Here is a 44456-nt window from a genome sequence, read left to right as displayed (position 1 = left end):
GCGGCAGTTTTGGGGCTGCTCCGCAGCCCAGCGCGGGGCAAGCCCGCTCACCACAAAAAGACCGCGCACCACAGAAACCCTCACAACCACAAAAAGACTGTGCACCACAGAAAACCTGATCATCACAGTGGTCCTGCCAACCACGGTAAATATGGGTTGTTATAGCTGGTGAACAGGCTGTCCATGGTGAGTGGATTTGTTGTGGTGAACCGGTGTCCTGTGGTGAGCGGGCTTGCCCCGCGCTGGGCTGCGAAGCGGCCCCATCAAGAACACCGCATTTCTTCCGGTCAATCTCGGTGGCAGGTTATGGGGCTGCTCCGCAGCCCAGCGCGGGGCAAGCCCGCTCACCACAAAAAGACCGTTCATCACAGAAACCTGTTCATGACAGAAAGCTTGATCACCACGCAAAGGCCAGACTCCACCACCGGGCTTCACCGCTGTCAGTCACCCAATCCTGTTGAATCCTTGCCTGATCCTCTGAATATGGCGGCCAGCAGATAGATACCCCTTGCGCGGTGGTCTAGAGTTCGACGATGGGCGACTTCTCGTCGCACCACTCCTATAAGAAATCAGCACCACCAACCGATGATCAGCAGGTGAGCCAGCCATGGAATTACGTATCAACCAAAAGGCCTATCAGGTCGAGGCCGAAGCCGACACGCCATTGCTGTGGGTAATCCGCGACAATCTGGGCATGACCGGTACCAAATACGGCTGCGGCCTGGCCCAATGCGGCGCCTGCTCGGTGCTGGTGGACGGCAATGTAGTGCGTTCGTGCGTCACCCCGGTAGCCGGGGTCGTTGGCCGCGAGATCACCACCATCGAAGCCATCGAAGCCGATGACGTGGGCAAACGTGTCGTGAGTGCCTGGGTCGAGCACCAGGTAGCGCAGTGCGGTTACTGCCAGTCCGGACAAGTGATGGCAGCCACCGCGCTGCTCAAGCACACCCCCGCTCCCACCAAAGAGCAGATCGACGCAGCGATGGTCAACCTGTGCCGCTGCGGTACCTACAACGCCATCCATACCGCCATGTACGACCTCGCCGCCGGGAAGGAGACTGCCTGATGAATATGCCAGGACTCATCCCCGGCCTCTCCCTGGACGAGCCGGTCAACCTGTCCCGCCGACGCTTCCTGGCCAGTACGGCCGTGGGGGCGCTGGTCATCGGTTTCGGCCTGCCGCTCGGCTCGGGCCGGGTGCAGGCTGCCACCGGCGCGACGACAGAACGTGGCACCCAAGTGCCGGCCTTTCTGGAGATTCGCCCGGGCGGCACTGTTCGCCTGCTCAGCCCCTTTATGGAAGGCGGTCAGGGCACCCACACCGCCATGGCGCAGATTGTCGGCGAAGAACTCGACGCCGACCCGGCCACGTTCATCGTTGAAGCCGCGCCACCCGGTGAGGCTTATGTGGTGATGGACAACGGTATGCGCATCACCGGCGGCAGCATGTCGGTGCGCATGAGCTATCCGACCATGCGTCGCCTGGGCGCCCTCGCCCGCGCCATGCTGCTGCAGGCCGGCGCCGAGCAGCTCGGTGTGCCAGTGGCCCAATTGACCACTCAACCCGGCCGCGTGGTTCACGCTGCGTCCGGTCGTTCCCTGGGCTATGGCGAGTTGGCCAGCCGCGCCCTGGACATGCCGGTGCCTGATGCCGCGAGCATTACCCTGCGCGACCCGAGTCAATTCCGCTGGATCGGTAAACCGGTCAAGCGTGTGGACGCCTACGACAAATCCACTGGCAAGGCGCTGTACAGCATCGACCTGAAAGTCGATGACATGCTCCACGCCGCCGTGCAACACGCGCCGCGCCTGGGCATGACCGTGGGCAGCCTGCGTAACCAGGCGCAGGTCGAAGCCATGCCAGGCGTGCACTCGGTGCATCAACTGCCTGGCGCAGTGGCGGTCGTCGCCGAACGCTGGTGGCATGCCAAGCGCGCGGTAGAAGCCATCCAGGTCGACTGGTTGGAAGCGGCCGCTGACGCCAAAGTCCGCGCGATGCCCGCCGACTTTTCCAGCGATGGCTTCCGCGATTTCCTCGCCACCCAGCAAGGCCCGGCCCGTGACGATGAAAACGAAGGCGATGTGGCCGGCGCACTGAAAAACGCCAAGACTCAGATCGAGGCCACCTACCACAACCAGTACGTCAATCACGCCCAGTTGGAGCCGCCTTCAGCCCTGGCGCGTTTCAACCCCGACGGTTCCCTGGACATCTGGCTGCCCAACCAGGCGCCGGACATGTTCCGCGCTGACATCGCCAAGCGCACCGGCCTGGCGCCTGCACAAATCAATCTGCACTCACCGCTACTGGGCGGTTTTTTTGGCCGGCATTTCCTCTATGACTCGGCCAGCCCTTACCCGCAGGCCATTGCGCTGGCCAAGGCGGTGGGCCGTCCGGTCAAGCTGATCTGGAGCCGTGAAGAAGAGTTCCTGCGCGATGTACTGCGCCCGGTTGCGGTGGTCAAGTTCCGCGCCGCGCTGGATGCCGACGGCCTGCCCGTTGCCATCGAAGCCGTCAGCGCCACCGAAGGCCCCAGCGAAGCCATCGCCGGCAAACAGGGCGAAAAACTCGACCCCACGGCCCTCGAAGGCCTGACCGGCAAGAGCTACGCCATCCCCAACAAACGCATCGCACAGATCTATGTCAAAGGCCCGGCCATGCTCGGCTACTGGCGGTCGGTGGGTAACTCGCTCAATGACTTCTTCTACGAAGCGTTCCTCGATGAACTGGCCGACCAAGGCAAACGCGACCCGTATGAGTTGCGCCTGCATTTGCTGCGGGACAACCCTCGGTTGACGACTTTACTCAAAGCGGTGGCCGAGTTGTCCGGCGGCTGGAAGCGTGGCCCCTACACCGCCGAAGACGGCACACGACGAGCGCGTGGCGTGGCCATGGCCTCGCCGTTCGGTTCTCACGCGGCGGTGATCGCCGAGGTGTCGATTGAACACGGCCAGGTCAAGGTGCACCACATCTGGGAAGCCATCGACCCTGGCAGCATCGTCAACCCGGCGATTGTCGAAGCGCAGGTCAACGGCGCGGTAGCCTTGGGCTTATCGCAGACTTTGCTGGAGGAAGCGGTGTACGTGGACGGCAAGCCACGGGCGCGCAATTACGACCTTTACCCGATCCTGCCGCCGTCACGCATGGCGCAGGTGCACGTAAAGATCATCGAGAGTGGTGAAAAGATGGGCGGCATCGGTGAGCCTCCGCTCCCCGCTGTGGCGCCGGCCGTGGTCAACGCGGTGGCGCAATTGACCGGCCAGCGTGTTCGCAGCCTGCCATTAAGCCGACACACCTTCAGCTAACCGAGCGAGACCGCCCATGAACAACCGTCGATTCGCAAGAACCGTAGGCTGGCTCGCGCTGCCCTGCGTCATCGCCGCCGGCCTGATGGCCTGGTATGTCACCCGCCAACCGGCCACACCGTTTGAACCGGCACAGGCCGCCAGTTTCGACCCGGCCCTGGTCAGTCGCGGCGAGTACGTCGCCCGCCTCAGCGACTGCGTGGCCTGCCACAGCCTGCCCGACAAGGCACCGTTCGCCGGTGGCCTGGAAATGGCCACGCCGCTGGGTGCAATTCACGCCACCAACATCACCCCGGACCGTACCCACGGGATCGGCACTTACAGCCTCGCCGACTTCGACCGAGCGGTACGCCACGGCGTGGCACCGGGCGGCCGACGGTTGTACCCGGCCATGCCCTACCCGTCGTATGCCAAGCTCAGCGACGACGATATAAAGGCGATGTACGCGTTTTTCATGAAAGGCGTGCAACCGGCCAACCAGCCGAATATCCCCAGCGATATTCCCTGGCCGCTGAATATGCGCTGGCCCATCGCACTGTGGAACGGCCTGTTCGCACCCACGGCCACCTACGCCGCCAACCCCAACCAGGACGCGCTGTGGAATCGCGGCGCCTACATCGTCCAAGGGCCTGGCCACTGCGGCAGTTGTCACACGCCGCGTGGTCTGGCCTTCAACGAAAAAGCCCTGGATGACTCCGGCAAGCCGTTCCTCGCCGGCGCCCTGCTCGATGGCTGGTACGCACCCAGCTTGCGCCAGGACCCCAACAGCGGTTTGGGCCGCTGGAGCGAGCCTGAGATCGTGCAGTTCCTCAAGACCGGCCGCAACCAGCACGCGGTGGTCTACGGCTCGATGACCGAAGCGTTCAACAACTCCACCCAGTTCATGGCCGACGACGACCTGGCGGCCATCGCCCGCTACCTCAAGTCGCTGCCCGGCGACCCGCAGCGCGACGGCACGCCCTGGCAGTACGTGACCGCCGACGCGCGCCCGGACGCACCCGGCGCCCACACCTACGCAACCCGCTGCGCCTCGTGCCACGGCGCTGACGGCAAAGGCCAGCCCGAGTGGATGCCGCCCCTGGCCGGCGCCACCTCGGCGCTGGTAAAGGAGACGGCGTCAGCGATCAACATCACCCTCAATGGTGCACAACGCGTGGTCGCCGCTGGCGTGCCGGATGCGTATCGCATGCCGGCGTTTCGTGAACAGTTGTCTGATCAGGAAATCGCCGACGTGCTGACGTATGTGCGCGGTACTTGGGGTAATCAGGGTGGCGCGGTGGACGCCAAGGCGGTGGGTAAACTGCGTGGGCATACGGATCCTGCGAGCAGCAGTCCGATTATTTTGCATATGCGTTGAGGCGGGCCAACCCTCGGATTTTCAGAGCGCCTCAGGCAGAAAAAACCTGCGCGCGCTCTGTGTTGTTGGTGCGTGCCTGAGGGGTTGCTGACGGGCAAGCTGCGCCTGAACCTGCGCGACGGCCTCCAACACCCGCTGCGCCCAGTGCTCGTCCTGAGGGTCCACCACCACCACGCGAAAACCGTGGTCATGGCCTTCACTGCGCACACCTTCGGAGTCATCCACATGCAGGTCGATGTCGAAGGCCGGTGGGAATTTCGATGGTGAATTCGACAGCCCGTGCGCCGTCAGTGCCTGGTTATGCAGCACGCTGTTGACCACGCCGTCGACGCGGATGCCGTACAGCATCAGCCACCGTCGGATATAGGACGGCGTGCGACCGGACGAGGTATAGACCCAGATGCTGCAGCCCTGGCGGCGGAGTTCGCGGGTCAGGGAGCGCGTGCCGATTCGCAGCGGTTCACCCAGCCAACGGTGCACGCAGGCCGGCAGCCGGCTCGGCTCGACGTCGCAGTGGTGGAGCTGGCAGGCCAGGGTGTCGTCTATGTCGAACGAAATGCGGATGCGCGGGCGCTTAAGCAGTTGCATCGGGAGAAGGCGCTGGAGGGCCTGCCCTGCCCTGGCGAACAGGAGAGAACCGCTCATCAATGGCCCCCTTGATAGACGGGCACGGGCTGGTCCTTAAGAAAAAACTTCATTGGATCCGGTGCCTGTTCTTCGAGGAAGGCTGCGTATTTTTTCTTGATCTTGGGCAATTCGTACAACGCCTTGACGCCATGTTTGGCTGAGTTACGGATGACTGATGAGGGGTTGAAGTAGCCTTCGGCGTTCTCCAGCGACAGCACGAACGGCGGCAACCCTGCACGCATCAGCAAATAGCTGACAATCAGCGAGCCGCTGCGGTTGTTGCCTTCGATGAACAACTGCGGCTTGCTGAGGATGCGTACATACACCCCGGCTGCACGCTTCCAGACCGACTCACTGCGGTACGCGCAGTACCAGTTGTACAAGTCCTTGATACCGCCCTCGACGTTGTTGAAGAAGTGTTCTTCGGTCGCCGCCAGGTGCTGGGCGTATTCCAGTCGGCGGGTCGGGTCGCTGCCACAGAGTACGGTGGCGTTGATCTCCAGCATCAGGTTCAGTTGCTGAAGGTCAAACAGGTCGACGCCCCGCGCCACGTAGTCGTCAATCAGCGCATAGCCTTCAAGCACGTTATGCAGCACTTCGTCAGTCAACGGATCGCGCGGCTCGGTAAAGTCCCGACTGAGCTCGGCAAAGCGCTGCTGTACCTCACGCAGTGCACGTTCAATCGCGGGCAAATCAAGGCGTCGTGTTGCTGGCATTGGCATTCCTATAAACAGGTGAAAATGCGCGAGCGTCCGAGCTCGCGCAGGGTTCAGCTGAACTTACCGGTGATGTAGTCACCGGTCATTTGCTCGCGCGGGTTCTGGAAAATCTGCTCCGTAGGGCCCATCTCAACCAGATAGCCGGTACGCGTGCCTTGGGAAATATCCACCGAGAAAAACGCCGTGGTGTCAGCCACACGAATGGCTTGCTGCATGTTGTGGGTCACCAGGGCAATGGTGTAGTCCTTCTTCAGCTCAACCATCAACTCCTCGACACGGCGCGTGGCAATCGGGTCGAGTGCCGAGCAGGGTTCGTCGAGCAACAGCACTTCTGGCTCGGTGGCGATGGCACGGGCGATACACAGGCGTTGCTGCTGACCACCGGACAGAGACAGGCCGCTGACCTTGAGTTTGTCCTTGACCTCATCCCACAACGCCGCACCTTGCAGGGCGTGTTTGACGCGGTCGCCCAGATCGCCTTTGTAGCGGTTCAGGCGCAGGCCGAAAGCGACGTTGTCGAAGATGCTCATCGAGAACGGGTTCGGCTGCTGGAACACCATGCCGATATAGCGGCGCACGACCACTGGATCCACGCCCTTGCCGTAGACGTCCTGCCCGAGGAAGTGCACGTGGCCCTCAAAGCGGAAACCTTTGACCAGGTCGTTCATGCGGTTGAGGCTACGCAACACGGTACTTTTGCCGCAGCCGGAAGGACCGATGAAGCCAGTGATCTTGTTCTTTTCGATCGGCACATGGCTGTCACGTACGGCCAGGAAGTTGCCGTAGAAGATCTTATCCAGCTTGCAGTCCATGACCACAGGCGCCTGGGTGACAAACGGAGCGGCTATTTGCGCAGTTGAGACGTTCAAGATTCAGATGCTCCCGTTTTCAATACTTTGGCTTGCCGAAAATACGGCTCACGATATTCACGACCAGCACGATCATTACCAGTACCAGCGACGCCGCCCAGGCGAGTTCAAGCTGGTTGTCGAAGGGCATGCCGGAGAAGTTGTAAATCAGCACGGCCAGCGAGGCCGTCGGATTCATCACCGCCAGGCTGCCGTCGTGGTAGATCCAGTAGTTGCTGAACAGTGCGGTAAACAACAGCGGCGCGGTTTCGCCTGCGGCGCGAGCCACGGCAAGCATCACGCCAGTGAGGATTGCCGGCAGGCCGGTGGGCAGGACGATTTTCCAGATCACTTGGGAGCGGGTGCAGCCCATGCCGTAGGCGGCGTCCTTCATGATCTTGGGCACCATGCGCATCGATTCTTCAGCGGTCAGGACCACGATCGGCAGCATCAGTACCGCCAGTGCCACACCACCGGCCGGAGCCGAGTAGGTGCCGGTGGTCATGACCACCAGGGCGTAGGCGAATACACCGGCCAGGATGGAAGGCAGGCCGGTGAGCATCTTCGCGGCAAAACGCGCGGCGTTCGCCAGCTTGCTGTCAGGGCCCAGTTCGGCGAGGAAGATCGCCGCCATGATGCCGACCGGCACGGCGATGGCAGCGGCGATGCCGACCATCACGAAGGTACCGGCCATTGCGTTGCCGAAACCACCGCCGGTCTCGAAACCAGTCGGCGGCAGCTCGGTGAACACTTCAAGGCTCAGGCGCGCGCCGCCACGCATGATCAGCATGTAGAGCACGGAAATCAGCGGCACGCTGGCCAGTAGCGCGCCTGTCCAGACCAGGGTGGTCAATACCAGGCTGCGTAGGGCGCGGCCTTCAAACCGGCGCTGCAGGCTGGGCATCGCGCCTGCGGGGGACGTCAGGTCGGTTGCAGCAGTGAGATCAGTCATCACTTATTACCCCGTTGGGCGTACATCATGATCATGGAGCCGAAGATGTTGACGATCAGCGTGATCAACATCAGCACCAGTGCGGCGTACATCAGCACCTCGATCTCGTTCGGCCCGGCTTCCGGGAAGTTCAGCGCCAGCAAGGCCGCCAGGGTATTGGCCGGTGCGAACAGCGACAGAGAGATGTTGTTGGCATTGCCCACCAGCATGGCCAGGGCCATGGTTTCACCGAGTGCGCGGCCCAGGCCCAGCACCAGGGAACCGAAGATGCCGGTAGCGGCGGACGGCACCATCACCTTGAGAATCGCTTCCCAGTGAGTGGTGCCCATACCGTAGGCCGCTTGCTTGGTTTTCATCGGCACGGCGGTGAGGGCGTCCTGGGACACGGCAGCGATGGTCGGCAGAATCATGATCGCCAACACCAGCGCGGCCGGGAGCAGCCCCGGACCGCTCAAGGAGGTGCCGAAAAAAGGGATCCAGCCGAGTTCGGTGTTCAACCAAGCGGTCAAAGGCCGGATCGCCGGAATCACCACGTAAATGCCCCACAGGCCATAAACGACGCTGGGAATGGCCGCGAGCAGTTCGACGATGGTGCGAAACACCGCCGCCAGCTTCGCCGGCAAAAAATCTTGGGTAAGGAAAATCGCCATGCTGACGCCGAAAACACCTGCGATCAGTAACGCGATGAAGGCACTGTAAAGCGTGCCCCAGATGGCCGGCAGAATGCCGTACTTGCCTTGGTTAACGTCCCAGACGCTTCCGAAAATCACGTCAAAACCGTGCTTTTCCATGCCTGGAAGGGCCTTGCGCCCGACTTCAAACACCAGGGCAAACACCAACGCCAGCACCAGAACCACACCTATCCGCGCAAGCGCACGGAAGGTGCGATCAACCAGGAAGTCCTTCGTAGAAGGTGGCTGGCAGGCAGAGTCCGGGTTACCCGGTACGACAAAAGGTGTGTTCATTGGCTAATTCCGGAACAGGGGGGTAACTCTCCCGGCAAGGCTGACAGCACCCGCCGAGAGAGGCCTCACGGGCGTTACTGGATGTTGGCGGATGCTTTGCGAACCTGATCGACTACCGATGGCGGCAGTGGGATATAGCCCATCGAGTCAGCGATTTTCTGGCCTTCGGTCAGGCTGTATTCGACCATTTCACGCATGGCCTTGGCCTTGGCCGGGTTGCCGTTGTCTTTGCGGAAGATCATCCAGGTGTAGGACGTGATCGGGTAGGACTTGGCACCGTCCGGATCCGGCAGCCAGGCCACCAAGCTTTCCGGCATCTTCACCGCAGCCAGTGCTTCGGCACCGCTTTCGGCGTTAGGAACCACGTACTTGCCGGCCTTGTTTTGCAGCTGGGCAAAGTCAACCTTGGCCAATTTGGCGAAGCCGTATTCGATGTAGCCAATCGCCCCTGGGGTCTGGCGTACGGTGGCGGTCACGCCATCGTTCTTCGGCGATTTGATGAATTTGTCGCTGGAAGGCCAGTTGACGGTGTTGCCTTCACCCAAGTCCTTTTGGAACTGTGGGTTGATGGCCGCCAAGTGCTTGGTGAAGACGGCAGTGGTACCGCTGGAGTCTGCACGCACGACCACGGTGATCGGCATATCCGGCAATTTCAAGCCAGGGTTGGCAGCGACGATCTGCGGATCGTTCCACTTGGTGATCTTGCCCAGGAAGATGTTGGAGTACACATCGCGTGGCAACTTCAGCTCTTTAGGATTGCCTGGCAGGTTGAACGCCAGCACGATTTCGCCCGCGGTCATCGGCAGCAACTGCACGCCTTCGGCGACCTTGGCAATGTCTTCATCTTTCATGGCCGAGTCACTGGCGGCGAAGTCCACGGTTTTGTTCAGGAAGTCCTGAACACCCGCCCCGCTCCCCTTGGATTGGTAGTCAACCGTGACGCCATCGGTCTTTTTGCTGAAATCCTTGAACCAGGTGAGATAGATCGGCGCTGGGAAACTGGCGCCAGAACCTGTCAGACGGACGTTTTCGGCGGCAAATACCGAGGTGGCACTTAGAGAAACCGCAACGGCGAGTGCAGCAGACTTCATCAGACGTTTCATTCAGGGAAATCCTTGTGATTACGGGCTCCCGAAACTCTGCATCAGCATTGTTACGCTTTTATGAAAATTGAATGGCAAGCCGCTATTTTGTCCCCCTTTTGCGCCACAGCTACGCATTTCGCTGTTGTTTAGTGGCGCCGGTAACTTTTCTGTCCGGAAGGCGTAAGGCAAAACACCCCGCCCCGTGGCCCGGTACAGTACGCACCGCTACCGCAGCTGCAACTCTGCGAGCGACCTTGCAGCGGCTGCACGGCGGGGCGTGCCAGGCGGTTGCCCGTATAGGCGGTGCAACTTTTTTTAGAGGCGCTTATGGAGCCGTCGTTGCACAGGAATACATCCCCATCACAACCGGCGATACCTCCTTTACGACCTGAACACGGGGTATTGGCCGCCAGGGCGGACAGGCTCGACAGCATCAAAATGAGGCCCAGGACAAACACGCGGATAAGCCCAGGAAACATAAGGAACACTCGAAATAAGTGGCCCAATGATATCAATCTTTGAGCGCAGCCGCTGACGACTAACGCAGCTTTCTCATGCATGCAGCCGAGCTTCGTTCTTCGTCTCCCGCGCGCCAAAGCCTGAGCAAAGCGAGGTCTATCTGATCTACGGAAATCAAAATGTGGGAGGGGGCTTGCCCCCGATGAGTAAGTGTCAGCTAATCATCGGTGACTGACACACTGCCATCGGGGGCAAGCCCCCTCCCACATTTGGACGGAGTTCAGTTTAAGAACTCGGTCGGCGCCAAGGCCGCCGAGCTCTTGCTTTTGATCTGGAGTCGCCCCGTTAACCACGTTGCTACGTACGTTTAGGGCGTCGGCTCCACGTCCTTGAACACCAGTCCCTGGCTACCACTCACCTGCCACGGATTGCCACCACCGGTCTGACTGAACACCACACGCTCGAAGCGTGAATCTTTCAGCCCATCAATACGCGCCTTGGCCGCGCCGCTGAAGCGCACACGCTCGAACACCAACCCCTGATGATAGGCATTGTGCGCGGCATCGCCCTTGACCTCGATCGCCGCGCCCTGGGCATTTTCCACACTGACGTCAGTCACGCGGATGTCCCTGAACTGCCCGGCAATCGTGGAGCGCTGATAATCGAGTTTGGCGTTCGGGTCGTTGTAGTCGAGGGTGAAGATGAACGCCTGCTTGACCGTGTTGCGAATCGCCGAATCCCGGAAGATAACGTTGCGCGTGCCGCCGCCCATGAAGTTGGTGCTCTTCATACGCAACCCGGCATCAGTGCCGTCGGAGACGTTGTCTTCAGCCAGGATGTTCTGGATCCACGCACCGGTATGACTGCCGGCCACCACCATGCCGTGGCCCTTGCGGAAGTAGTTGTTGAAAATCCACGCATCTTCCTGGGGCGGCTGGTGCACGGCATTCGCACCGGTGCCGGCGGCGAAGTTGACGCAGTCGTCGCCGGTGTCGAAGAAGTTGTTGAAGACCATCGCGCCCTTACTGTTGGCAAACTCGATGCCGTCGCCGTTGTTGGCGTCGTAGGTCTTGTGGGTGGTGTTGGCCAGCACCACGTTTTCGGTCTCCAGGTTCATGATGCCGTGGAACGCCGGGTTCACCACGGTGAAGCCGCCGTAGAACACGTTCTTGACGTTACGCAGGGTGATCAGCGAGGAGCGCATTTGCCCATACGCGTCCTTCACATTCATGCCGCGAGCGACGGCTTGCTCCACCTGGGCCTTGGCAAGCAGGCCGTCCTGGGCATAGCGAGTGTTGTCGCTGGGCAGGTAAAACGGCAGTGCCTGGCCACGCTCATCGACGACATCGGCGTTGCGCTTCCAGCCATTGCCGTCGAGGGTGCCCTTGCCGACGATGCGGATATTTTCAAATGACTGATGCTGGCGCGGATCGCGGGGCAACGCGTTGATCAGCGAGGCCGGGCGTACGGTGGTGGAATACGGGTATTGGATGTAACCAGCCAACGGGTAATCTTCGGCGCGCTCTGAGCCGAGCAGGGTCGCCCCTTCGGCGATCTCCAGGGTCATGTTGCTCTTGAGGTAGAGCGCACCGCTTTTGTAGGTGCCTTTGGGCAGCAGGACTTTGCAGCCTGGGGTGCAGGCATCAATGGCGCTCTGGATTGCCAGGGTATCGAGTTGATTGCCATCGCCCTTGGCGCCGTACTTTTTCACGTCAAACAGGGCCGCGACCTTGGTGGTGCGTTGCTGCACGGGGGCACTGTCTGCCGACTCCTTGCCGTTGCCATCCACCGAACGCACGGTGAAACGGTAGGCCGTGTCGGGCTTCAGGCCCTGGGCGGTGTAGCTGTGAATGCCGATGCGATGGTGGAAATTGGCCGTGTCCTGCCGGTAGAACTGGTCGATGTAGGGCTTGGCCGGCGACACCTGATCGTTGTTGGCGTTGGCACTGCCCAGCAAGGTGCCGTTGGCGTACACCCGGTAATCCTTGATGCCGGCATGATCAGCGGGTTTTTCCCAGACCAGGATGATGTGCTGGTCGTCATAAGCCAGGGTCGGGACTTGCACTTTCGACGGTGCCTGCAGCGCCCAGGACAGCGGGCTGCAACCCAGGGCGATGAGGGCCAGTGCGCAACGCGCTGAGGATTTTTGCGAGGGTTGATACGGCATGTTGTTCTCCTTGTTTTTGCCGGTATTAACGTTGAGGGCTACATCGGTCGCCCGGACTCTTCGAGGTATTGGCTGCGGTTGATGAAGCTTTCGCGGGGCATTTCGCGCACGTCCATGGACAGTGCTTCGACCTGTGGCAGCAGTTCAACCAGGGCGGCGAGTGTCGCCGAGGCGAGGCTGCGTTGTTGTTCGGCCGTGCGCCCGGCGAAGAGATACAGGGCCACGTGCACGAAGTCGTCTTGAGTGGTACCGCAGCGATAATGGGTGAAGCCGTTGAGGCGCACTTTAATGTCGCCGGGTTTGAACACGCCGAACCCGTCGAGGGCGTCATGCACGGTGGCGAGCAGACGTTGTTCGCCGACGCGTTGGGCCAGGGTCGCGGGGCAGTCGATGATGCAATGGGGCATGGTGGACTCCTTGCAGGCAGACCGGACAGCGGCGCCATCAGGGCGCCGCCGACCAACGTTTTATTGAGCGCCGAGGGACTTGATCAGCACCGCCAGTTGCTCCACTTCATCGGGCAGCAGATCGGTCAGTGGCGCGCGTACCGGGCCGGCGTCGTGGCCAACCAGGCGAGCACCGGCCTTGACGATGCTCACACCATAGCCTTCACAGCGGTTACGAATCGCCAGGTACGGCAGGAAGAAATCATCGATCAAACGGCCTACGGTGGCGTGGTCGTCGGCGGCCACGGCGCGGTAGAAGTCCATCGCGGTTTTCGGGATGAAGTTGAACACCGCCGAGGAGTAAACCGGCACGCCGAGGGCTTTGTAGGCGGCGGCATAGACTTCGGCAGTCGGCAGACCACCGAGGTAGGTCAGGCGGTCGCCCAGACGACGGCGGATGCTGACCATGGATTCGACTTCACCAATGCCGTCCTTGAAACCAATCAAGTTCGGGCAGCGCTCGGCCAATTGTTCCAGGCTGTCGGCGTTGAGGCGGCACAGGTTGCGGTTGTACACCACCACACCGAAATCCACCGAGTTGCACACCTGCTCAACATGGGCCACCAACCCTTTCTGGCTGGCTTCGGTGAGGTAATGAGGCATCAGCAAGATGCCGGCAGCGCCCAGGCGCTCAGCTTCTTGGGCGTAGGCAATCGCTTGGCGCGTAGGGCCACCGGCACCGGCGAGGATCGGCACCTGGCCTTTGCAGGTGTCCACGGCGGTCTTGATGATCTGCGTGTATTCCTTGGGCTCCAGAGAGAAGAACTCCCCGGTACCCCCTGCCGCGAACAGCGCACTGGCGCCGTAAGGTGCCAGCCATTCCAGGCGGCGTGCGTAGGTGTCGGCGCGGAAGTCGCCAGCGGCATCAAAGTCGGTAACCGGGAAGGAGAGCAAGCCGGAAGACAGGACTGTTTTTAGTTCTTGTGGCGTCATGTTCACAAACCTTTGTTCGAAATTTGGATGGAATACCTTAAGAGGTAAGTCATCGTACAACTACAAAAAAAGTAAAGCTACCCTGTAAGTGCCCATCTTGAGAAAATTGCCATTTAACCCAATGAAATAGACACCTATCTAAAAAATCACATCAATCGATAAAAGCCATGTTGTACGATGACTAAGCGTTTATCCCACACGCCGCCGCTCAGACTCCTGACTGAAGTCGCGGCTGGCCTGCACCAGCATGCGCGTGTAATCGTGCGCCGCCTGATCCTGGCTCAGGGCCTGGCAGTCGAGCAACTCGACGATCTTGCCGTGCTGCATCACCGCCACCCGATCGCACAAGTGAGTGACTACACCCAGGTCATGGGTGACCAGTAGGTAGGTGAGTTTCTCGCGCTGGCGCAGGTCCGCCAGCAGGTTGAGGATCTCGGCCTGGACCGAGACATCCAGCGCCGAGGTCGGCTCATCCAGCAGCAGTACCCGCGGCTCCAGGATCAAAGCGCGCGCGATCGCCACACGCTGGCGCTGGCCGCCGGAGAGCTGGTGCGGATAGCGAAAGCGAAAACTGTCGTTCAGACCGACCTTGAGCAGGATCTCGTTGATACGGTCGTCCTTGTCCCCTACCCCATGGATAATCAGCGGCTCGCGCAACGCCGTGTCGATGGTGTGCCTGGGATGCAGGGAGCCGTAGGGGTCCTGGAAGACCATCTGCACTTTGCGAAAATGCTCCTTGGGAATCTTGTGCTGCAGCGGCGCGCCGGCAATGCTCAGCTCGCCGCTCCAATGCCGGTATTGCCCGGCCAGGCAGCGCAGCACGGTGGTCTTGCCCGAGCCGGACTCCCCCACCAGACCGAACGATTCACCGTCGGCGACACTCAGGCTCACATCGTGCAGCACTTGGTTGATGGCAGCGCCTGTGCCGAAGCTCAGGTTCAAGGCGTGCGCTTGGATCATGGGCATGGTCAGGTTCCTTATTGAGTCAGCCAGAGAGGATCGCGCTTGAGCACCGGCAAGTGCACGCGGCGGTTGTCCATGCTCGGCAGCGCGGCCAGCAAGCCACGGGTATAGGGATGTTCGGCGTACTGCAGGTCGCAGGCGGCCAGGGATTCAACGACGCGCCCGGCGTACATCACCAGCACGCGGTCGCAGTAGTTGCGCACCAGGTTGAGGTCGTGACTGACGAAGATCAGCCCCATCTGCTGCTGGTCCACCAACTCTTCCAGCACGTTGAGCACTTGCTGGCGCACCGAGACATCCAGCGCCGAGGTGGGCTCGTCGGCGATGATCACTTCCGGACGGGTGATCACCATCATCGCGATCATGATGCGCTGCCCCATGCCGCCGGAGACTTCATGGGGATACAGGTTATAGACGCGCTGCGGGTCGCGGATATGCACCTGCTCCAGCATTTGCAACACGCGCTCTCGCGCATCGCTGCGGCTGGCCTTGTGGTGGGCCAGGTAGGCTTCGGCGATCTGATCGCCGACCTTGACCACCGGGTTCAGCGAGTACTTGGGGTCTTGCATGATCATCGAGATGCGCTGGCCGCGGATCTTCTGCATGGCTTTTTCACTGGCCGACAACAGGTCGACCTCGCCAAACGCCATGGCCTTGGCGGTGATTTTGGCGCTGGGCGGATGCAGCTTCAGCAGGCTGCGACCCACGGTGGACTTGCCGGAGCCGGACTCACCGACAATCGCGAGTTTTTCCCGGCCTAAGGTAAAGGACACATCGCGCACGGCGTGGGTTTCTTTTTGGCCACTGACGAAGCGCACGTTAAGCCCTTCGACATTCAGTTTGATGGCGGACATCAGGTGTTCCTCCGATTATTCGCTGCGCGGATCAAGGATGTCCCGCAGGCCATCGCCCAACAGGTTGAAGGCCAGGCTGACCAGCATGATCGCTGCCCCTGGAACCGCCACCAGCCACCAGCATTCGAGCATGTAGCGGCGGCCGGTCGAAATCATGGCGCCCCACTCCGGCAGCGGCGCCTGGGCACCCAGGCCGAGAAAGCCCAAAGCGGCAGCGGTGAGGATGATCCCGGCCATGTTCATGGTCAGGCGGATGATCACCGAGGACAAGCACATCGGCACGATATGGCGCAGGATAATCCGCGCCGGCGACGCGCCTTGCAGCTCCACTGCGACGACGAAATCAGCGTTGCGCAGGGACAAGGTTTCGGCCCGCGCCAGCCGCGCAATCGGCGGCCAGGAGGTCAATGCAATCGCCACCACCGCGTGCTCCAGGCCAGGGCCGAGGGCCGCGATAAACGCCAGTGCCAGGACCAGGCTCGGGAAGGAGATGAAGATATCGGTCAGGCGCATGAACACGGTGTCGACCGCACCGCCGAAGTAGCCCGACACGGTGCCGATAAACAGCCCGATAGGCCCTACGATCACTGTGACCAGGGCGATGATGTACAGCGTGATCCGCGAGCCGTAGACCAGCCGGCTGAAAATATCCCGGCCATATTCATCGGTGCCGAACCAATGCGCCGAACCCGGTGCCTGCAACGCGCCGGCTAGGTTCTGCACCACCGGATCATGGGTAGCGATCCACGGTGCAAAGGCCGCGACCACCACCAACAGCAGCGCCACCAGCAGGCCCGCCAGGGTCATAGGGTTACGCAACAGGTGACGCAGCACCCGCAGGCCGCTCTTGCAGAAGGCATCGAAGCTGGAGCCCGGCGAGCGATCCACCGGCCGCTTCGCCGCCGTGTCGATGGAAGACAGATTGGCATTCATAAGCATCTTCTCTGTGTGAATTCTGAAGGGCCGCAGCCCCACTCAACGCTGCTTGTAGACACCCAGGTAACGGGTGGCCTCGGCATCGTCACCGGTGAAGCCCTTGACGTCGGCAGCGCTGACCACGGTGTCGGTCATCTGCGAAATCATCAGGATCGGCCCCACTTGCTGGTCGTAGAGGGTTTGCGCCTGGTGATACAGGCTGACCCGCTGCGCCGAATCACGCGTCACGCCGGCCTGGTCGATCAGGGTGTTGATCTGCGGGCTGAAGAACGAGGCGCGCCAGCCCTGGAAGTTCGGTAGGCCGGCGTCGTCGCTGTTGTTGGGGTTGTAGGCAAAGGTGCGCAGGCTGAAATACGGGTGCGGGTAACGCTCGGCGCCCCTGGCCACGATGATCTCGAAATTGCGCGCGCGCATCGCGCCGTACACCTGGTTACCCGTGCCGGTGACGATGCTGGCCTTGATCCCGCCTTCGGCCAGGGTCGCTTGCAGGCGAGCAGCGATATCAATGAACGGCGGTTCCGACAGCGTGCGGATGGTGGTGTTGAACCCCTCGGGGTAACCCGCCTCAGTCAGCAGCGCTTTCGCCTTGGCCACGTCCATGTGATAGCCCGGATCCGGCAGGCGTGCTTCCAGACCCAGTTGCATCGGCTGCTGGTTGAGCGTTCCGTAATACGGCATCACTTGTTGGTCCAGGCCCTTGTAGTCGATCAGGTTGCGCACGGCTTCACGCACCTTGGGCTTGGCGAATTCCGGTTGTTTCATGCTCATGGCGACGTAGTACATGGTGCCGCGCGGCAGCGACTGCACTTGGATCTTGTCCGAGCCGTCGATGGCGCGAATGTCCGGCGCGGCCATGCCGTAGGCCAGGTCGAGGTCACCGCGTTCGAGCATCAAGCGCAGGGACTGGGATTCGGTCATGTGCCGCACCACCACGCGCTTGAGCTTGGCTGCGCCGCCCCAGTAGCCGTCGAAACGGGTCAGCAACAGGGAATCGTTGGCGCTCCATTTGGTCAGCACGAAGGGGCCACTGCCCGCCTCGTTCGTCACCAACCAACCGGCGCCGAGGTCGCCGTTTTTTTCATGGGCCAGGGCGGTCTTGCGGTCCACTACCACAGCGCTCGGGGAGATCGCCAGAGAGTCCACCAGCAGCAGCGGGTCCATGGTCTGCGGCAGGTCGATGACCAGGGTGTGGGCGTCCGTGGCGCGGATCAGCGATTGGATATTCTCAACGCTGTAGCCGTAGGCCTTCCAGGTGGTGGCCAGGCCGAAGTTGAGCTTCATCACGCGGTACAGCGACCACGCCACGTCTTCGGCGGTCAGCGGGTTGCCCGAATGGAATTTCACGTCCTGGCGCAGATGAAACGTTACCTGCTTGCCGTCCTCGCTGATGTCCCAACGTTCGGCCAACTGTGGCAGGTGTTTTTCCGGGTTACCCTGGTCACGTTTGATCAGTGTGTCGTAAAGATTGGCGTTGACGCCGGACGCATCCAGGCCGGGCGCGTTGGCCGGGTCGATGGAAAACAGGTTGACCATGCTCATGCCGACGATCAGTTGATCGGCCGGGGTCTTGGCGTTGGCCAGGGTCATCGGGCCAAGCGCGAGCACAGCGGTCAGCAGGCCAAGGTGCAGTTTCGAAAATGTCATGAAAAATTCCTTCTTCTTATAGTTTTATCGGTACTGCGCGACGCATTAACGGGTGCGCGGATCAAACACCTTGTACAGGGCATCGCTGATCAGGTTGAGCGCGACAAAAATCAAGCCGATCACCAGCACGCAGCCCATCACCGCATTCATGTCGCCAAGCATCAGGCTGCTGGTGAGGTATTGGCCGAACCCCGGCCAGGCGAATACGGTTTCGATCAGCACTGCGCCTTCCAGCAGCGAGCCATAGGCCAGTGCAACGACGGTGAGCAACTGCACGAGGATGTTGCGAAACGCATGCCCCCACACCACTTGGCGACGGGACAAACCCTTGACCCGCGCAGTGATGATGTACTCCTGGGACAACTGCTCAAGCATGAAGCTGCGGGTCATGCGGCTGATGTACGCCACCGAGTTCAGGCCCAAAATCAGCGCCGGCAACACGATATGCCGCAGGGCGCTGGCGAAGGCTTCCCAGTCGCGGGCGAGCGATGTGTCGATCAGCAACAGGCCGGTGACTTCGGGCACCATGCCGTCGTAGGCCAGGTCGATGCGCCCCGCGCCGCCCGCCCAGCCGAGCCAGGCGTAGAACACGAGCAGGCCCATCATGCCCAGCCAGAAAATCGGCGTGGAGTAACCGAACAAGGTGATTACCCGCGCCACATGATCGCCGAGCCGCCCTTGGTTGCTCGCCGCACACACGCCCAGCGGCAAGCCGATCAACACGCCGAACAGAATCGCCAGAGTGGCCAGTTCGATGGTCGCCGGGAACACGCGCAGGATGTCATCCAGCACCGGGTGACCCGTCAGCAACGCGTTGCCGAAATCACCGTGGAGCAGGTCATTGAGGTAAAGGCCGAATTGGGTCCAGATCGGCTTGTCCAGGCCCATCGACCGGTACACCTGGTCGTAGGTGGAGCTGTCGGCATCCGGCCCGACTACCGCCAGCACGGGGTCAAGCGGCATGACCCGGCCGATGATAAAGGTCAGCGCCAACAGGCCGAGCAACGTCACCAACACGGTGCTGGCGCGCCGCAGGGTATTGGAAGCGCGAGCGCCCATGACAGAGGCAGTCATAACAAACATAGTGAGCTCCTGGTAAATCGATCAGCGCTTTTTGTAGACGTCTTTGTAGCGCGTGGTCGCAGCGGTATGGCCCTGGAAGTCGGCCACGTCGGTGTACACCACCACGGTGTCGGTCATCTGCGAGACCGGCAAAATGGCTCCGACCTGTTGATCGACCTGCTCCTGAATCTCGCGGTACTGAGTCAGTTGCTTACCGGCATCCGGCTCGACTTCCGCGCTCTCAATCAACTGGTTCAACTCAGGGCTGTAGAACGACGTGCGCCAGCCCTGGAAGTTGGTGAGCTTGGCTTCATCGCGGTTATCCGGGTTGTACACCAGGGTGCGCAGGCTGGAATGGGGATGACGCTCCGCCCCGCCACCGCCGCGACCGACGATGATGTCGAACGTGCGCTCGCGCATGGCGCCGTAGATCTGGTTACCGGTGCCGGTGATGATGCTGGCTTCGATGCCGGCCTGGGCCAGGGTCGATTGCAGGTTGGAGGCGATGTTGATAAACGGCGGTTCGGCCAGCACGCGGATGGTGGTCTTGAAGCCGTTCGGGTAACCGGCTTCAGCCAGTAAGGCTTTGGCCTGCTCGACGTTGAGCTTGTAGCCCGGGTCCGGCAGGCGCGCGGCCAGGCCCAATGGCAGCGGCCGCTGGTTGATCACGCCGTAATGGGGCATGACCGTCTGGTTGATCCCCTGGTAATCGATCAGCGAGCGCACGGCCTTGCGCACACGGGCGTCGGCGAACATTGGCTGCTTCACACTCAGGGCCACGTAATACAAGGTGCCGCGTTGCAGGGTCTGGGTGCGTACTTTGTCGCTTTTCTGCAGGGCTTCGATGTCCGGCGCGGACATGCCTTTGGCGATATCCAGGTCACCGCGCTCGATCATCAGTCGCAATGACTGCGACTCGGTCATGTTGCGCATCACGATGCGCTTGAGCTTGGCCGGGCCGCCCCAGTAACCATCGAAGCGCGTCATCAGGATCACGTCGTTGGCACGCCAGTCATTGAGCACGAATGCGCCACTGCCGGCCGCATGAGTCACCAGCCAGGCGGCGCCCATGTCACTGCCCTTCTGGTGTTCGAGGACTTTTTTGCGGTCGAGGATGAACGCACTTGGCGAGGTCGCCAGGGTGTTGAGCACCAGCAGCGGGTCGGTCGGCCTTGGCAGTTCGATCACGAAAGTGGTGGGGTCCGTGGCGCGCATGTAGCGCTCGACGTTTTCGGCGGTGAAGCCGTAGGCCTTCCAGGTGGAAGCGAGTGCGAGGTTGAGCTTGAGCACCCGGTGCAGCGACCAGGCAACGTCTTCGGCGCTCAAGTCATTGCCGGACTGGAACTTCACCCCGGTGCGCAGGTTAAAGGTCAGGGTCTTGCGGTCCTCACTGACCTGCCAGCGCTCGGCCAGCGCTGGCACCAGTCGGTCTGGTTGGGCGACGTCCTGCACCAGCAACATGTCATACAGGTTGGCGTTGATTTCCGACACATCCAGACCCGTGGCGGCAGCTGGGTCGAGGGACAACAGGTTGATCATGCTCATGCCGACGATCAGTTGATCGGCCGGCGTTTTGGCAAAACTTGCCGGTACGGCGGTAACGGCCAGCGCGGCGACGAACACCCGCGCCCACAGCGAAGGGAAAATGCTCATAACAAGAGTGCCTTTTTTATATTTATAGGGCTCTTGATCAGCCCGACGCATGCCGGACTGACCGTGTAAACGTCAGAAGCTTTTAAGCGTATTGGTCTCGATGTAGTTGAAATCGATGTCTTCGCCCAGGCCCGGCAAGTCAGACAGGTGCACAAAACCGTCGTTGTCCATCGGGTCCACCAAGCGATTGAGGTAGGCCGGTACTTCGTCGTAATCCAGGTACGGGTGGAGCAGGCCACGCTCGTACCAGGTGCAGTTCTTGATCGCACCGACCACCGCCAGGTTAGCGGCGCCGTTGCCGTGAATTTCGCAGTCCATGCCAAACGATTCGGCCAGGTGCGCGACCTTCAGGCACGGCGCAATACCACCGACGCCCGCGACACCGGCACGCAAGATATCGCACACATCGTGCTTGACCCAACTGGCGCGGGCGAGGTGTTTGCCGGACAGGGTTTCCGGGCCAAGCACCGGAATATCCAGTTGCCCCGCGAGCCAGGCATAGGACTCGGCTGACTCTTCCATCATCGGTTCTTCAAACCAGGCGAAGTCGAGTTTCTCCAGCTCGCGACCGATGTACAGCGCCTCGGTGCGGCTGTACCAGTGGTAACCGTCGAGCATCAACGCGATGTCCGGGCCCACCGCCTCACGCACAGCAGCGCAAGCCTTGACGTCGATGCGCGGGCTTGGCGCGAAGGACACCGGCGGCATCCAGGTGTGCAGCTTGATTGCCTTGTAGCCACGCTGCACCAGGGTCTCGGCAAAGCGGCCGTAGTCTTCGGGGGTTGCGAGGCCGCCGGGCAGTTCGTCGCCACACATGGTCGAGCCGTAGGCCGGCACCTTGTCGCGGAAACCACCGATCAACTTGTGCACTGGCACGCCGAGTTTGCGTCCTGCCCAATCCCACAGAGCCTGCTCAACCAGGGCCAAGGCGCGGTCGGTCAGTTGGCTGGCGCTGCCACGCTGCCAATGGGCGAGGTCTTGCCAGATCTTTTCGCGATCAAAGGCGTTCTGCCCCACCAGCACTTTGCGCACAAACCCATCCAACACATAAGGGCGGATCAATTCAGGGGCGCCGAATGCAAAACCCTCCTGGCCGTCTTCAGTCTGGATGCGCAGCAAAGCCATCTGCGCCTGGGTGACATCACCGGGGTGAGCATGGCCGGCGCTGTCCACTGCGCGGCGGGTCGGGTAGGAAAATACCTGGACGTTGACTGCTGTGATTCTCATGGACGTCTTAAGCCTTCTTATTGGATTTGAGACAGGAATGTCGTCTGTTGCGACCGATCATAGGTCATCGTACAACACTTGAAAAGACCCAATAACCTGCCCCGCCATTCACTGATTTTCACGTGAAACGCCGTAAAACCCCTATTTTTAAAGACAACTAAGGAATAACGAAGATTGCTGTAAAGCCCTATTCGCCGGGGACATATGTTTCAAAGTGTTTCAAAACGATCGATGGGCGGTAGACGAGTCATCTTGTCATACGATAACGTATATCGGCACCTTAGATGAGAGCCACACGCAACAACGTATTGCCGTAGCAACCGTCAAACGACCCTAACAAAAACAAAAAAGAAGACCGTATGAACACCACCCTACGCACGCTCGTTACTGCCCTGACCTTCAGCCTGCCGCTCTACGTCAGCGCTGACTCTGCCAGCATCAACTACCGCCACCAGTTCACCGAGGAAGACAGCGCCCACGCTGATCGAATCAAGCTCAACTACCGTCTGGACAGTGGCCTGGGATTTGAAGCGGAGATGAAATACCGCACAGCCGGGGACCGTGAAGATGTCGCGTACGACAACATGGTCAACAACGGGCATGAGTTCACCGTCAGCTACAACTACAAGCTCAGCCCGCAATCGACGTTGACCCCCGCGTTCCAGATGGACAGCTCGAAGGACTCGACCACCTACAAGCTGGGCCTCAAGTACAACTACAAGATCAACGACGCCTTCTACGCCGCCACGCGCTATCGCCTGGACACCAAGAAGCTGGACCGCGATCAGGTCAACGAGGATTTGCCCGATCACATCAAGGATGACCAGACCACCCATCGTTTCGAGGGCTGGCTCGGCTACACACCGGCCAGTAAGTGGGCGTACGAATATCAGTTCATCTATTTCAAGACTGACTACATCCGCTACGACAACAAGAAGAGCGATTACGAACAGAACCTGATCGTCAAATACAAGCTCACCAAGGAATGGGCCCCGTTCATGGAGATTGGTGATGTGAAGGTCAACTCCACCTCAGAAGACCGTCAGGCGCGGTGGCGCTTGGGCGTTCAATACAACTTCATGTAAAGCCCCCTCCCCGCGACTTGCCTGGCGAACGCGCATCGCTCGCCAGGCAATCGCTTTGCATTCAGCGCTCAATGGAAGACCTGACCATGACCACACAACCCAAACCCTTCACCCGCATTTTGCTCACCGGCGCCGCCGGCGGCCTGGGGCAGATCCTGCGGGAAACCTTGCAGGCCCACGCCCACATCGTGCGCGCCTCGGACATCAGCGCGATGGCGCCCAGCGCGGGTGAACACGACGAAGTGATCCAGTGCAACCTGGCCGACAAGGCTGCCGTGGCGGCGCTGGTCGATGGCGTTGACGCGATCGTGCATTTGGGCGGGATTTCAGTGGAGCGGCCGTTCGAAGAAATTCTCGACGCCAATATTCGCGGCACCTTCCACATTTACGAGGCGGCGCGACAACAGGGCGTCAAACGGGTTGTGTTCGCCAGCTCCAATCACGTCACCGGTTTTTACCCCCAGGACGTTGAACTGGATGTGCACGCACAGCGCCGCCCGGATGGTTACTACGCGCTTTCCAAGGCATACGGCGAAGACCTGGCGGCGTTCTACTTTCATCGATACGGGATTGAAACCGTGAGCTTGCGCATCGGCTCGTCGTTCCCCGAACCGCGCAACCGGCGGATGCTGCACACCTGGCTGAGTTACGCGGACCTCGATCACCTGGTGGCCCGCGCCCTGCTGGCCAAGGATGTGGGGCACAGTGTGGTGTATGGCGTTTCGGACAATAAGGAGCGCTGGTGGAGCAATCGGCACGCCGAGCACCTGGGCTTTGCGCCGCAGGACAGCTCGGAACCCTTTCGCGCCAAGGTCGAGCAGCAACCGCAACCGTCGGCGGATGAGCCCGGTGGCCGACTTCAGGGCGGCGCGTTCACCGCAGCGGGGCCGTTCGACAATTCAGCGGCGGCGGCTTCATAGGCCCGGCGCATACGCTCGCGACTGTTGGACAAGTGCAGGCGCATCGCGGCGCGAGCGGCGTCTGCGTCACGGCGCAGGATAGCTTTGTAGATATCCTCGTGCTCGCGGCTCAGGCGCTCCAGGTAAGGTTCCTTGTTGGCATTGGCCAAGCGTTTTGAGTGCAGGCGCGTACGCGGCAGGATGTTGACCCCCAGGTGCAACATGATGTCGGTGAAGTAGCGATTGCCGGTGGCCAGCGCGATCTGCTGGTGAAACTGGAAGTCCGCCGATACCGCGTAGTCGGCACTCACCGCCCGCGAATTCAGCGCGTCCAGCGAGTCGCGCATCACCTGCAATTGCTGGTCGGTGCGACCCAGGCAGGCCAGACCGGCAGCTTCTACTTCCAGGCAGATGCGCAACTCCAGCACTGCCAGCACGTCCTGCAAGGTGACGATGGTGTCAGGGTCAATCCGAAATCCGCTGGGGCTGGGAATATCCTTCACAAACGTGCCGACGCCGTGCCGCGTTTCCACCAGGCCAGACGCTTGCAGACGCGAAATGGCCTCGCGCACCACGGTGCGACTCACACCGTGCTCGGCCATCACTTCAGATTCGGTAGGCAGCTTGGTTGCTCGCGGGAGCTCCCCGCTGCAAATGCGCCGGGAAAGCTCGGTGACCAATTCTTCAGCCAGACTGCGGTGCCGGCGGCGAACGGTGGGCTGGACGTTCGGGTTGTCCATCAAGAACAGGTATCTCGGTTGGCGAATGAATGCCCATCATAGCGCATTCAGTTGTACGACAACCTTCCCTTTAGTCCGCCCCGCGTCCCCATAGGCCAAAGCCTGCGCCGTGGACTCAAACACGCACCCGTTACTGTGGGCGATAGCGCTCAGCAGCGCGAGCCTGACGCAGCTCCGACAACAAGCCCTGACGCGCGGACTGAAGACCGTCCCAGCGCGCGGCGTCATGCAGTGGCGGGATGGTCACGAGTTCACGCCGATCAAAACCGACCAGTGCGGCATCCACCAGTTCACCCACATCCATGACCTCTGGCAGCGTGTTGATGTCGATGCCCGAGCGCTCCCAGATTTCCGTACGGGTGGCTGCCGGCAACACCGCTTGCACATAAACGCCTTTGCCAGAGAGCTCCATGCTCATGCCCTGGGAAAGGAATTGCACGAACGCTTTGGTCGCGCCATACAGCGTCATTCCCAACTCCGGCGCCAGACCAACCACCGAGCCAATATTCACGATTGCCCCCTCGCCGGCCTGCACCAACCTCGGTGCGACTGCGCGAGCGAGTCGCGTCAGCGAGGTGACGTTCAGCGCGATCAGTTGCTCAATGCTCTCGCCCGTCTGCGCCAGGAAATCTCCCGTCTGGGCCGCGCCGGCGTTGTTGATCAGCACACCGATGCGCGTGTCATCGCGCAGGCGCGCTTCGACCACAGCCAAGTCCGCCTCCTGGGTAAGGTCGGCCTGTAGCACGTCGACATCCACACCGTGTTCCTGGCGCAAGCGCGCCGCCAGCGCTTCCAGCCGCGCCTTGTCGCGGGCGACCAGTACCAGGTTGTGGCCACGCTGAGCGAAGCGCTCGGCATAGGTGGCGCCAATGCCGCTGGACGCGCCGGTAATCAGGATAGAAGAAGCGTTCGTCATGACTGTGCTCTCTGGATTAACGATCATTGAGTGTGGCGGGCTTTATGATGTCGATCATAATCTTATCCGTCAATGGTTTTGATGTTGATTGACATCAATGTATAGTGAGCACCGAAAACAGTCGTCACCAGCGAGGGTAAAGGTATGAGGGTCAGCAAGGCACAAGTGCAGTTAAACCGCGCGCACATCGTCGAAACGGCCTCCAGATTGTTCCGTGAGCGCGGCTATGACGGTGTCGGCGTGGCAGACCTCATGGCAGAAGCCGGGTTCACCCATGGCGGGTTCTACAAGCATTTCGGGTCCAAAGCCGACTTAATGGCTGAAGCCGCCGCAAACGGGCTGTCCCAATCGCTGACCAACAGCGCCGGGCTGGGCGCCGATGAGTTCTTCAATCGCTACATATCCAGAGAGCACCGTGATGCCCCCGGCCAGGGTTGCACGATGTCGGCCCTGTGCGGGGACGCGGCGCGTCAATCGCAAACGGTAAAGGCAACGTTCGCCGAAGGCATCGAAAACGCATTGGCCGCCCTTCAGCAGGACGCTGCCGAGCTGGATAAGGACGCTCGGGAACAGATGATCAACCGATTCGCCCATGCGGTCGGCGCCGTGGTGTTATCCCGGGCCTGTCCCGATGACTCGCCATTGGCGGATGAAATTTTGGATGTGTGCCGCAAGGCAATGACCGTGTGAGATGAAAAGCCGCAGAGGGTACTGAAAATTAGCAGAATTGCTCGCCGCCGCCCTTCATGATCGGGCTATGATCGGCAGATATGAACCGGATACCCGATGCATCATGCCCGTAGACCTGCAAGCTCTCTATCCCAAACTTATCCACCTGATGCTGGATACGGTGTTTGTCGTCGACAGTGAAAACCAGATTGTGTTTGTGAGCGATGCCTGCGAGGCATTGCTCGGCTACCGTGCAGAAGAACTGACCGGCACTCTGATCACCCATTACATGCACCCTGAAGACCTGCCACGCACGCGGGCCTCGATTGTCCGGGTGATGAATGGCAAACCCCATGTCGACTTCCGCAACCGCTATATCCGCAAGGACGGCAGTATCGTGCACATCCTGTGGGCAGCTTTCTGGTCCAAGGAGGTGGGCGCACGGATCGGGGTCGCCAGGGACGTGACAGCCCTTACCAAAGCCGAAGAGGAACTACGCTTCCTCGCCCATCATGACCCACTGACAGCGCTGACCAACCGGTCGTTGTTCAATGATCAACTGAACCAGGCCCTGCACGCCGCACAGACTCACAACAGCACCCTGGCCCTGCTGTTTCTGGATATCAATGACTTCAAGGGCATCAACGATGTGCATGGCCATGCCATGGGCGATCGCGTGCTGTGTGTGATTGCTCGACGGTTGGAACGTTGCGTACGCGAGAGTGACTTGGTGGCACGGATGGGCGGTGATGAATTCACCGTACTGCTGACCGATGTGCCGTCGAAGGACGCTATCGCGGAGAGGGTGGCGCAAATCCTCGCGGTCATGGCCGAGCCGTTGAGCGCTGAATTTGACGGGGTACAAATGCCGTCCTGCAGTGTCGGCGTGGCGTGCTATCCAGCGGACGGAGAGGACGCCGATACGCTGCTTAGCCATGCAGACGGTGATATGTACCGGATAAAAAGGCAGCGGTTTGCCACTGAGTGACATCGGTAGTTAGGGTCGTTGTCGCACGCCCTGGCGTGCCCCCGTCGAGTAAATCAGTCCGCGGGTATCGTTATCCGCGCTTATTGGCTCACCTCACGCGCAGCTTTGACCCACCCATGCGACCTGTTCTGGTGCCCATCAACCGGAAGGACGAATTCGTTGCACTGAGCCTCAACCGGGAAACCAGGGTTTCAAAGTAGAAGCGCATTCCCTCTTTGAATGCCTCCAAGCGCACATTCGCCGAGTTGGCGCAGTCGCTCGGCCATTGCAACGCATTGCTCAACAGCGGCGGATCCATACAAGCGTCGACGCTGGTATGACAGAGACGGGATGAAGCTGCGGGTACTTAGCACGTCGCTAACATTGACCCCACATAAAAAAGACACCGAAGCGTCCACTCCCTAAATCACAGGCAAAAAAAGCCACTCACTTGAGTGGCTTTTTAATGCCTGGAGCGGGAAGCGAGACCTGCACTTTGTGATTTAGTCATTCTTATGTACGCGCACCAGAGCGGCACACTTCTGCTGACGGGTGGCTTCTTCGGCATCGAACCGAATTCGTTGAGTCTGGGTAAGGCCGGTATTCGTGCATTGACGGCAGGCCTCTTCGAGTCGGCCAAAACCTACAACGTGCATGTAGCCACGGTCACTGTGGCCGCGTTCGTCGAACCGGAATCCGAGGAGGCGGTTGGCATTGCAAAGGCGTTCTGGGACCTGCACAACCAGAAAACGTCGAACTGGACCGCAGAAGTCACCTACTCGCGTTAATTCCTGGCGTAACACCGCACAGCCTTCCAGTGAGCACCGCCAAAAGCCGTGCTCACTTTGCGTTTCAACGCCTGTGTTCTCAACGCTGAAGCCTCGCAGCGACCTGCGGTGATGTTAAATATTGTTAAATCAAAAAATAACTTCACATAATCTGATCATTGGTGGATTATCTATTCAACCCGCATGACACCCTGACAAAAAAACAAAACAGGATGGCAACGATGATCGACACCTCCCCGAATAAGCTTCCCGCCCCTTACCTGTATCTGGACGATCGCCTGCACCTCTGCGGCGCCCACGTACCCACAGCCTTGCTACGGAGCCTCCATGAATAACAAGAATGTTGGTGTTATCGGCTTAGGCGCGATGGGGCTGGGCATTGCCCGCTCGTTGTTGCGCAGCGGCTTCAACGTGCATGCCTGTGATGTGCGAGAAACCGTCACGCAGCAGTTCGCCAGTGAAGGGGGCGTTGCCTGCAGCTCGCCTGTCCAGATGGCCGCCGCGTGCGATGTGATCATCACCGTCGTGGTCAATGCCGAACAAACCGAGACGGTCCTGTTTGGTGAACATGGCGCCGTCGCCGTCGCCGCCTTGCGCCCTGGCAGCCTGGTGATTGGTTGCGCCACGGTGGCCCCTACCTACGCGGTAGACCTGGGCCAGCGCTTGATCAACGCAGGGTTGCTGTACCTGGATGCACCGATCTCCGGTGGTGCAGCCAAAGCGGCGGCCGGTGAGATGACCATGATGACTTCCGGCCCAGCCGAGGCTTATGCAAAAGCCGATGACGTGCTCACGGGCATGGCCGGCAAGGTCTATCGTCTGGGCGATGCCCATGGCCTGGGCTCAAAGGTAAAGATCATCAACCAACTGCTGGCCGGCGTGCATATCGCCGCTGCCGCAGAAGCCATGGCACTGGGGCTGCGTGAAGGCGTCGAGGCCGATGCACTGTATGAAGTGATCACCCACAGCGCGGGCAATTCCTGGATGTTCGAGAACCGCGTGCCACACATTCTCAAGGCTGATTACACGCCGCTCTCGGCCGTCGATATTTTCGTCAAGGACCTGGGCCTGGTGCTGGATACCGCACGGGCCAGCAAGTTTCCGCTGCCATTGTCAGCCACCGCTCACCAGATGTTCATGCAGGCCTCCAGTGCCGGGTTCGGGCGTGAGGACGATTCGGCGGTGATCAAGATTTTCCCTGGCATTGAGCTCCCGACTGCCAAGACCGAAACCGAATAAGGATTGCCCATGAACCTACCTAGCGCACGCCCGTTGCTGGGCTGCATCGCCGACGACTTCACCGGGGCCACAGACCTGGCCAATATGCTGGTGCGCGGCGGCATGCGTACTGTGCAGAGCATCGGTATCCCCAGCGATGAAGTCGCTGCGACGCTGGATGCCGATGCGATCGTGATTGCGCTGAAGTCACGTACTGTCCCGGCGGCGCAGGCGGTAGCCGACTCCCTGGCAGCCCTTGAATGGCTGCGCGCACAAGGGTGCGAGCAGATTTTCTTCAAGTATTGCTCCACCTTCGACTCGACGGCCGCCGGCAATATCGGCCAGGTCAGCGAGGCCCTGCTCAAGGCGCTGGACAGTGATTTCACCCTGGCCTGCCCGGCGTTTCCGGAAAATGGCCGGACCATTTTCCGCGGTCATTTGTTTGTGCAGGATCAACTGCTCAATGAGTCAGGCATGCAGCACCACCCGCTGACCGCGATGACCGACGCCAATCTGGTCCGCGTACTGCAATCACAAACCACACAAAAGGTTGGCCTGCTGCGCTACGACACCATCGCCCAAGGTGTGTCACACGTGCGCGAACGGATTGCAGAGCTGCGCGCCCAAGGCATAGGCATGGCCATCGCGGATGCCCTCAGTGATCAAGACCTGCACACCCTCGGCAGCGCCTGCAGTGATCTGCCGCTGTTAACCGGCGGCTCCGGCCTGGCCTTGGGCCTTCCCGACAACTTCCGCCGGGCCGGCAAACTTCGTGACTTCGATCCAGCCTCCTTACCTACCGTACCCGGTGGCGAGGTGGTGCTGGCAGGGAGCGCGTCGATTGCCACCAACGGCCAAGTCGCCGCGTGGATCGAAGCCGGACGACCGGCGCTGCGCATCGACCCTCTAGCCCTGGCGGCGGGTGAGTCGGTAGTGGCGGATGCCGTGGCGTTTGCCCTGAGCAACCCACACACCGTACTGATCTATGCCACCAGCCCTGCGGATGAACTCAAGGCGGTGCAACAGCAACTGGGCGCCGAGCGCGCAGGCGAATTGGTAGAGAACGCCCTGGGAGAAATTGCCCAAGCCCTACGTCAGGCCGGCGTAAGACGCTTCGTGGTCGCGGGCGGTGAAACCTCTGGCGCCGTAGTCACCGCCCTGGGCGTGCGCCTACTGCAGATTGGCACCCAGATTGACCCTGGTGTTCCCGCGACCCTCAGCAACACTGCCGAACCGCTGGCGCTGGCCCTCAAGTCGGGCAATTTCGGCGGTAGAGACTTTTTCGACAAAGCACTTAAGCAACTGGCAGGAGGTGCGCAATGAGCAACGAAAACGCCTTGCGCGAAGAGATCTGCATCGTCGGTCACAGTCTTTATCAGCGAGGGTACACAGTCGGCAGCGCTGGCAACATCAGCGCGCGCCTGGATGACGGCTGGCTGATCACGCCAACCGATGCGTGCCTGGGCCGCCTTGACCCTGCGTTGATCGCCAAGGTCGACCTTACGGGCAAATGGGTCTCTGGCGACAAACCGTCAAAAACCCTGGCCTTGCATCGCCAGGTTTACGATCGCAACCCTGGCGTCGGTGGTGTGGTGCATACCCATTCCACACATTTGGTGGCCCTGACGCTTGCCGGTGTTTGGCGCCAGGATGACATCCTGCCCCCGCTGACGCCGTACCAGGTGATGAAGGTCGGGCATATCCCGCTGATCAACTATCAACGCCCCGGCGCGCCCGATGTGGCGGACCAGGTCGCGCGCCTCGCCAACAGTGTGCGTGGCGTAATGCTCGAGCGCTTGGGCCCGGTGGTCTGGGAAAGCTCAGTTTCCAAGGCCAGTTACGCCCTCGAAGAACTCGAAGAAACCGCACGCCTGTGGCTGATGAGCAACCCGCGTCCGGCGCCGCTGGATGCTGCAGCGCTGGCCGAGCTTAAAAGCGTTTTCGGCGCGCACTGGTAGGCACCGCTCCCACCCGCAACACCCTTAACAATAAAAACAACAGGACCTTCCAGCATGACCACTATCAAGTTTCGTGTTGATGTTTGCAGCGACAAAAAACCATCCTGCGTTTTCCATGAAGGGCCGCGCTCATGAGCCCGCTTATCCTGATGGCGGCCGCAGGCCTAGGCATCGCCTTGCTGCTGTTCCTAGTGCTCAAATACAAATTCCAGCCGTTCGTGGCGCTGATGTTGGTCAGCATTATGGTGGCCCTGGTGGCGGGAGTTAAACCTGCCGATCTGGTCGCCACCATTGAAGGCGGCATGGGCAAGACCCTCGGCCACATTGCGATCATCATTGCCTTGGGCGCGATGATCGGCCGCATCATTGAGTTGTCGGGCGGTGCCGAGGCGCTGGCCAAGACCCTGATTGAACGCTTCGGTAATCGACGCACGCCCCTTGCCTTGACGATTGCCGGTTTCATTATCGGCGTGCCGGTGTTCTTCGAGGTGGGGGTGATCATCCTCATGCCGCTGGCCTACGGTGTGGCTCGTCGCGCTCGCAAGCCGTTGCTGATGTTCGCGTTGCCGATGTGCGCAGCGCTGCTTACGGTGCATGCATTTCTGCCACCGCACCCAGGTGCGGTCGCCGCCGCCAGCCAACTGGGTGCGGACCTGGGCCGGGTGCTGATGTTCGGGCTGCCGCTGACGGCGTTCCTGTGCTACGTCGGCTATCGCGTGGCGGGGCGCATGACGCGCTGCTTCTACCCGATGTCCGATGATATCCGCGCCGAAGTCTACGGCCCGCACGTCACCAACGACGACCTGCGCGCCTGGCAAGACGGCAAAACCCAAGAGGCGCAACAAGGTGCAGAGACCGTCTCGCACATGGGCCTGGAGGAATCCACCAGCAGTATCGTGGCCAAGCTGCCACCCGCCCCTGCGCCGGGTTTCGGCTTGATCGTCAGTTTGATCCTGTTGCCGATCGTGTTGATTTTGCTGGGTACGCTGGCCACGTCACTGCTGCCTGTCGAATCAACCCTGCGCGGCATCATGACCGTGCTCGGTGCGCCCCTCGTAGCGCTGCTGCTCGACACCTTGCTGTGTGCCTGGCTGCTCGGTTCCCGTCGCGGCTGGAGCCGTACCCAGGTCTCCGATGTAATAGGCTCGGCGCTGCCGGGTGTGGCCATGGTGATTTTGATTGCGGGTGCCGGTGGCGTATTCGGCAAGGTACTGGTGGATACCGGCATCGGCGCGGTGGTCTCCGACCTGCTGCGTACCACCGGGCTGCCGGTGCTGGCCCTGGGCTTTTTGCTGACCATGTTGCTGCGCGCCGTGCAAGGCTCCACCACCGTGGCGCTGGTAACCACCGCAGGTATCATCAGTCCGTTGATCGCCACGCTTAACCTGACGCCCAACCACATGGCCCTGCTGTGCCTGGCTATGGGCGGTGGCGGGCTGGCGATGTCGCACATCAACGACGCCGGCTACTGGATTTTCACCAAGCTGGCCGGCCTCAACGTGGCAGACGGCCTGCGGACCTGGACGGTGATCACCACCCTCCTCGGCACGCTCGGCTTCCTTATCACCCTGTTGATCTGGCCTTTTGTCTGATCGTTTTTCATCAGGAGTTCACATGCCTCGCTTTGCTGCCAACCTAAGCATGCTTTACCCCGAACACGCTTTTCTGGAGCGCTTCGCAGCGGCTGCGGCCGATGGTTTTGATGCCGTGGAGTATCTGTTCCCCTACGAATACAGCGCCCAGGTACTCAAACAGCACCTGAGCGACAACGGCCTGGTTCAAGCCCTGTTCAACGCGCCGCCCGGCGACTGGGCGGCGGGTGAACGCGGCATCGCCACCCTACCGGGCCGCGAAAGCGAATTTCGCGCCGGCTTCGACCGTGCCCTGGAATACGCCGCCGTGCTAGGCAATACCCGCATCCACGTGATGGCCGGCCTGCTGCCCTCGGAGCAGCACCGTGAGCGCCATCACGCGGTGTACCTCGAGAACCTGGCTTACGCCACCGCCCAAGCACGTCAGGCTGGCGTGACGGTGTTGCTGGAACCGATCAACACTCGCGACATGCCGGGGTTTTTCCTCAACCGACAGGACCAGGCACACGCAATCTGCAAGGAGGTCGGCGCAAACAATTTGAAGGTGCAGTTTGACTGCTATCACTGCCAGATCGTCGAAGGTGATTTGGCGGTCAAACTGCTTCGCGACATCAACGGCATTGGCCATATTCAGATTGCCGGCGTACCCGACCGACACGAACCGAACCTGGGTGAATTGAACTACCCCTACCTGTTCGAGCTGATTGACGAGTTGGGCTACGACGGCTGGGTCGGTTGCGAATACCGCCCCAAGAGCGACACCTCGGCAGGGCTGCAATGGTTGCGGGACTGGAAAGCGCGCTAAGTGATCAAGCCCCTGCATACCTTGGTGCGCACGGGCTCCTAAAACAAAAACAATAGGAAATACCCATGCACAGATTCAGTCCACGCCCCGCGGTCGGGCTGTTGTTGTCCCTGGCGTTGATCAGTTCCGCCGTCGGCGCCGCGTCGTTACCGGCCGCGACCGAGGGCGATTGGATCGCCCCGCAGTTCACCTTTCACACCGGTGAAAAACTCGCCAACCTCAAACTGCATTACATCACCCTCGGCAACCCCAAGAACCCCGCCATTCTCTACCTGCATGGCACCTACCGGCCCGGCAGCGATGTGCTGAGCAAGGATTTTGGCGGCGAACTGTTCGGCCCCGGGCAGCCGCTGGACGCCAGCAAGTACTACATCATCTCCACCGACGGCATCGGCGTGGGCCAGTCCAGCAAACCCTCCGACGGCCTGCGCGCAAAGTTTCCCGAGTACAACTACACCGACCTGGTTCAAGCCCAGTATCGATTGGTTACCGAAGGCCTGGGGATCAAGCACCTGCGGCTGATCATCGGCAACTCCATGGGCGGAATGCAAACCTGGATGTGGGGACAGACTTGGCCGCAGATGATGGACGCGCTGGTGCCCATGGCGTCCCAACCCACCGAGATGTCATCGCGCAACTGGATGATGCGCCGCTTGCTGGTGGAGTCGATCAAGCAAGACCCGGCCTGGAACAACGGTAACTACAGCGCGCAACCGCCGTCCTTGCGCCTGGCAAACGCGATGTTCAGCGTTGGCACCAGCGGCGGCACCCTCGCCTATCAGGCGGCGGCACCGACCCGAGCGCTGGCCGACAAGTTGGTGGATGAGCGCTTGAATGCCGCGCAAACCGCAGACGCTAATGACTTCATCTACCAATGGCAATCCTCCGCCGACTACAACGCAGCCCTCGGTCTGAACAAGATCCAGGCGCCGGTGCTGGTCATCAACTCGGCGGACGATGAGCGCAACCCTCCGGAAACCGGACGGTTGGAAGCGTCGATGAAAGAGCTCAAGCATGCACGGCTGCTGCTCATCCCCGCCAGTGCCGACACCCGTGGCCATGGCACCACGAGCATGGCGAAGTTTTACAGCAAGGAGCTGGGGCAATTCATGCAAGAGACTGAAAAGGCGCGTTAGGCTGGCTGGGGGTCGGACGGCAACATCAATTCGACCCCTTGCTTGCGAATCCCATCCGCCGCCGCAGGCGCCAATGCGTCATCACTGATGATCACATCGAACTGCTCCAACCCGGCAATTTTGTACATGCTGAACGTGCCGTACTTGGAGCTGCTGGCCACCAGCACCACTTGGGACGCCGATTGCATGGCCACCTGCTTGACCTCCACCTTCAGCGCCGACGGTGTGGTGATGCCGCGTCGCAGGTCCCAGGAGCTGGTCGAGATAAACGCGATATCCGTCACCACCTGACGCAGTGTCGCCACCGCCAGGCCGCCGACACAGGAATGATTGGAATGGTCGAGCTGCCCACCGGTATGAATCACCGTCACGTGGGGTGCATCCATCAACGCCTGAACCACGCCGAAGTCATTGGTCACCACCGTCATGCCACTGAGCAGTTTGATATAGGGCACGATCTCCAGGGTGCTGGTGCCGGCATCCAAATAAATAGTCATGTCCGCCAACAGGAGACGGGCCGCGAGTTTGGCCATCGCTTGCTTCTGCGGCAACTCAACCACGGCCTTGACCTGGTGGCTGGGCTCACTGTGAAGCTGGCTGGCAATGCGCACGCCGCCCGTCACCGAATACGCCAGGCCTTCCTGCTCAAGCAACGCGATATCGCGGCGCACCGTCATGTGTGAGCAGTCGAACATCTCCATCAACTGGTGAACACTCAGCACATGCTGTTTGCGCAACTGACGCAAGATCAACTCGCGACGCTGTTCAGGAATCATCGGCGCGCCGCTTTCGGCGGCCACGTCCTTCTGGCTTGGCATTCGGTGCTCCAAAGGCTTGGATCGGGTGGCGGTGATTGGCGTACATAGTAGCGAATCCACCCGCCGATCTGTAACTCACTGCACCTAATTCAGCTCGCTGTCCTTGATGTGGGCAATCGGCGCAAGCAACGACGGATCGAAGGGTTCCGGCGCGCGTCCCTCCAGCAACCGTTGTACAAGGTCCGGATTGGCCAAGGCAGCCTTGCCGACAGCGACAATATCTGCGCCAGCCTGCAGGGTTTGTTCAACGCTGCTCAAGTCCTGCACTCCGCCATTCGCAATCAACGCGACACCAGGCGCATAACGGCGAGCCAGCGTTACCAGGCTTGCCTCGTTACCGCTGAAGGCCGGCTGCCAGGCTTGATGCTCCGTCACATGGATGAAGTCGACCCCAGCGTCAGCCAAGCTGCCGAAGATAGTCTGTGCGTCATGTTCCCCACCCGCCCATTTGTGCTGAAAGTCATTGACCTTGCCCTGGGATATACGCACACCGACCGGCGAGTGCCCGACCACCTTCTTCACCGCTGCAATGACCTCAAGCGTCAGGCTCAAGCGCTGGCGAACATCACCGCCCCATCGATCTTCGCGTTGATTGGAGTAGCCCGTCATGAACTGATCCAGCAAGTAGCCGTTGGCACCATGGATCTCAACGCCGTCAAAGCCCGCGATTCCAACAGCCCGTTTAGCCGCCTGGGCAAACCCCTCAATGGCATCTGCGATAGCTTCATCGCTCATGGCCTGGGGCACTCGATACGCCCCCTCGCCGTAATAGAACTTCATCTGTTCGCCTTTCGGGCGAATGGCCGAAGGGCCAGCAGATTGCTCAACAAAACGGTTCGCCTGGCTCAATGCACCGGCGTGCATGATCTGCGCGATTGCTGCGCTCTCATGGCGATGAATCGCCTCGACTACCTCGCGCCAGGCAAGCGCCTGTTCGCTGTCCGTGATACCGGGCTGGTTCAGGTAGCCCTGGGCATATTGCCGATCGGTGTAGATCCCCTCCGTGATGACCAAGCCAAAACCGCCACGGGCAAAACGCTCGTAGTATCGCGCCATCGCAGGTGTGGCATTGCCGCTCTCGCTCGCACTGACGCGTGTCATGGGAGCAAGCGCCATGCGATTGTTCAGCTTAAGAGCGCCCATATCGAATGGAGTTACAATGCGCGAGTTTAGTGCTGTCATGATTTGCCCTCAATTATTCGCCAGCCACGACGATAAGCGTGGCAATCGCCCATTAGAAGCGCACGCTTGCAATAAGGCGCCTTAACGCAAACAGTTATAACCATGCAGATTCCCGAGATAGAGGTGTTCGCTAACGTCGCCATCAGCAGCAGTTTGTCCGAGGCTGCGCGGCGGCTTGGGCTGTCGGCGATGACCGTCTCACGGCGTCTGGCGGCCCTGGAAAAAGAGCTGGGTGTGCGCCTGGTACACCGCACCACACGCTCCGTCGCACTCACGCCGGAAGGCGAAATGTACCTGCCTTACGCAAAGACCATGCTTGAGGCCAACGAAGCTGCGCGGGCCACGTTGAAAACCAGTGCGGGCAGTGCCAGCGGCACATTGAGGGTCACCGCGCCTAGCGTCTTTGGCCAAACCGTCATCATGCCGCTGCTGCCAGCCCTGCTGGCTGACCACCCAACCCTCAAGGTCGACCTGACGCTATCGGATAGCATCATCGACATCGCCGGGCTCGGCATTGATGTGGCCATTCGCATCGCCACGCTGCGCGACTCGACATTGGTGGCTACCAACCTTGCGCCGAATCCGCGTGTCGTGTGCGCAAGCCCGGCCTACCTGGCGCAATGGGGCACACCGACGGTGCTGGAAGACCTCAATCATCATCGATGCATCGCGTTGCACGGAATGCCCTATTGGCCGTTCACCAACGGCGAGAACGCCGTGGCCATTCGAGCTCAGGGCGCGTTTTCCGCCAACAGTGTCGAGGCGGTGCGCACTGCAAGCAAACAAGGTCTGGGCCTGGCCATGCTGACCTATTGGGATATCCGCAACGAACTTGCTGAAGGCTCACTCGTAAAGGTGAACCTTGAGGATGTGCTGCCCGAGCAACTGTCGATCACGGCGGTGCTACCGACACGTCAACATGTGCCGCACAGAGTGCGCGTGTTCGTTGAGCACCTGGAAAAAGTACTCAACAATACACACAGCGAACCAGACGACCTTCTGCGCCAACACCCCACCACGAATCCAGGTGCACCATGATCAGAGAGTTGAAGACATTTATATGTGTTACGCAGCGGGGCACGTTCGCAGCGGCTGGCCAGCAGGTTGGGCTGACGCAGTCTGCCGTCAGCGCCCAGATCAAAAGCCTTGAGGACAGCTTGGGCGTCAAATTGTTTGACCGTACCGGACGCTCAGCCACGCTCAATTCAGCAGGCCAACGTGGCATTCCCCTGGCCGAGGAAATCCTGCGGCTTTTCGGTCGAATGGGTGCCGCAGACAGCGGCAATGACTTCCACGGCGCACTGCGAATCGGCGCGATCGGCACGGTTCAGACCGGGATCCTGCCGCAGGCGCTGGTGGCTTTGAAGTCACAGGCGCCTTTCATCGAAACCAACCTTGTGCCGGGTGTCTCGTTGAACCTGCTCAGCCAGGTGGACGCTGGCGAGCTGGACCTGGCCATCATGATCAGACCGCCTTTTTCCCTACCCAAGGATCTGCATGCCGAAGTCATCGCGCGCGAGGCTTTCGTATTGATCACGTCCAAAGATGTAGTGGGCGACGACCCGCTGGCGATTCTGGCGGAACAACCCTTTGTGCGGTATGACCGAGGCTCGTTTGGCGGGCGGCTGGTCACCCAGTTTCTCAAGCAGCAAAAAATCCATGTGCATCAGGCACTGGAGCTGGATGAACTGGATGCCATTGTCAAAATGGTACGCAGTGGGCTCGGCGTTTCGCTGGTACCCAAGGCGGGGCTATGGCTTGAACATGCGGATGACGTCAGGGTGCTGGAGTTGCGCCAGCTCACGTTTTTCAGGGAGATCGTACTGGTCTCAAAGTATCGGCAAAAACATTCACCGCTGTTCAACATCTTCCGGACCTGCGTCCTTGATGCGGCGTGATGCCTTCCGAATTCATATGAGCAATAGAAAATCAACCGCGGCACCGCAAGCTTTTGAGCGCTTGTACGACCTATCGTGGTGCAGCATGAACAACAATGGTGCAAAAGCCTGCGCTACCGATTTACTCATCGAAATAATTCGTGCTCAGGACTCAGAATTTGCGCTTTTCCCCACTGTGTTTCCGGATAAGAATTGATTCAGATCAAAACAAATCAATAGGAAATCACCGTGAGCCTCTCCCCTTTCCATCTGGCAATTCCCGTCTACGATCTGGCCGCCACACGTCACTTCTACGGTGAGGTGTTCGGTCTTTCCGAAGGTCGCTCCAGCGACCAATGGGTAGACTTCGATTTCTACGGCCATCAACTGGTCATCCACGAGCACCCAAAGACAGCGTCGCAGGAAAGCGTCCACAGCAACCCGGTAGACGGCCACGACGTACCGGTTCCACACTTCGGCATCATCCTGGAGTGGGCGCAATGGGAAGCGCTGGCAGAGCGCTTGAAAGCGCGCGCAACCAAGTTCGTGATCGAACCCTACATCCGCTTCCAGGGCCAAGTCGGCGAGCAGGCCACCATGTTCCTGTTCGACCCATGCGGCAATGCGCTGGAGTTCAAGGCGTTCAAGGATATGAGCCAGCTGTTCGCCAAGTAAGACGTTGTTCAAGCGACCGTCGCCATTAGAGCGACGGCGCACTCTCAAGCCGTGAAGCCTTGCTGTGTTGCGCCGGATACCTGTGAAAGCTCGTGCTTTCTCTGTCTCGCTGCACGCGCGTGGCCGATGCTTAGTCTGCCGCATGAGGATAGAGAACACTATGTCCGACCTCAGTTGCATTTTGGATGAGCCGCCAAGAGCGCCGCTCTCCACCGTGAAATGGCACTTTGAGCCGTGCGGTGATCGCTGCGTAATCCTTATATTTGGCAGCGTATTTTCCATTGACCTCAACCGCCAGGCCGCCTCGGTAGGCAGCCAATTACGCACTCTGGGCGCACACGGTCAACTGCCGGGCGTCACGGATGTTGTCTCTGCGATGGTGACCGTCGGCGTTCATTACTCTCCTGAGTCAATTGCCAGTCTTTTCCCCGGCGTATCGCCTTACGAATCGATCTGCAAACTTGTGACCGAGCGTCTCAAAGACTCGCACAGTGCTGCCGCAACGACAGTCACCCGCCTCGATATTCCCGTGTGCTACGACCCGGAATATGCCCCGGATCTTGAAGACATTGCACAGACCTGCGGCCTGACCACCAACGAGGTCATCGCCGCTCACTCGGCCGACTGGCTGGATGTGCTGATGGTCGGTTTCGCGCCAGGCCATCCATACATCGGCATGCACGACAGCGCCCTGTCGCTGCCGCGTCGCGCAACACCGCGCACGCTTGTAAAGCAAGGCAGCATCGGCATCGCTAACCGACAAAGTGTGATTTACCCGGCTGATCTCCCCGGCGGCTGGAACCTCATAGGGCGTACACCGCTGCCCATGTTTTCTCCCTTGAGTCAGCCGCCGTGTCTTTTACAGGGCGGCGACCAGATTCGATTTGTACCCATTACCCGCCATGAATTTGATCTGTTGGCTCGGGAGAACACGAAGTGACCATCAAGGTAATCAAACCCGGCATGCTCTCAACCTTCCAGGACACCGGTCGCCATGGGTTCCAACATTGGGGCGTACCCGTAACCGGCGTGATGGATGAAGATGCGCATGCCCTGTGCAACTTGCTGGTCGGCAACCCTCGCACCTTCAGCACGTTGGAAATGACCCTGCAGGGCCCGACGCTGCATTTTCAGGCCAAAGCCGTGATCGCACTCGCTGGCGCAGACCTTGGCGCCGAGTTGGATGCGATCCCGCTCAAGCCCGGCGTGGCTGCCCTGGTGTCTCCCGGCAGCACCTTGAGTTTCGGCAAACGGCGACAGGGCGCCCGCAGTTACCTCGCGGTAGGGGGCGGCTTTTTGCTGCCCCCGCTGATGAACAGCACCAGCACTTACTCCCGGGGCGGGTTCGGCGGGCTGCGCGGCCGCGCACTTCAAGCCGGGGATTTGATCCCCATCTGCTCATCGTTTGCCAACCCGCCACGCCTCAGCCCCCGCTCCCACTTTGGGCTGTACGAAGCGGTTGCCTGCGAACAGATAAGAGTGATCGCCGGAAGAGAATGGAAGGACTTTTCCGCCGAGTCCCAAGCGCACTTCTTGACCCATGACTACACCTTGAGCGGTGACTCGGACCGCATGGGCTACCGACTCGATGGCACACCGCTGGCGTTGTCTTCGCCCAAAGAACTGCTATCGGAAAGTGTCACGTTCGGCACCGTCCAGGTGCCCCCTAGCGGCAAGCCGCTGATCTTGATGGCCGACCGACAAACGACCGGCGGATATCCACGTATCGCCCAAGTAGCCAGCGTCGATCTGCCAAGGCTCGCGCAGTTACTGCCGGGCGATAAGTTGCGATTCTCTCTTATAGATTTGAGCGCCGCCGAAACCTTGCTGCTCACCCGCGCTCGCACGCTCAAAGCGATGGAGGCCTTCAATGCCTGAAATAGATTTCAACAGCGACCTTGGCGAAGGCTTCGGCATTTATCGCGCAGGCGACGATGCAGCGATTCTGCCCCACCTCACCTCAGCCAATATCGCCTGCGGGTTTCACGCTGGGGATTCGCGCTCGATGCGCTCAACGGTGGCGCTGGCCGCACAGCTGGGTGTGGCAATCGGCGCCCATCCAGGCTTTGACGACCTGCAAGGTTTCGGTCGCCGGATGATGACGCTGTCCGAGGATGAAGTGTACGAACTCATCGTTTACCAAGTCGGTGCGTTGCTGGGCTTTACCAAAGCGGCCAAGGTCGAACTGCGCCACGTCAAACCCCATGGTGCGCTTTACAACTTCGCCGCGGTGCACCGCCCCACTGCCGATGCGATCTGCCGGGCAGTAAAAGACATTGATCCGAGCCTGATTCTTTTCGGCTTGTCGGGTAGCACTTTGGTCACCGCCGCCCAAGCCTGTGGTTTAACCGTGGCGCAGGAAGTGTTTGCCGATCGCAGCTACCAGGAGGACGGCACACTGACGCCCCGCAGCCAGCCTGGCGCAATGATTGAAAACCTCCACGATGCCATCGATCAAGTCATGAACATGCTGCATTTAGGCGAAGTGCGCACCATCCAAGGGACCTGGGTACCGGTGACGGCACACACGCTTTGCCTACACGGCGACCAGCCTGGCGCTGCAGCGTTTGCCAGCGCGATCAGGCAAGCCCTGCTCAAAGAAGGCATCACCATTCAAAAACCCGCGCGTGCGCGTATTTGAGTGACACCCACAACGTTTACCCATAATAAAAAGGAAACAACCATGCCTCGTGAATCAAACCCCTCGTTTTAACTGCCGAGCTTAAAACCTCGTCTGAGAGCTGAATAGTCAATGACGGATGCGTCTGGGCGCCTGCATGCCCGGATGAACTGTGCACTGTCGGTTTTCAGTACGTCACTTTCAAGGCAGGCCCCTCTGCCACTTAACTCTTTTGGCCAATGGCCAGAGTGGAAGGTATTTATGTCTCGTGTTCTCTCTGAAAATACGCACTCGTCGCACCTCGACGTCGAGGCACACGCAACCAGCGGTACAACGCAGTCAGCCGTCATTGCCAAGCGCGCAGCCATGGCCTCGGCCACCGGCACCGCCGTTGAATACTATGAGTTCAGTATCTACGGCTATATGGCGACCATCATCGCACCTTTGTTCTTTCCGGGTGACAACCCTGCCGCTGCCCTCCTCGCCACACTGGCGGTGTTCGGCATTGCCTTTGTCATCCGCCCGATCGGCGGCGTGCTGCTCGGCCGCCTTGCCGACCGCATCGGTAGACGTCGAGTGCTGCTCAGCACCGTGATCGGGATGGGCACCGCAACTGCACTCATTGGGGTATTGCCCACCACCGCACAGATCGGACTGGCCGCCCCTATCCTGCTGGTGCTGTTGCGACTGTCCCAAGGTTTCTTCGCCGGTGGCGAAGTGGTAGGCGCCGCGGCGTTTGTAGCGGAATCTTCTCCTAACGGCAGACGCGGGTTCTTCGGTTCATTCACACCGCTGGGGGTTGCCGTGGGTGGCGCAACCGGGGCGATTGTCTGCGGTATCACCACCGGACTGCTCAGTGGCGAGCAGTTGCAGGCATGGGGCTGGCGCATCCCGTTTTTCTTGTCCATCCCGCTGGTTATGTTCTCGTTTTATATGCGGCACAACGTTGAAGAAACGCCGGAATTCAAAGCTTTCCTTGAGAAGGAAAAGCCACCGGTAGCGCCGGTCAAAGAGGTATTCAGCAAAAACCTGCCGGCACTGCTGCGGGTCATCGTATTCGCGTCGGCACAGAATGCGGGTTACTTCATCGGGATGGTGTTCATGAACATCTACCTCACGACCTACCTGCACTTCGACAAATCCAAAGTCTACTGGGTGATTGCAGTGATCAGCCTGTGCATGGCAGCGATGATGCCGTTCTGGGGTGGTTTGTCAGACCGTATCGGTCGTAGGAAGGCGCTGAGTATCGGCTTTCTGGGCTACGCGATTCTGGTGATTCCCATGATGATCCTGATGGACAGCGGCAGCCTCTGGATCGCCGCACTGGCTATGTTCGTCGCGACCCTGCCTATGCCGATCGTTCAATCGGTTGGCTACCCGACTTACGCAGAACAATTCCCGACACGTGTGCGCTACACGGCCATGGCGATCAGCATCAACCTGGGCGCCATCCTGGGCGGCGGCATCACCCCCTACGTGGTCACCTCGATTATCACCAAGACCGGCAATTTACTGGTACCGGGCTATTTCATGGCAGGCGCGGCAGTGTGTGCCTTATTAGCGATTCTCACCTTGCGTGAAACCTCCAAGGGCAACCTCCTTAGATAGTTCGACGCCACGTTACGCCCCCAACCCAAGCATAAGGTTGCAGCAGCATGGACATTGAAAAAGTAAAAGAACTGGTCAAATTGATCGAAGGATCAGGCTTGGCGGAGATTGATTTCAAAGAAGGCAGCAATCGGGTCCGTCTTCGTCGAGACCGTAAACCGGCCGCCGCTCCCCAGGCGGTCGCTCCCTCGCCACTATCCGAGTCGCAGACGGTACAGGTCGAGCCAAAACCCGCCGGCACGTTCATCACGGCGCCGATGGTGGGCGTGTTCTACCGCAAGGCCTCGGCGACTTCGGCAGCGTTTGTTGAGATTGGCCAATCCGTGGCAAAAGGCGATGTCCTGTGCATTGTGGAAGCCATGAAAATGATGAACACGGTGGAGGCAACCTGCAGTGGGGTCATTGAGGCAATCATGGTCGAAGACGGTCAGCCCGTTGAATACGACCAGCCCATGTTCAACATTGTTTGAGCGACGCGGAGGTCAGAATGAGTGAAGTCGCAAAACTGCAAAAAGTAGTCATCGCCAACCGTGGTGAAATTGCTTTGCGTATCGTGCGTGCCTGTAAAGAACTGGACATCAAGACCGTCGCTGTTTACTCGACGGCCGATACCGAATTGATGCACGTGAAACTGGCGGACGAAAGCATCTGCATCGGCCCGCCACTGGCCACGAACTCGTACCTGAAAGTCTCGAACATCATC

The 44456-nt window shown here is 60.2% G+C and carries 44 protein-coding genes; 23 read left to right on the top strand and 21 right to left on the bottom strand.

The features are described 5' to 3' along the window. Positions 1-607: 607 nt before the first annotated feature. The 3 genes from CKW32_RS26890 to CKW32_RS26880 are packed head-to-tail and all read left to right on the top strand — an operon-like array spanning position 608 to position 4660. Positions 608-1066 carry a (2Fe-2S)-binding protein gene (locus tag CKW32_RS26890; RefSeq protein WP_032885461.1) on the top strand — a complete coding sequence of 153 codons (459 nt, stop codon included), beginning with the start codon at positions 608-610 and terminating at the stop codon, positions 1064-1066. Continuing rightward, positions 1066-3303 (top strand): molybdopterin cofactor-binding domain-containing protein, encoded by a 2238-nt coding sequence (locus CKW32_RS26885; RefSeq protein ID WP_095186423.1) that lies wholly within the window; start codon positions 1066-1068, stop codon positions 3301-3303. The genes CKW32_RS26890 and CKW32_RS26885 overlap by 1 nt, the downstream gene beginning before the upstream one ends. A 16-nt stretch (positions 3304-3319) precedes the next feature. After that, positions 3320-4660, top strand: a complete 1341-nt coding sequence (locus CKW32_RS26880) for a cytochrome c (RefSeq protein ID WP_095186422.1) — start codon at positions 3320-3322, stop codon at positions 4658-4660. Positions 4661-4681: 21 nt separating this feature from the next. On the opposite strand, the gene CKW32_RS26875 is transcribed toward CKW32_RS26880, so the two are convergent. The 17 genes from CKW32_RS26875 to CKW32_RS26795 form a co-directional block, all read right to left on the bottom strand. After that, positions 4682-5305: a hypothetical protein gene (locus CKW32_RS26875; RefSeq protein ID WP_032885465.1), complete on the bottom strand. Its 624-nt coding sequence runs from the start codon at positions 5303-5305 to the stop codon at positions 4682-4684. Next, positions 5305-6003: a hypothetical protein gene (locus CKW32_RS26870; RefSeq protein WP_032885466.1), complete on the bottom strand. Its 699-nt coding sequence runs from the start codon at positions 6001-6003 to the stop codon at positions 5305-5307. The genes CKW32_RS26875 and CKW32_RS26870 overlap by 1 nt, the downstream gene beginning before the upstream one ends. Before the next feature lie 53 nt (positions 6004-6056). Next, a complete protein-coding gene (gene pstB, locus CKW32_RS26865; protein ID WP_050442813.1) occupies positions 6057-6818 on the bottom strand; it encodes a phosphate ABC transporter ATP-binding protein PstB in 762 nt (253 codons plus the stop codon). Positions 6819-6894: 76 nt separating this feature from the next. Next, positions 6895-7806 carry a phosphate ABC transporter permease PstA gene (pstA, locus tag CKW32_RS26860; protein WP_032885467.1) on the bottom strand — a complete coding sequence of 304 codons (912 nt, stop codon included), beginning with the start codon at positions 7804-7806 and terminating at the stop codon, positions 6895-6897. After that, positions 7806-8771 (bottom strand): phosphate ABC transporter permease subunit PstC, encoded by a 966-nt coding sequence (pstC, locus tag CKW32_RS26855; RefSeq protein ID WP_032885468.1) that lies wholly within the window; start codon positions 8769-8771, stop codon positions 7806-7808. The genes pstA and pstC overlap by 1 nt, the downstream gene beginning before the upstream one ends. A 74-nt stretch (positions 8772-8845) precedes the next feature. Next, positions 8846-9874, bottom strand: coding sequence for a phosphate ABC transporter substrate-binding protein PstS (pstS, locus tag CKW32_RS26850; RefSeq protein ID WP_032885469.1), 1029 nt, complete (start codon positions 9872-9874; stop codon positions 8846-8848). 128 nt (positions 9875-10002) lie between these two features. After that, positions 10003-10290 carry a hypothetical protein gene (locus CKW32_RS28695; protein WP_371260687.1) on the bottom strand — a complete coding sequence of 96 codons (288 nt, stop codon included), beginning with the start codon at positions 10288-10290 and terminating at the stop codon, positions 10003-10005. Positions 10291-10682: 392 nt separating this feature from the next. Next, positions 10683-12482 carry a glycosyl hydrolase family 28 protein gene (locus tag CKW32_RS26840; RefSeq protein WP_095186420.1) on the bottom strand — a complete coding sequence of 600 codons (1800 nt, stop codon included), beginning with the start codon at positions 12480-12482 and terminating at the stop codon, positions 10683-10685. A gap of 38 nt (positions 12483-12520) precedes the next feature. Beyond that, positions 12521-12889: a 5-carboxymethyl-2-hydroxymuconate Delta-isomerase gene (locus CKW32_RS26835; RefSeq protein ID WP_095186419.1), complete on the bottom strand. Its 369-nt coding sequence runs from the start codon at positions 12887-12889 to the stop codon at positions 12521-12523. A 60-nt stretch (positions 12890-12949) separates the two neighbouring features. Then, entirely contained in the window at positions 12950-13861 is a 912-nt protein-coding gene (kdgD, locus tag CKW32_RS26830) for a 5-dehydro-4-deoxyglucarate dehydratase (protein WP_032885472.1), read from the bottom strand. 189 nt (positions 13862-14050) lie between these two features. Continuing rightward, positions 14051-14827 (bottom strand): ABC transporter ATP-binding protein, encoded by a 777-nt coding sequence (locus tag CKW32_RS26825; protein WP_032885473.1) that lies wholly within the window; start codon positions 14825-14827, stop codon positions 14051-14053. Between the two features lie 11 nt (positions 14828-14838). After that, complete coding sequence (locus CKW32_RS26820) at positions 14839-15678, bottom strand: ABC transporter ATP-binding protein (RefSeq protein WP_032885474.1); 840 nt, start codon at positions 15676-15678, stop codon at positions 14839-14841. Between the two features lie 15 nt (positions 15679-15693). Continuing rightward, positions 15694-16611: an ABC transporter permease gene (locus CKW32_RS26815; RefSeq protein ID WP_095186418.1), complete on the bottom strand. Its 918-nt coding sequence runs from the start codon at positions 16609-16611 to the stop codon at positions 15694-15696. 42 nt (positions 16612-16653) lie between these two features. Continuing rightward, positions 16654-18258 (bottom strand): ABC transporter substrate-binding protein, encoded by a 1605-nt coding sequence (locus CKW32_RS26810; protein WP_095186417.1) that lies wholly within the window; start codon positions 18256-18258, stop codon positions 16654-16656. Between the two features lie 45 nt (positions 18259-18303). Further along, positions 18304-19317, bottom strand: a complete 1014-nt coding sequence (locus CKW32_RS26805) for an ABC transporter permease (RefSeq protein WP_371260689.1) — start codon at positions 19315-19317, stop codon at positions 18304-18306. A 45-nt stretch (positions 19318-19362) separates the two neighbouring features. Beyond that, positions 19363-20973: an ABC transporter substrate-binding protein gene (locus tag CKW32_RS26800; RefSeq protein WP_032885480.1), complete on the bottom strand. Its 1611-nt coding sequence runs from the start codon at positions 20971-20973 to the stop codon at positions 19363-19365. A 72-nt stretch (positions 20974-21045) separates the two neighbouring features. Continuing rightward, positions 21046-22200, bottom strand: coding sequence for a mandelate racemase family protein (locus tag CKW32_RS26795; protein ID WP_095186416.1), 1155 nt, complete (start codon positions 22198-22200; stop codon positions 21046-21048). Between the two features lie 359 nt (positions 22201-22559). Between CKW32_RS26795 and CKW32_RS26790 the strand changes: the two genes are divergently transcribed. Both CKW32_RS26790 and CKW32_RS26785 read left to right on the top strand, forming a co-directional pair. Beyond that, on the top strand, positions 22560-23285 hold the full coding sequence (locus tag CKW32_RS26790) for an oligogalacturonate-specific porin KdgM family protein (protein ID WP_032885482.1): 726 nt from the start codon (positions 22560-22562) through the stop codon (positions 23283-23285). 86 nt (positions 23286-23371) lie between these two features. Further along, on the top strand, positions 23372-24205 hold the full coding sequence (locus CKW32_RS26785) for an NAD(P)-dependent oxidoreductase (protein ID WP_095186447.1): 834 nt from the start codon (positions 23372-23374) through the stop codon (positions 24203-24205). Here CKW32_RS26785 and CKW32_RS26780 read toward each other — a convergent pair. Both CKW32_RS26780 and CKW32_RS26775 read right to left on the bottom strand, forming a co-directional pair. Beyond that, positions 24145-24924, bottom strand: coding sequence for a FadR/GntR family transcriptional regulator (locus CKW32_RS26780; RefSeq protein WP_032885483.1), 780 nt, complete (start codon positions 24922-24924; stop codon positions 24145-24147). The genes CKW32_RS26785 and CKW32_RS26780 overlap by 61 nt on opposite strands. Positions 24925-25054: 130 nt before the next feature. Next, the gene (locus CKW32_RS26775; RefSeq protein ID WP_095186415.1) at positions 25055-25840 is read right to left on the bottom strand and encodes an SDR family oxidoreductase; all 786 of its coding nucleotides are present in this window, start codon (positions 25838-25840) and stop codon (positions 25055-25057) included. 144 nt (positions 25841-25984) lie between these two features. Between CKW32_RS26775 and CKW32_RS26770 the strand changes: the two genes are divergently transcribed. The 9 genes from CKW32_RS26770 to CKW32_RS26730 all read left to right on the top strand — a co-directional run bounded on the left by CKW32_RS26770 (position 25985) and on the right by CKW32_RS26730 (position 34973). Further along, positions 25985-26530, top strand: a complete 546-nt coding sequence (locus CKW32_RS26770) for a TetR/AcrR family transcriptional regulator (RefSeq protein ID WP_095186414.1) — start codon at positions 25985-25987, stop codon at positions 26528-26530. Positions 26531-26633: 103 nt separating this feature from the next. Continuing rightward, a complete protein-coding gene (locus CKW32_RS26765; RefSeq protein ID WP_032885553.1) occupies positions 26634-27497 on the top strand; it encodes a sensor domain-containing diguanylate cyclase in 864 nt (287 codons plus the stop codon). 494 nt (positions 27498-27991) lie between these two features. Continuing rightward, positions 27992-28264: a hypothetical protein gene (locus CKW32_RS26760; RefSeq protein ID WP_177434321.1), complete on the top strand. Its 273-nt coding sequence runs from the start codon at positions 27992-27994 to the stop codon at positions 28262-28264. Between the two features lie 273 nt (positions 28265-28537). Beyond that, on the top strand, positions 28538-29503 hold the full coding sequence (gene ltnD, locus CKW32_RS26755) for an L-threonate dehydrogenase (protein WP_256585360.1): 966 nt from the start codon (positions 28538-28540) through the stop codon (positions 29501-29503). A 9-nt stretch (positions 29504-29512) separates the two neighbouring features. After that, entirely contained in the window at positions 29513-30805 is a 1293-nt protein-coding gene (gene otnK, locus CKW32_RS26750) for a 3-oxo-tetronate kinase (protein WP_032885516.1), read from the top strand. Beyond that, positions 30802-31440: an aldolase gene (locus CKW32_RS26745; protein ID WP_032885517.1), complete on the top strand. Its 639-nt coding sequence runs from the start codon at positions 30802-30804 to the stop codon at positions 31438-31440. The genes otnK and CKW32_RS26745 overlap by 4 nt, the downstream gene beginning before the upstream one ends. Positions 31441-31571: 131 nt before the next feature. Further along, the gene (locus CKW32_RS26740) at positions 31572-33032 is read left to right on the top strand and encodes an SLC13 family permease (protein WP_095186412.1); all 1461 of its coding nucleotides are present in this window, start codon (positions 31572-31574) and stop codon (positions 33030-33032) included. A gap of 22 nt (positions 33033-33054) precedes the next feature. Then, the gene (gene otnI / locus CKW32_RS26735; protein ID WP_095186411.1) at positions 33055-33837 is read left to right on the top strand and encodes a 2-oxo-tetronate isomerase; all 783 of its coding nucleotides are present in this window, start codon (positions 33055-33057) and stop codon (positions 33835-33837) included. Between the two features lie 65 nt (positions 33838-33902). After that, positions 33903-34973 (top strand): alpha/beta fold hydrolase, encoded by a 1071-nt coding sequence (locus tag CKW32_RS26730; RefSeq protein ID WP_032885523.1) that lies wholly within the window; start codon positions 33903-33905, stop codon positions 34971-34973. Here the strand turns inward: CKW32_RS26730 and CKW32_RS26725 are convergent. Together CKW32_RS26725 and CKW32_RS26720 are read right to left on the bottom strand one after the other, a co-directional pair. Further along, complete coding sequence (locus CKW32_RS26725) at positions 34970-35791, bottom strand: DeoR/GlpR family DNA-binding transcription regulator (protein ID WP_032885529.1); 822 nt, start codon at positions 35789-35791, stop codon at positions 34970-34972. The genes CKW32_RS26730 and CKW32_RS26725 overlap by 4 nt on opposite strands. A gap of 84 nt (positions 35792-35875) precedes the next feature. Next, positions 35876-36973: a tRNA-dihydrouridine synthase gene (locus CKW32_RS26720; RefSeq protein ID WP_095186410.1), complete on the bottom strand. Its 1098-nt coding sequence runs from the start codon at positions 36971-36973 to the stop codon at positions 35876-35878. A 102-nt stretch (positions 36974-37075) separates the two neighbouring features. Between CKW32_RS26720 and CKW32_RS26715 the strand changes: the two genes are divergently transcribed. The 9 genes from CKW32_RS26715 to CKW32_RS26675 form a co-directional block, all read left to right on the top strand. Next, positions 37076-38011, top strand: coding sequence for a LysR family transcriptional regulator (locus CKW32_RS26715; protein WP_095186409.1), 936 nt, complete (start codon positions 37076-37078; stop codon positions 38009-38011). After that, positions 38008-38871, top strand: coding sequence for a LysR family transcriptional regulator (locus CKW32_RS26710; RefSeq protein ID WP_095186408.1), 864 nt, complete (start codon positions 38008-38010; stop codon positions 38869-38871). The genes CKW32_RS26715 and CKW32_RS26710 overlap by 4 nt, the downstream gene beginning before the upstream one ends. A gap of 228 nt (positions 38872-39099) precedes the next feature. Continuing rightward, a complete protein-coding gene (locus CKW32_RS26705) occupies positions 39100-39525 on the top strand; it encodes a VOC family protein (RefSeq protein WP_034105550.1) in 426 nt (141 codons plus the stop codon). A gap of 160 nt (positions 39526-39685) precedes the next feature. Further along, complete coding sequence (locus CKW32_RS26700) at positions 39686-40465, top strand: allophanate hydrolase subunit 1 (protein ID WP_095186407.1); 780 nt, start codon at positions 39686-39688, stop codon at positions 40463-40465. Beyond that, positions 40462-41403 carry a biotin-dependent carboxyltransferase family protein gene (locus CKW32_RS26695; protein WP_095186406.1) on the top strand — a complete coding sequence of 314 codons (942 nt, stop codon included), beginning with the start codon at positions 40462-40464 and terminating at the stop codon, positions 41401-41403. The genes CKW32_RS26700 and CKW32_RS26695 overlap by 4 nt, the downstream gene beginning before the upstream one ends. Next, positions 41396-42166, top strand: coding sequence for a LamB/YcsF family protein (locus tag CKW32_RS26690; protein ID WP_095186405.1), 771 nt, complete (start codon positions 41396-41398; stop codon positions 42164-42166). The genes CKW32_RS26695 and CKW32_RS26690 overlap by 8 nt, the downstream gene beginning before the upstream one ends. 240 nt (positions 42167-42406) lie before the next feature. After that, entirely contained in the window at positions 42407-43753 is a 1347-nt protein-coding gene (locus CKW32_RS26685; protein ID WP_095186404.1) for an MFS transporter, read from the top strand. Between the two features lie 47 nt (positions 43754-43800). After that, on the top strand, positions 43801-44223 hold the full coding sequence (accB, locus tag CKW32_RS26680; protein WP_095186403.1) for an acetyl-CoA carboxylase biotin carboxyl carrier protein: 423 nt from the start codon (positions 43801-43803) through the stop codon (positions 44221-44223). 17 nt (positions 44224-44240) lie between these two features. Then, a partial coding sequence (locus CKW32_RS26675) for a biotin carboxylase N-terminal domain-containing protein (protein ID WP_274603017.1) occupies positions 44241-44456 on the top strand: 216 nt, incomplete at its 3' end.

Source organism: Pseudomonas sp. Irchel 3H9, from assembly GCF_900187495.1.
GTDB classification, from domain to species: domain Bacteria; phylum Pseudomonadota; class Gammaproteobacteria; order Pseudomonadales; family Pseudomonadaceae; genus Aquipseudomonas; species Aquipseudomonas sivasensis.
Note: the sequence above shows the minus strand (reverse complement) of the source record. Positions and strands in the feature narration are given on the sequence as shown.

Excerpts from the sequence above, each read along its gene's own strand:
- CKW32_RS26890 (WP_032885461.1), top strand. The coding sequence starts at position 608 with ATGGAATTACGTATCAACCAAAAGGCCTATCAGGTCGAGGCCGAAGCC.
- CKW32_RS26885 (WP_095186423.1), top strand. The coding sequence starts at position 1,066 with ATGAATATGCCAGGACTCATCCCCGGCCTCTCCCTGGACGAGCCGGTC.
- CKW32_RS26880 (WP_095186422.1), top strand. The coding sequence starts at position 3,320 with ATGAACAACCGTCGATTCGCAAGAACCGTAGGCTGGCTCGCGCTGCCC.
- CKW32_RS26875 (WP_032885465.1), bottom strand. The coding sequence starts at position 5,305 with ATGAGCGGTTCTCTCCTGTTCGCCAGGGCAGGGCAGGCCCTCCAGCGC.
- CKW32_RS26870 (WP_032885466.1), bottom strand. The coding sequence starts at position 6,003 with ATGCCAGCAACACGACGCCTTGATTTGCCCGCGATTGAACGTGCACTG.
- pstB (WP_050442813.1), bottom strand. The coding sequence starts at position 6,818 with ATGGACTGCAAGCTGGATAAGATCTTCTACGGCAACTTCCTGGCCGTA.
- pstA (WP_032885467.1), bottom strand. The coding sequence starts at position 7,806 with ATGACTGATCTCACTGCTGCAACCGACCTGACGTCCCCCGCAGGCGCG.
- pstC (WP_032885468.1), bottom strand. The coding sequence starts at position 8,771 with ATGAACACACCTTTTGTCGTACCGGGTAACCCGGACTCTGCCTGCCAG.
- pstS (WP_032885469.1), bottom strand. The coding sequence starts at position 9,874 with ATGAAACGTCTGATGAAGTCTGCTGCACTCGCCGTTGCGGTTTCTCTA.
- CKW32_RS28695 (WP_371260687.1), bottom strand. The coding sequence starts at position 10,290 with ATGCTGTCGAGCCTGTCCGCCCTGGCGGCCAATACCCCGTGTTCAGGT.
- CKW32_RS26840 (WP_095186420.1), bottom strand. The coding sequence starts at position 12,482 with ATGCCGTATCAACCCTCGCAAAAATCCTCAGCGCGTTGCGCACTGGCC.
- CKW32_RS26835 (WP_095186419.1), bottom strand. The coding sequence starts at position 12,889 with ATGCCCCATTGCATCATCGACTGCCCCGCGACCCTGGCCCAACGCGTC.
- kdgD (WP_032885472.1), bottom strand. The coding sequence starts at position 13,861 with ATGACGCCACAAGAACTAAAAACAGTCCTGTCTTCCGGCTTGCTCTCC.
- CKW32_RS26825 (WP_032885473.1), bottom strand. The coding sequence starts at position 14,827 with ATGCCCATGATCCAAGCGCACGCCTTGAACCTGAGCTTCGGCACAGGC.
- CKW32_RS26820 (WP_032885474.1), bottom strand. The coding sequence starts at position 15,678 with ATGTCCGCCATCAAACTGAATGTCGAAGGGCTTAACGTGCGCTTCGTC.
- CKW32_RS26815 (WP_095186418.1), bottom strand. The coding sequence starts at position 16,611 with ATGAATGCCAATCTGTCTTCCATCGACACGGCGGCGAAGCGGCCGGTG.
- CKW32_RS26810 (WP_095186417.1), bottom strand. The coding sequence starts at position 18,258 with ATGACATTTTCGAAACTGCACCTTGGCCTGCTGACCGCTGTGCTCGCG.
- CKW32_RS26805 (WP_371260689.1), bottom strand. The coding sequence starts at position 19,317 with ATGGGCGCTCGCGCTTCCAATACCCTGCGGCGCGCCAGCACCGTGTTG.
- CKW32_RS26800 (WP_032885480.1), bottom strand. The coding sequence starts at position 20,973 with ATGAGCATTTTCCCTTCGCTGTGGGCGCGGGTGTTCGTCGCCGCGCTG.
- CKW32_RS26795 (WP_095186416.1), bottom strand. The coding sequence starts at position 22,200 with ATGAGAATCACAGCAGTCAACGTCCAGGTATTTTCCTACCCGACCCGC.
- CKW32_RS26790 (WP_032885482.1), top strand. The coding sequence starts at position 22,560 with ATGAACACCACCCTACGCACGCTCGTTACTGCCCTGACCTTCAGCCTG.
- CKW32_RS26785 (WP_095186447.1), top strand. The coding sequence starts at position 23,372 with ATGACCACACAACCCAAACCCTTCACCCGCATTTTGCTCACCGGCGCC.
- CKW32_RS26780 (WP_032885483.1), bottom strand. The coding sequence starts at position 24,924 with ATGGACAACCCGAACGTCCAGCCCACCGTTCGCCGCCGGCACCGCAGT.
- CKW32_RS26775 (WP_095186415.1), bottom strand. The coding sequence starts at position 25,840 with ATGACGAACGCTTCTTCTATCCTGATTACCGGCGCGTCCAGCGGCATT.
- CKW32_RS26770 (WP_095186414.1), top strand. The coding sequence starts at position 25,985 with ATGAGGGTCAGCAAGGCACAAGTGCAGTTAAACCGCGCGCACATCGTC.
- CKW32_RS26765 (WP_032885553.1), top strand. The coding sequence starts at position 26,634 with ATGCCCGTAGACCTGCAAGCTCTCTATCCCAAACTTATCCACCTGATG.
- CKW32_RS26760 (WP_177434321.1), top strand. The coding sequence starts at position 27,992 with ATGTACGCGCACCAGAGCGGCACACTTCTGCTGACGGGTGGCTTCTTC.
- otnK (WP_032885516.1), top strand. The coding sequence starts at position 29,513 with ATGAACCTACCTAGCGCACGCCCGTTGCTGGGCTGCATCGCCGACGAC.
- CKW32_RS26745 (WP_032885517.1), top strand. The coding sequence starts at position 30,802 with ATGAGCAACGAAAACGCCTTGCGCGAAGAGATCTGCATCGTCGGTCAC.
- CKW32_RS26740 (WP_095186412.1), top strand. The coding sequence starts at position 31,572 with ATGAGCCCGCTTATCCTGATGGCGGCCGCAGGCCTAGGCATCGCCTTG.
- otnI (WP_095186411.1), top strand. The coding sequence starts at position 33,055 with ATGCCTCGCTTTGCTGCCAACCTAAGCATGCTTTACCCCGAACACGCT.
- CKW32_RS26730 (WP_032885523.1), top strand. The coding sequence starts at position 33,903 with ATGCACAGATTCAGTCCACGCCCCGCGGTCGGGCTGTTGTTGTCCCTG.
- CKW32_RS26725 (WP_032885529.1), bottom strand. The coding sequence starts at position 35,791 with ATGCCAAGCCAGAAGGACGTGGCCGCCGAAAGCGGCGCGCCGATGATT.
- CKW32_RS26720 (WP_095186410.1), bottom strand. The coding sequence starts at position 36,973 with ATGACAGCACTAAACTCGCGCATTGTAACTCCATTCGATATGGGCGCT.
- CKW32_RS26715 (WP_095186409.1), top strand. The coding sequence starts at position 37,076 with ATGCAGATTCCCGAGATAGAGGTGTTCGCTAACGTCGCCATCAGCAGC.
- CKW32_RS26710 (WP_095186408.1), top strand. The coding sequence starts at position 38,008 with ATGATCAGAGAGTTGAAGACATTTATATGTGTTACGCAGCGGGGCACG.
- CKW32_RS26700 (WP_095186407.1), top strand. The coding sequence starts at position 39,686 with ATGTCCGACCTCAGTTGCATTTTGGATGAGCCGCCAAGAGCGCCGCTC.
- CKW32_RS26690 (WP_095186405.1), top strand. The coding sequence starts at position 41,396 with ATGCCTGAAATAGATTTCAACAGCGACCTTGGCGAAGGCTTCGGCATT.
- CKW32_RS26685 (WP_095186404.1), top strand. The coding sequence starts at position 42,407 with ATGTCTCGTGTTCTCTCTGAAAATACGCACTCGTCGCACCTCGACGTC.
- accB (WP_095186403.1), top strand. The coding sequence starts at position 43,801 with ATGGACATTGAAAAAGTAAAAGAACTGGTCAAATTGATCGAAGGATCA.